The sequence below is a fragment of the Kitasatospora sp. NPDC052896 genome (assembly GCF_044547075.1).
Taxonomy (GTDB): Bacteria; Actinomycetota; Actinomycetes; order Streptomycetales; family Streptomycetaceae; genus Kitasatospora.
The window spans coordinates 13149-70819 of the sequence record NZ_JBITZU010000008.1 but is presented as its reverse complement, the minus strand read 5'-3'; the positions used below and the strand labels follow the sequence as shown (position 1 = coordinate 70819).

Annotated in this window: 47 protein-coding genes, 2 tRNA genes and 1 pseudogene (1 of these 50 only partly in view); 32 read left to right on the top strand and 18 right to left on the bottom strand. The window is 73.8% G+C overall.

Annotation, left to right across the window (positions count from 1 at the left end; translation table 11 throughout):
* From ACIGXM_RS18510 to ACIGXM_RS18470, 9 genes are all read left to right on the top strand, one after another.
* Positions 1–567: the 3' end of a hypothetical protein gene (locus ACIGXM_RS18510; RefSeq protein WP_396562081.1), read on the top strand. It extends 891 nt beyond the left edge of the window; only the last 567 of its 1458 coding nucleotides appear in the window; its start codon lies beyond the left edge, outside the window; it ends in the stop codon at positions 565–567.
* Positions 568–598: 31 nt separating this feature from the next.
* A complete protein-coding gene (locus ACIGXM_RS18505) occupies positions 599–2203 on the top strand; it encodes a CpaF family protein (protein ID WP_396562543.1) in 1605 nt (534 codons plus the stop codon).
* A 247-nt stretch (positions 2204–2450) separates the two neighbouring features.
* Complete coding sequence (locus ACIGXM_RS18500; RefSeq protein ID WP_396562080.1) at positions 2451–3479, top strand: type II secretion system F family protein; 1029 nt, start codon at positions 2451–2453, stop codon at positions 3477–3479.
* A complete protein-coding gene (locus ACIGXM_RS18495) occupies positions 3476–4363 on the top strand; it encodes a hypothetical protein (RefSeq protein WP_396562078.1) in 888 nt (295 codons plus the stop codon). The genes ACIGXM_RS18500 and ACIGXM_RS18495 overlap by 4 nt, the downstream gene beginning before the upstream one ends.
* Positions 4364–4468: 105 nt before the next feature.
* Positions 4469–4735, top strand: coding sequence for a hypothetical protein (locus tag ACIGXM_RS18490; RefSeq protein WP_396562076.1), 267 nt, complete (start codon positions 4469–4471; stop codon positions 4733–4735).
* Positions 4732–5121, top strand: a complete 390-nt coding sequence (locus ACIGXM_RS18485; RefSeq protein ID WP_396562074.1) for a TadE/TadG family type IV pilus assembly protein — start codon at positions 4732–4734, stop codon at positions 5119–5121. The genes ACIGXM_RS18490 and ACIGXM_RS18485 overlap by 4 nt, the downstream gene beginning before the upstream one ends.
* A complete protein-coding gene (locus ACIGXM_RS18480; RefSeq protein WP_396562072.1) occupies positions 5118–5576 on the top strand; it encodes a TadE/TadG family type IV pilus assembly protein in 459 nt (152 codons plus the stop codon). The genes ACIGXM_RS18485 and ACIGXM_RS18480 overlap by 4 nt, the downstream gene beginning before the upstream one ends.
* A 26-nt stretch (positions 5577–5602) precedes the next feature.
* Complete coding sequence (locus ACIGXM_RS18475; RefSeq protein WP_396562071.1) at positions 5603–6049, top strand: hypothetical protein; 447 nt, start codon at positions 5603–5605, stop codon at positions 6047–6049.
* Entirely contained in the window at positions 6049–9867 is a 3819-nt protein-coding gene (locus ACIGXM_RS18470) for a LysM peptidoglycan-binding domain-containing protein (protein WP_396562069.1), read from the top strand. Before ACIGXM_RS18475 ends, ACIGXM_RS18470 begins: the two co-directional genes overlap by 1 nt.
* 482 nt (positions 9868–10349) lie before the next feature.
* Here the strand turns inward: ACIGXM_RS18470 and ACIGXM_RS18465 are convergent, their stop codons facing one another.
* Positions 10350–11189, bottom strand: coding sequence for an SDR family oxidoreductase (locus ACIGXM_RS18465; RefSeq protein WP_396562067.1), 840 nt, complete (start codon positions 11187–11189; stop codon positions 10350–10352).
* A gap of 92 nt (positions 11190–11281) precedes the next feature.
* Here ACIGXM_RS18465 and ACIGXM_RS18460 point away from each other — a divergent pair, with 92 nt between their 5' ends.
* Positions 11282–11653: a winged helix-turn-helix transcriptional regulator gene (locus ACIGXM_RS18460; protein ID WP_396562065.1), complete on the top strand. Its 372-nt coding sequence runs from the start codon at positions 11282–11284 to the stop codon at positions 11651–11653.
* A gap of 77 nt (positions 11654–11730) precedes the next feature.
* Here the strand turns inward: ACIGXM_RS18460 and ACIGXM_RS18455 are convergent, their stop codons facing one another.
* Positions 11731–13743 (bottom strand): putative Ig domain-containing protein, encoded by a 2013-nt coding sequence (locus tag ACIGXM_RS18455; RefSeq protein ID WP_396562063.1) that lies wholly within the window; start codon positions 13741–13743, stop codon positions 11731–11733.
* A 137-nt stretch (positions 13744–13880) separates the two neighbouring features.
* Positions 13881–14387, bottom strand: coding sequence for a DinB family protein (locus ACIGXM_RS18450; protein ID WP_396562061.1), 507 nt, complete (start codon positions 14385–14387; stop codon positions 13881–13883).
* Positions 14388–14581: 194 nt separating this feature from the next.
* Here ACIGXM_RS18450 and ACIGXM_RS18445 point away from each other — a divergent pair, with 194 nt between their 5' ends.
* Positions 14582–15931 (top strand): hypothetical protein, encoded by a 1350-nt coding sequence (locus tag ACIGXM_RS18445; RefSeq protein WP_396562060.1) that lies wholly within the window; start codon positions 14582–14584, stop codon positions 15929–15931.
* Between the two features lie 57 nt (positions 15932–15988).
* Here the strand turns inward: ACIGXM_RS18445 and ACIGXM_RS18440 are convergent, their stop codons facing one another.
* Complete coding sequence (locus tag ACIGXM_RS18440) at positions 15989–17377, bottom strand: S8 family serine peptidase (RefSeq protein ID WP_396562058.1); 1389 nt, start codon at positions 17375–17377, stop codon at positions 15989–15991.
* A gap of 432 nt (positions 17378–17809) precedes the next feature.
* Here ACIGXM_RS18440 and ACIGXM_RS18435 point away from each other — a divergent pair, with 432 nt between their 5' ends.
* Positions 17810–19822 carry a hypothetical protein gene (locus tag ACIGXM_RS18435; RefSeq protein WP_396562056.1) on the top strand — a complete coding sequence of 671 codons (2013 nt, stop codon included), beginning with the start codon at positions 17810–17812 and terminating at the stop codon, positions 19820–19822.
* A 46-nt stretch (positions 19823–19868) separates the two neighbouring features.
* Here ACIGXM_RS18435 and ACIGXM_RS18430 read toward each other — a convergent pair whose 3' ends face one another.
* The 4 genes from ACIGXM_RS18430 to ACIGXM_RS18415 all read right to left on the bottom strand — a co-directional run bounded on the left by ACIGXM_RS18430 (position 19869) and on the right by ACIGXM_RS18415 (position 23988).
* Positions 19869–20702, bottom strand: coding sequence for a patatin-like phospholipase family protein (locus ACIGXM_RS18430; RefSeq protein WP_396562054.1), 834 nt, complete (start codon positions 20700–20702; stop codon positions 19869–19871).
* A 157-nt stretch (positions 20703–20859) separates the two neighbouring features.
* Positions 20860–21618 (bottom strand): 3-oxoacyl-ACP reductase FabG, encoded by a 759-nt coding sequence (gene fabG, locus ACIGXM_RS18425; protein WP_396562052.1) that lies wholly within the window; start codon positions 21616–21618, stop codon positions 20860–20862.
* A gap of 10 nt (positions 21619–21628) precedes the next feature.
* The gene (locus ACIGXM_RS18420) at positions 21629–22816 is read right to left on the bottom strand and encodes a thiolase family protein (protein WP_396562050.1); all 1188 of its coding nucleotides are present in this window, start codon (positions 22814–22816) and stop codon (positions 21629–21631) included.
* Positions 22817–22839: 23 nt separating this feature from the next.
* Entirely contained in the window at positions 22840–23988 is a 1149-nt protein-coding gene (locus tag ACIGXM_RS18415) for an acyl-CoA dehydrogenase family protein (RefSeq protein WP_396562048.1), read from the bottom strand.
* Positions 23989–24124: 136 nt separating this feature from the next.
* On the opposite strand from ACIGXM_RS18415, the gene ACIGXM_RS18410 reads away from it, so the two are divergent.
* Complete coding sequence (locus ACIGXM_RS18410; protein WP_396562046.1) at positions 24125–24757, top strand: TetR/AcrR family transcriptional regulator; 633 nt, start codon at positions 24125–24127, stop codon at positions 24755–24757.
* 4 nt (positions 24758–24761) lie between these two features.
* Here ACIGXM_RS18410 and ACIGXM_RS18405 read toward each other — a convergent pair whose 3' ends face one another.
* The 5 genes from ACIGXM_RS18405 to ACIGXM_RS18385 all read right to left on the bottom strand — a co-directional run bounded on the left by ACIGXM_RS18405 (position 24762) and on the right by ACIGXM_RS18385 (position 30661).
* Positions 24762–25958: a nitric oxide synthase oxygenase gene (locus ACIGXM_RS18405; RefSeq protein WP_396562044.1), complete on the bottom strand. Its 1197-nt coding sequence runs from the start codon at positions 25956–25958 to the stop codon at positions 24762–24764.
* A gap of 438 nt (positions 25959–26396) precedes the next feature.
* Entirely contained in the window at positions 26397–27281 is an 885-nt protein-coding gene (locus ACIGXM_RS18400; RefSeq protein ID WP_396562042.1) for a TIGR03084 family metal-binding protein, read from the bottom strand.
* A gap of 195 nt (positions 27282–27476) precedes the next feature.
* Positions 27477–28688 (bottom strand): serine hydrolase domain-containing protein, encoded by a 1212-nt coding sequence (locus ACIGXM_RS18395; RefSeq protein ID WP_396562040.1) that lies wholly within the window; start codon positions 28686–28688, stop codon positions 27477–27479.
* A 126-nt stretch (positions 28689–28814) separates the two neighbouring features.
* A complete protein-coding gene (locus ACIGXM_RS18390) occupies positions 28815–29987 on the bottom strand; it encodes a methyltransferase (protein ID WP_396562038.1) in 1173 nt (390 codons plus the stop codon).
* Positions 29988–30154: 167 nt separating this feature from the next.
* Entirely contained in the window at positions 30155–30661 is a 507-nt protein-coding gene (locus ACIGXM_RS18385) for an SRPBCC family protein (protein WP_396562036.1), read from the bottom strand.
* A gap of 311 nt (positions 30662–30972) precedes the next feature.
* On the opposite strand from ACIGXM_RS18385, the gene argC reads away from it, so the two are divergent.
* The 18 genes from argC to ACIGXM_RS18295 all read left to right on the top strand — a co-directional run bounded on the left by argC (position 30973) and on the right by ACIGXM_RS18295 (position 52957).
* Entirely contained in the window at positions 30973–32001 is a 1029-nt protein-coding gene (gene argC / locus ACIGXM_RS18380; protein WP_396562034.1) for an N-acetyl-gamma-glutamyl-phosphate reductase, read from the top strand.
* On the top strand, positions 31998–33185 hold the full coding sequence (gene argJ / locus ACIGXM_RS18375) for a bifunctional glutamate N-acetyltransferase/amino-acid acetyltransferase ArgJ (RefSeq protein WP_396562032.1): 1188 nt from the start codon (positions 31998–32000) through the stop codon (positions 33183–33185). The genes argC and argJ overlap by 4 nt, the downstream gene beginning before the upstream one ends.
* Positions 33186–33222: 37 nt before the next feature.
* Positions 33223–34155: an acetylglutamate kinase gene (gene argB / locus ACIGXM_RS18370; protein ID WP_396562030.1), complete on the top strand. Its 933-nt coding sequence runs from the start codon at positions 33223–33225 to the stop codon at positions 34153–34155.
* On the top strand, positions 34152–35441 hold the full coding sequence (locus ACIGXM_RS18365; RefSeq protein WP_396562028.1) for an acetylornithine transaminase: 1290 nt from the start codon (positions 34152–34154) through the stop codon (positions 35439–35441). The genes argB and ACIGXM_RS18365 overlap by 4 nt, the downstream gene beginning before the upstream one ends.
* A 24-nt stretch (positions 35442–35465) precedes the next feature.
* Positions 35466–36011, top strand: coding sequence for an arginine repressor (locus ACIGXM_RS18360; RefSeq protein ID WP_396562026.1), 546 nt, complete (start codon positions 35466–35468; stop codon positions 36009–36011).
* Positions 36012–36197: 186 nt separating this feature from the next.
* Positions 36198–36401, top strand: coding sequence for a ferredoxin (locus ACIGXM_RS18355; RefSeq protein ID WP_396562025.1), 204 nt, complete (start codon positions 36198–36200; stop codon positions 36399–36401).
* Complete coding sequence (locus ACIGXM_RS18350) at positions 36398–37603, top strand: cytochrome P450 (protein ID WP_396562023.1); 1206 nt, start codon at positions 36398–36400, stop codon at positions 37601–37603. Before ACIGXM_RS18355 ends, ACIGXM_RS18350 begins: the two co-directional genes overlap by 4 nt.
* A gap of 292 nt (positions 37604–37895) precedes the next feature.
* On the top strand, positions 37896–39089 hold the full coding sequence (locus ACIGXM_RS18345) for an argininosuccinate synthase (protein WP_396562021.1): 1194 nt from the start codon (positions 37896–37898) through the stop codon (positions 39087–39089).
* Positions 39090–39201: 112 nt separating this feature from the next.
* The gene (argH, locus tag ACIGXM_RS18340; protein WP_396562019.1) at positions 39202–40629 is read left to right on the top strand and encodes an argininosuccinate lyase; all 1428 of its coding nucleotides are present in this window, start codon (positions 39202–39204) and stop codon (positions 40627–40629) included.
* Between the two features lie 306 nt (positions 40630–40935).
* A complete protein-coding gene (locus ACIGXM_RS18335; protein WP_396562017.1) occupies positions 40936–41436 on the top strand; it encodes a GNAT family N-acetyltransferase in 501 nt (166 codons plus the stop codon).
* A 440-nt stretch (positions 41437–41876) separates the two neighbouring features.
* Positions 41877–42947: a methionine ABC transporter ATP-binding protein gene (locus ACIGXM_RS18330; RefSeq protein WP_396562015.1), complete on the top strand. Its 1071-nt coding sequence runs from the start codon at positions 41877–41879 to the stop codon at positions 42945–42947.
* A complete protein-coding gene (locus tag ACIGXM_RS18325; protein WP_396562013.1) occupies positions 42944–43672 on the top strand; it encodes a methionine ABC transporter permease in 729 nt (242 codons plus the stop codon). The genes ACIGXM_RS18330 and ACIGXM_RS18325 overlap by 4 nt, the downstream gene beginning before the upstream one ends.
* 70 nt (positions 43673–43742) lie before the next feature.
* Positions 43743–44570 (top strand): MetQ/NlpA family ABC transporter substrate-binding protein, encoded by an 828-nt coding sequence (locus tag ACIGXM_RS18320; RefSeq protein WP_396562011.1) that lies wholly within the window; start codon positions 43743–43745, stop codon positions 44568–44570.
* A gap of 143 nt (positions 44571–44713) precedes the next feature.
* Complete coding sequence (locus ACIGXM_RS18315; protein WP_396562009.1) at positions 44714–45349, top strand: GNAT family N-acetyltransferase; 636 nt, start codon at positions 44714–44716, stop codon at positions 45347–45349.
* A 189-nt stretch (positions 45350–45538) separates the two neighbouring features.
* Complete coding sequence (gene cbiE, locus ACIGXM_RS18310; protein WP_396562008.1) at positions 45539–46759, top strand: precorrin-6y C5,15-methyltransferase (decarboxylating) subunit CbiE; 1221 nt, start codon at positions 45539–45541, stop codon at positions 46757–46759.
* A gap of 441 nt (positions 46760–47200) precedes the next feature.
* A complete protein-coding gene (gene cobT / locus ACIGXM_RS18305; protein WP_396562006.1) occupies positions 47201–50734 on the top strand; it encodes a nicotinate-nucleotide--dimethylbenzimidazole phosphoribosyltransferase in 3534 nt (1177 codons plus the stop codon).
* A gap of 143 nt (positions 50735–50877) precedes the next feature.
* On the top strand, positions 50878–52131 hold the full coding sequence (gene cobA, locus ACIGXM_RS18300; RefSeq protein ID WP_396562004.1) for a uroporphyrinogen-III C-methyltransferase: 1254 nt from the start codon (positions 50878–50880) through the stop codon (positions 52129–52131).
* Between the two features lie 19 nt (positions 52132–52150).
* A complete protein-coding gene (locus tag ACIGXM_RS18295) occupies positions 52151–52957 on the top strand; it encodes a TrmH family RNA methyltransferase (RefSeq protein ID WP_396562002.1) in 807 nt (268 codons plus the stop codon).
* On the opposite strand, the gene ACIGXM_RS18290 is transcribed toward ACIGXM_RS18295, so the two are convergent.
* The 3 genes and pseudogenes from ACIGXM_RS18290 to ACIGXM_RS18280 all read right to left on the bottom strand — a co-directional run.
* Positions 52944–53915 (bottom strand): hypothetical protein, encoded by a 972-nt coding sequence (locus tag ACIGXM_RS18290; protein ID WP_396562000.1) that lies wholly within the window; start codon positions 53913–53915, stop codon positions 52944–52946. The two genes, ACIGXM_RS18295 and ACIGXM_RS18290, sit on opposite strands and share 14 nt — an antisense overlap.
* An 87-nt stretch (positions 53916–54002) precedes the next feature.
* Entirely contained in the window at positions 54003–54533 is a 531-nt protein-coding gene (cpt, locus tag ACIGXM_RS18285; protein ID WP_396561998.1) for a chloramphenicol phosphotransferase CPT, read from the bottom strand.
* Positions 54534–55142: 609 nt separating this feature from the next.
* Positions 55143–56498 (bottom strand): annotated as a pseudogene (locus ACIGXM_RS18280) (serine/threonine-protein kinase); the annotation flags it as partial.
* Between the two features lie 490 nt (positions 56499–56988).
* Here ACIGXM_RS18280 and ACIGXM_RS18275 point away from each other — a divergent pair.
* A complete protein-coding gene (locus tag ACIGXM_RS18275; protein WP_396561997.1) occupies positions 56989–57198 on the top strand; it encodes a hypothetical protein in 210 nt (69 codons plus the stop codon).
* A 237-nt stretch (positions 57199–57435) separates the two neighbouring features.
* Here ACIGXM_RS18275 and ACIGXM_RS18270 read toward each other — a convergent pair.
* Together ACIGXM_RS18270 and ACIGXM_RS18265 are read right to left on the bottom strand one after the other, a co-directional pair.
* Positions 57436–57507, bottom strand: a tRNA-Val gene (locus ACIGXM_RS18270).
* Between the two features lie 71 nt (positions 57508–57578).
* Positions 57579–57650, bottom strand: a tRNA-Val gene (locus tag ACIGXM_RS18265).
* Between the last annotated feature and the right edge of the window lie 21 nt (positions 57651–57671).

The window sequence follows — 57671 nt, the reverse complement described above, 5'->3', positions numbered from 1 at the left end:
GTCGTCAATGCCGGCCCTGCGGTCAATGCCGGCCCTGCCGCCACCGGCGCCCCTGCGAGCCCCGCCGCCGACCTCCCGGGCGGGCCCGGCTCCGCCGGCGGGTGGAACGGCTGGGCGGACCCGTCGACCGTGGACTCCTACCCCCTCGCTCGGCCCCAGGAGTCGGCCCCGCCGGCTTTCCACGCCGAGGGGCAGGCCCATGAACCGCACGGCGGCGCTGCCTACGCCCCACCGTCCGGTCGGAACTTCGGTCCGGTCGGCGAACCGGCCTGGGCGGAGGGCACTCCCTTCACCCCCGGGCCCCCGGTGAACGGTGCGGTGCTCCCCGGCCCGATGGCCGCGGCCCCGGCACCACGGCCCGGTCCGGCCGGCTACGCCGCTGCGTCCGGTCAGTTCCACGGACCGCAGACCGGGGCCGTCCAGGAGGCCGGCACCGCGCCGGAACCCGTCGCTGCCCCCGTGCCACCGCCGTTCGCCGGAATAGCGCCACATCCGGCCGCGCCCGAACCGTTCCCCGCCCCCGCGGAGAGCGCCGACGCCCCGGGAGAGGTGCTCCGTGCGCGGTAGCCCGATGCGGGACGTGCCCGCGACCGCCCCGATGGATCCGGCCGATCAAGCCGCCCTGCCGTGGGCCGTGGTGCCCGGCACGCGTCCGGCGGAGCCGGAGCCGTCGGGTGCCGGGCCGCGCGCCGGTGCACGGGTGGCGGCGGCCCGTCCGTCCGTCCCGTCCGCCGCCTCCGTGCCGACGCCCGGCGCGACCTCCACCCCGTCGGGCCTGCCCGTGCTGCCCGCCACCGGGACGTGGGAGGTCGGGTCGGTCCCCGCCGTCGATCCGCAGGTCGCCCGCGAGCTCAAGCGGCAGGTCGCCACCGAACTGCACCAGCAGCTCTCCCGGGCGCCCGGGACCCACGGGCCCGACACCGACCGGGCGACCCGGCGGCAGCGTGGCCGGGCGCTGATCGAGGAGGCGGTGGCCCGCTGGTCGGACGCGTACGCGGTGACCCACGGGGTGAGCCCGACCCGCGAGCAGGACCGCGCGCTGGCCGAGGCCGTCTACGACCTGATGTTCCGGGCCGGCCGGTTGCAGCCCTACCTGGACGATCCCGACATCGAGAACATCGTGATCAACGGATGCGACGACGTCTGGGTCTCCCGGGTCCACCAACCCCTGCGCCAGGTGCCGCCGGTGGCCAACAGCGATGCCGAACTCGTCGAGCTGCTCCAGGACTTGGCCCGCCAGCACGGCGGCGGTGAGCGGACCCTGAGCACCGCGAGTCCGACTCTGGCGCTTCGCCTGGAGGGGGGCATGCGGCTGCAGGCGCTGACCGAGGTGACCCCGCGGCCGTACGTCGCGATCCGCCGCCACCGGGTGGCCTCGGCCACCCTGGCCGACCTGGTGACCCTCGGGACCGTCGATTCGACCATCGCCGCCTTCCTGGCCTCGGCCATCCGGGCCCGGAAGAACGTGATGATCACGGGGACCCAGGGCGTCGGCAAGACCAGCCTGCTGCGGGCGATGGCCGCCGAGATCCCGCCGGACGAGCGGATCGGCACTCTGGAGTCGGAGTTCGAGCTGTGGCTGCACACGCTGGGACACCTGCGTCAGGTCGTGCCGATGGAGGCCCGGGAGGGGAACGGCGAACGGGTCGACGGCCGGGTCGCCGGTGAGCTCACGATCGGTGAACTCATCCCGGCCGCACTGCGGATGACGCTCTCCCGGATCATCGTGGGCGAGGTCCGCTCGGGCGAGGTGGTGCCGATGCTGCGGGTGATGACCAACGGCGAGGGCGGGTCGATGTGCACCCTGCACGCCCGGGGACCGCACATGGTGGTCGACCGGATCGCCGAGCTCTGCCTGGAGTACGGCTCACACATGACCGACAGCCTCGCCTACCGGCTCACCGCCAACGCGGTGGACCTGATCGTGCACGTGGCGATGGTGGACGAGACGGCCGTCGGCGGGCAGCGTCACCGGTTCGTGTCGCACGTGCTGGAGGTTACCGGGCTCGGGGAGAACGGCCGGCCGGCGCTCAACACGGTGTTCGGCCCCCGCCCGGATCTCGGCGAGCCCAGAGCCGTCCCGCACACGCCGCCGCACTGCCTGGACGACCTGCGACGGGCCGGCTTCGACGCCGGGCTCCTGCAGTCGGCGTACGGCAGTTGGAGTGCACCGCTCTCGTTGCGGATCGGTGGTCTGCGATGAACGCAGTGCCCGAAACGAGAGCGGTGCTCCGCTCGCAGTCCACGGCATCCGGCGCGAGAGCACTGCTCTGCTGCCGAGATCGCCGCTCCAAAACGAGATCACTGATCTCCTTTCGGGCACCGCTCACGGACGAGAGCAGCGCTCTCGCGCCGAAGCCGAGAGCGCTGCTCACGAAGAAGAGCGCCGCTCCCATGCCAACACCGCCAACCCCGAGAGCACCGCTCACCACCCTTGGAAGGGGCCACTGATGCTCCTCTACACCCTGTGCGGGGTCCTGCTGTCGGGTGGTCTGGTCGCACTGGTCGTCGGCGTTCGCGGCACCCGGGCCGGCCGGCCCGCCGAGCCCGGCCCGCTCGCCACCCGGGCGCACGTCCTCTGGTACGGCGCGCCCGGTGCGGCGAGCCCCGGGACGGCCCGACTGCGCCGGATCCAGCTCGGCCTCTCGCTGGCCGCCGCGCCGCTGCTCTGGCTGTTCACCGGGATCCCGGTCACCGCCGGCCTGGCGCCACTGGCCGTCTTCGGCCTCCCCTGGCTGTTCGCCGCGACCCGCTCGGACACCCGGCAGATCGTCCGCCTGGAGGCGCTGGCCGAGTGGACCCAGCGGCTGGCCGACGTCCTGCTCCTCGGCACCGGCCTCAACCAGGCGCTGCTGACCAGCCGTCGGACCGCCCCCGCCGCGCTCGCCGACGAGATCGACGATCTCGCCTCCCGCCTGCAGGCCCGCTGGAGGGTCGAGGACGCGCTGCGCGCCTTCGCCGACAGCCTCGCCGACGCCACCGCCGACAAGGTGCTGGCCGCCCTGCTGCTGCGCTCCGGCGACAGCGGTCCGGGGCTGGCGAGGTCGCTGGCCGACCTGGCGGACTCGGTCCGCGACGAGGTGCGCCAGCGCCGCTCGATCGAGGCGGACCGGGCCAAGCACCGGACGACCATCCGCTGGTTGGTCGGGATCATCCTGATCGTGATCGTGGTCGGCTCGTTCAACAGCCGCTACACCGCGCCCTACAGCACCTTCCAGGGCCAGGTGGTGCTCGGCGTGCTGGCCGCGCTCTTCGTCGCCGTGATCGCCTGGATGCGGTCGCTCGCGGCCAATCCGCCGCTGCCACGCCTGCTGGAACCCGACCGGCGCAGCCGGGTGATGGCACTGCCGGAGTCGGACGGCGAGCACGACCCGGGCGAGGACCGCGGATCCGCCGACCCCGGACACGTCCCCGACCCGGCCCGCACCCCCGACGGCGGACCGGCCGCCGGCCAGTCCCTGCTCAGGGAGGCCCGATGATCTCGCCCTGGGCCGTGCTGGCCGGTGCCACCGCCGCCGGCGGACTGGCCGTGCTGATCTCCGAACTCCGCCCCGCGCCACCCGACCTGGGTCAGGCCCTGGAGCGCCTGCACCGCGCCCCGAACCCCCGGCGCACGGCCGCCACCACCGTCCGGGCGAGCTGGTACGACCAGCTCGGCGCCCGTGCACTGGCCGTGGTCGGTGCCCGGGTGCCGCAGCAGGAGCTGGCTCTGGTCGGCCGCACCCCGGCTCGTTTCATGGCGCACAAGCTGCTCTTCGCCCTGATCGGCCTGGTGCTGCCCGGTTACCTGTCCGCGATGGCAGCGGTCGGCGGCGTGGCCCTGCCGGTGGCGGTTCCGATGCTGGCCGGGCTCGGCATGGCCGCGGGCGGCTGGCTGCTGCCCGACGCCATCGTGCAGAGCGAGGCGAAGGAGGCCAGGGTCGAGTACCTGCACGGCATCGCGGCCTACCTCGAACTCGTCGCGCTGGAGCGGGCGTCCGACCACGGCCCGGCCGAGGCGATGCGCCGGGCGGCGGCGATCGGCCGCGGCGCGGTGCTGCGCCGGATCCGGGACGCCCTGGAGCGGGCCGCCACCGACCGGCTGCCGCCCTGGGACGGCCTGGACACGCTCGCCGAGGAGCTCGGCCTGACTCCGCTGCAGGACGTCGCCGACATCATGCGGATCTCGGGCACCGACGGCGCCGCCGTGTACGACACCCTGCGAGCCCGGGCCAAGGGCCTGCGGGACGAGCTGCTCGCCGACGAGCTGGCCAAGGCCGGCACCGACAGCGAGCGGATGGTGGCGCCCGGCGCGGCACTCACCCTGCTGATGACCGTCCTGATCGTCTACCCCGCGCTGTACCAGATGCTCCATGTCTTCTGAAGGGCCGGTCTTCCGAAGGACCGGCCGACTTCCCCCGCTGCACCCCCGTCCGGATCAAGTCCACTCCGGCCCACCGGAGTTCCGTCCCCCCTGGGAGAGCGAATCATGAAGTCCCTGCGCAGTCTTCCCCGCCAGTTCCTGCAACCGCTGCTGCTGCCGCTGCTGCTCGCCACCGCGCTGCTGCGGGTCCACACCGGACGACTGCGGGCCGCCCGGTCCGCGGGCGACCGCGGCGCGCTGAGCGTCGAGATGGCGCTGATCGTCATCGTGGTGATCGGCATCGCCGGCGCGGTGCTGGCGGCCCTGACCACCCTGGGTGGCGCGGTCAGCAAGCAGGTGCCGACCACGATCCCCAACGGCGTGCACTCGTGACCGGGCGCCGCCGGTGGGACGACAGCGGAGTCCTCAGTCTCAGTTTCGCGCTCGTCTTCCCGGCGGTGCTCTTCCTGGTCATCGGGGTGGCCCAGGTCGCGCTGCTCTGGTACTCCGACTCGGTCGCGCTGACCGCCGCCCGGGAGGGCGTGGACGCGGGCCGCGGGTACCAGAGCAACGACCAGGCCGCCCAGCAGCGCGCCACCGACTTCCTCGCCCTGTGCCAGGGGCTGCTCGACAAACCCGAGGTCAAGGTGGAACACCCGGACCCGAACACCATCAGGGTCACCGTGCGCTTCGAGCCGCTGTTCCTCCCGCCGGGGGTCAGCGGCCTGTGGATCACCCAGAGCGCCACGGCACCGATCGAACGGTACGTGGCGCCATGACCGTCCGTGGCGCCACGACCGCCCGCCCGTCCGGCGGGCCCGATCCGCAGCGCGGCAGCCTGGCCATCGAGGCCGCGATCCTGGTGCCGGCCATCCTGGTGCTGTTCTGCCTGGTGATCGTGATCGGCCGGCTGCAGGTGGTCGGCGGCACGGTCGACGAGGCGGCCCGGACCGCGGCCCGCAGCGCCACGCTCGACCGTTCGACCCGCTCGGCGCAGGAGGTCGCGAGCGAGTCGGCCGCCGAGGTCCTGCGCGCCCGGGGCGTGGTCTGCCCGGACCTGGCCGTCTCCGCGACGCCGGAACAGCTGCCGGTCGGCGACACCACCCTGAACGCCGTCAACGTCACCGTGACCTGCCAGGTCAGGGTGAGTGATCTGTTCCCACTGTGGGTACCGGGCTCGGAGACGATGACCGGGAGCTTCACCTCGGTCATCGACCGCTACCGGTCGCAGTAGCACACCGTACGCCCTGGGGAGGGGTAGTGAGGGTCCGTCGGGACGCCCGCGACAGGGGCACCGTCTCGATCTTCGTGGCACTGAGCGCCGCGATGATGCTGATGTTCGTCGGCATCGTGCTCGACTGCGGCGGGCGCCTGCGGGCGATCGCCAACGCCGACGCGCTGGCGCAGGAGGCCGCCCGGGTCGGCGGGCAGGAGATCGACCAGCAGGCCCTGCTCACCGGCCGGGGTCTGCTGATCAACACGGCCGAGGGATACGCGGCCGCCAACGCCTACCTCAGGCCGTACGGGCTGCACGCCGATCCGCCGGACGGCAGTCCGCCCGCGGCGCTCGCCACCTCGATCACCGTGGTGATCAACACCACGTATCGGACCGCCCTGCTGGGGCTCTTCGACACACCCACCCTGACCGTGCAAGGAACCGGCACCGCCACCCTGGTGCCCGGCGATGAGGAAGCGGGGGGCGCCTGATGGCCGCACCACGAGCCAAGGTCCATGCCCGCCCGAACCCCGAGGCGGCCCCCGGCGCCCCGAAGGCCCCGATGTCCCAGGGGAGTTCGCGGGTCGGGCAGCCGAACTCCGGCCCCCCGGGGCGCGGTTCGGACGCGCTGCGCTCACTCCCGGCCGCGCTCGGCGCACTGCTGGCACTCGCCGTGCTGCTGCTCGGCGTGCCCGCGCTGCTCTGGTACGGCACCGACGCGGTGCTGGCGATGGGCGGGGTGGATCTCGCCGACCCCGGTGCGTTGCTGACCGGTCCGGACAACGGACAGCTCTTCCTCTGGGCGTTGGTCGGCATCGGCTGGATCGGTTGGTTCTGCTTCGTCTCGTCCGTCCTGCTGGAGATCCCGGCCCAGTTGCGCGGACGGGTGGCCCGGCGGATCCCGGCCTTCGGCTGGAGCCAGCGGATGGCGGCGGGTCTGGTCGGTGCGGTGATCGCGCTGCTGCCGGTGGCCGGCGCCTCGTTCGCCGCCACCGTGCCACGACTGCCGGCCGCCACGGCCCCCGCCCAACTCGCCGCGGCGCCACGGCTCGCGGCGCTGACCGCCGGTCCGTCGGCGACCCCGGTGACCGCGCTGCAGGCCTCCGAACCCCAGCAACAGCCGACCTACACCGTGCGGGACAGCCGGCCCGCCGACAGCCTCTGGTCGATCGCCGAGCGTCAACTCGGTTCGGGCGATCGCTGGCAGGAGATCGCCAAGCTCAACGACGGCCGGGTGATGGACGGTTCGGGGACCCGGTTCGACGCGGACCGGCCGATCCAGCCCGGTTGGCAACTGCTCATGCCGGCCGATGCCAAGCCGGACGGTTCCGCCGCCCAGGCCGCCACGCCCGCCCCCGCGGCGCAGCAGTCCGCGCCGGCCGGGGGCGCGCGGCCGACCAGCACCACGGTCCGCGACGGCGACACGCTGTCCGCCATCGCCCAACGGGAGTTGGGCAGTTCGGACGACTGGCCGCAACTCTTCGACGCCAACAAGGGGGTGCAGGCGCCGGACGGGGAGCGGTTGACCGATCCCAACGTCGTGGTGCCGGGCATGGTGCTCACCATCCCGGGCGCCCAGGCCACGCCCGCCCCTGCCGCACCAGCTCCCGCCGCTCCCGCCCCGGCGGCCCCGGCACCCGCGCCTGCCCAGGCGGCCCCGGCCCCTGCGGCCCAGCAGCACGACCCGGGCCTCGAGGGTGACGCCCATCCCGCCGGGGCGCCCGGGCCGTCCGCCGACGCCCGGTCGGCCACCCCGGCCCACCCGCGCGGCGGCCGGGCCCAGGTGCGCAGCCACGACGGCGCCCGGGCCGAGGACCCGAGCGGCGACTACACCGACGCCCTGGCCGTCTCCGGGGTCGGTGTGCTGCTCGCCGCCGTGCTGATCGGCGCGGTCGCCCACCGGCGCGGTGCCCAACAGCGGGCCCGTCGGCCGCGTCGCCGGATCCCGCTGCCCGCACCGCCCGCCGCGGTCTTCGAGTCCGAGCTGAAGACACGTCAGAACAACTACGGCCTCGACCTGTTGAATCGTGCGTTGCGCACCATGGCGCGCAACGTGAGCCGGACCGGCAAGCGGTTGCCGGCGCTCGCCGCGGTCCGGGTGACCACCGGCGGCACCGTGGAACTGCACCTGGCCGTGGCGGCCGCACCGATCGCCCCGTTCCGGGCCGCGCACACCGCCAACATCTGGTGGTGCACGGCCGATTCGGACGGGTTGCTGACCGCCGAGCAGGCGGCCAGGGTGACCGCCCCCTACCCCGCGCTGGTCACCCTGGGCACGGCCGCTGACGGCGCGGCCGTCCTGGCCGACCTGGAGACCGCCCGGCTGCTGCACCTCTCGGGTCAGCCGGAGGACGCCCGCGACGTGCTGCGCACCATCGCGCTGGAACTCGCGCACAGCCCGCTCGCCGACAGGCTCAACCTGCACCTGGTGGGCTTCGCCGACGACCTGCCGGTCTCCGACACGGTGGTCGACCGGGTCCACCGGTACGCCAGCCTGGAGGCGGCGCTCGACGCGGTCGGCCCGCGCACCGACCGGGCCCGGGCCACCCTGGTGGCCGCCGGGGCCACCCACCCGAGGGACGCGCGCAGTCGCGGCCAGGCCGACGAGGCCTGGGTGCCGGAGATCGTGCTCTCCGTCCAGTCACCCGGCGGGGAGCTCCCGGCCGAGCTGGGCCGGCTGCTGGACGGCCGCCCGCGCACCTGCCTCGCCGTGGTCACCCGGGCCCCCGAGCGCGGCGCCGGCCCGGTCGCGCGCTGGACGCTGCCCAGCAGCGGCCCGGCCACCCTGCCCGGCCTGAACCTCCAGTTGCAACTGCAGCGGCTGACCGACGAACAGTACGCGCACTGGACCGAGTTGCTGCACACCTCCGGGTCCACCGAGCAACGGCCCGCGCCCGACTGGACGTTGGACGGCGACGAGCTGGACCCGTCCGAACTGCCGGTGCCAGTACCGGTATTGGCCGGAGTCGGTGCGTCCGACCTGCCGTTCATCGGCGCCGCACTGCCGGAGGGCCTGCCGGAGAGCGGCCCGCGGTTGATCGCCCGGGTGGTCGGCACGGGCAGCAGCCCGTTCGCGACCGCCGACCCGGCGGCCGCACCGTGCGGCGGCGCCGGTGACGTCACTGCGACGGTGGTACCGGTGCTCCCGGCCTTCCCGCTGCGGCCCCGGCACGCGCTCAACGGCCGTGGCCTGCAGGCCAGCCAGCCTCCGGTGGCCGCGGTGGCCCCGGTACCCCCCGCGCCCCCGGTGGCACCGGTACTCCCGGTTCCCCTCGTGTCGCCCGAGACCCGGTCGGACGTCGAGCCCGCTACCGACGACCCCACTCCGACCGACCTCGTCCCCACCCCCGACCCCACCGACCTCGTCCCCACCCCTGACCCCACTCCTGACCCCATCCCCGAGCCCCTCCCCACCCACGACACGGCCCCCGCGCTCACCGAGGCCGACCCCGGCGTCCCGTCCCGTCCGGAGCCGGCCGCCCCCGCCCCGCTCACCGCGACGACCACTCCCGTCCGCAGCGACGCCGACGACCTGCTCGCCATCCTCCGCTCCCCGGAGGCCCACGCCTTCCGCGCCGCTCCCCGGATCCGTCTGCTCGGCCCGGTGGACGTGCTCGGCGCCATCGGCCCGGCCGAGCAGTCCGCCCGCCCCGGCCTCACCGAACTCGCCGCGTACCTGGCCCTGCACCCCGGCGCGACCCCCGAGGCCGTCGACCGCGCCCTGCACCCCGGCGACCACGCCCGCCCGGACCAGCCGCTGCCCGCCTCCCTCGACGAGCTGGCGGGCTGGCTCGGCAACGCCCCCGACGGCCGCGCCTTCCTGCGCCAGGACACCCCCGAGGGCTGCGCCTTCGCCCCCACCGTCACCTGCGACTGGGACGAGTTCCGCAGCCTCTACCGTCGCGGCATGCGCAGTACCAGCTCCACCGCCGATGCCGCGCTGGCCCACGCGCTGGCCCTGGTCCGCGGCGCCCCGTTCGCGGAGACCCCGGCCACCGCCTACGGCTGGGCCGAGGCCGACCGCCAGGACATGCTCGCCACCGTCGTCGACACCGCCCACGAACTGGCCGCCCGCAGGCTCCAGTACGGCGACCACCGCAACGCCGAGGCGGCGGTCTTCCGTGGCCTCGCCGTGGCGCCCGACGTCGAACTCCTGCACCGGGACCTCTTCTACGCCTACGCCTCGGCCGGCGCCCGCGACCAGCTCCTGAAGGCCGTCAACCGCCTGGACGCCCTCAGCCGCCGCACCGGCCGCAGCCTCGACCCCGACACCGTCTCCCTGCTCCGCGACCTCCTCTCCGGTGCGTGACAACGGGAGGTGCTCCAGGTTCCGCGGTTTCGTGAACACTTCCGTGTGGTCATGAGCACCGTTCGAGCATTTCCGCGCGATCGTGGGCAGCGGTACCGGCTCGGCGACGCTGCGCTGGCACTGGACGCAGAGCCGTGTGCGGACTTCGCGCCGGTCAGGCCGATGCTGCACCACCGCCGGTGCCAGCCGTCGCGGAAGTCCGAGCCTGAGCTCGCCGCCAAGACCTCGACGTTTCGCAACAGGGCAGGCTCCGCCAAGAGATCTGAGATGCCTGGCACACTGTGCGGCCTGAGCGACCCCAGGGAGTCTCTTCGGACCATTCCTGACCGGCGCACACCCACCCAAGAAGGCAGACCCTCGCTCGTCACGTGCGGTGATGCTCACAGAACGTTTGAAGTTCTTGCTGAACGTCGGCTCCCGACAGTTGTTCAGGTGGCGATGTCGGCGAGCAAGCCGAGCAGTCCCTGCGGCGCTGACCGGACTCAGCGGAACGCTGCGGCATTGCGGACGGCCCAGTCGGCGAAGGGACGCGGGGCGCGGCCGAGGACCCGCTGCACGTCCGGGCTGACACGCAGCTCTGCCGGGCTCGGGGAGCCGAGGATGTCCAGGGTGTCGTCGGCGAGCTCTGCCGGCATGCTCTGGGTCATGGCGGCCTTGGCCTCGTCGCGGGTGAGGTCGTGGAACCGCACTGGCGCGCCCAGCGCGGCGGCGATGGCCTCCGCCTGCTGGCGCGGCGTGATCACCTCCGGACCGGTCAGCTCGTACACACCGCCGGTGTGCCGGTCGTCCAGCAGGCAGGCCGCCGCGACCTCGGCGATGTCCGCCGGGTCGATGATCGGCACCCCGACGTCGCCGAAGGGGGCGGCGACGACCCGCCGCGCGCGGACGGACTGGGCCCACCACAGGGCGTTGGAGGCGAAGCCGCCCGGTCGCAGGATGGCCCATTCCAGGCCGGACTCCCGCAGCACGTCCTCCAGCGCGCGCATCGCGATCCGCGTTGCGCCGAAGGGCCTGGTCGCCACGCCCTGCGTGGAGAGCAGGACGACCCGGCGGACCCCGCGGGCCGCGGCCTGGCCGATGATGTCGGCCGGGCTGGCTCCGGCGGCGTGCAGGTCGCCGGAGAGCAGCAGGAACAGCGCGGTCGCCCCGGCCAGCGCGGGCTCGAGGCCGGCCGGCTCGGCCAGGTCGGCCGCCAGGTGGCGGACACCGTCCGGCACCGCCGCCGGGTGCCGCGACACCGCCGTCACCTGCCGGCCCGCCTCGGCCAGCGCCCGCGTCAGCGGCCGGCCCACGTTCCCGGTAGCCCCGGTCACCACGATCATGATCAGCTCCTTGCTCGATGTCCTCTGTGGCCTTCACGCTAGGAGCTGCGGCTAACCCTTGGTAAGGACATACCTTGACGTAAGCTCAGCACATGGTGGTAGGTGTGCAGGCCGAGCAGGCCGGGGCCGGGAAGCGGTATGAGGTGTTTCACACCGACTGCCCCGCGCGCGATGTGGTCGACCACGTGACCAGCAGGTGGGGCATCTGGGTGTTGATCTCCTTGCGGAGCAACGACCTCCGGTTCTACGAGCTGCGCGAGAGCATCCGGGGCATCAGCGAGAAGATGCTCGCCCAGACCCTGCGCGCGCTGGTCCAGGACGACCTGGTCTGGCGGGAGGTCGAGCCGACGACGCCGCCCCAGGTCACCTACGGGCTGACCGAGTTCGGCCGGGATCTCGGTGAACCGCTGGAGGAGCTGTTCGACCGGATCACACGTCGGCTGCCGCCGCGCAGCGCGGCATAGCGGATTGGTGGCCGGCCACGAAGGCGGGAGCGCGGCTCCCGCCCCCGAGGGGGACGGGAGCCGGGTGGGCGTGGGGATCAGCCGACGTTGAGGGCCGTGTCGTCGATGACGAACGAGGTCTGCAGCTCGTAGTCCTCGGTGCCGGTGAACTTCAGCGTGATGGTCTGTCCGGCGTAGGGCGACAGGTCGAAGGTGTGCTGGGCGTAGCCGGTGCCGTGGTCGAGGTTCGAGTAGGTCGCCAGGGTGCCCAGCACCGTGCCGGAGCTGTTCAGCACCTGCACGTTCAGGGTGTCGTAGGCGGTGGTGGTGCTGGTCTCCGCCGTGTCGACGTGCAGCCAGAAGCTCAGCTGGTAGCTGCGGCACCCGCTCGGGAGGCTGACGGCCTGGGCGAGGGTGTCGGTGTGCGTCGTACCGTACCCGTCGAGCCAGGCGTCCCAGGAACCGCTGTGCGGTGGCTCGCTGCTGCTGTCGCTGATCACGCCGGACGAGGCGGACCACGGCGCCGCGCTACCGGTCTCGAAGCCGGGGTTGCCCAGCAGCTGGGCCGCGGTGCAGCTGCCGGCGGCCGGGTTGACGGTCCAGCTGAAGGTGGTGCTGCCGGTGGCGTTGGTGCTGTCGGTGGCGGTGACCGAGACGGTGGAGGTGCCGGTGACGGTGGGGGTGCCGGAGATCAGGCCGGTCGAGGGGTTGATCGACAGCCCGGCCGGGAGGCCGGTGGCGCGGTAGCCGAGGGTCTGGCCGGTGGCGGAGTCGCTCGCCGAGATCTGCAGGCTGGTGGCGCTGCCCACGGTGCCGGTCTGGTTGCCGGGGCTGGTCACGGTCACCGTGTTCCCGCCGGTCACCGGGTTGATGGTCCAGCCGAAGGAGGTGGACCCGGAGGGCCCGGTGCTGTCGGTGGCGGTGACCGAGACGGTGGAGGTGCCGGCGGCGGTGGGGGTGCCGGAGATCAGGCCGGTCGCGGAGTTGATCGACAGCCCGGCGGGAAGCCCGGTGGCCGCGTAGCCGAGCGTGCCGCCGGCGGAGTCGGTCGCCGAGATCTGCAGGCTGGTGGCGCTGCCCACGGTGCCGGTCTGGTTGCCGGGGCTGGTCACGGCCACGCTGCCGCCGCCGCTGCTGGTCTGGTTGAAGTCGGCGTCGAAGGTCGACTCGATGCCGCTCAGCACGCCGGGGTCACTGACGATCAGCCCCAACTCGCGGTTGTGGTTGAGCGAGTTGTCGGAGAAGTTCTCCGAACCGGCGAACACCTTCGCGGTCGGGGTGCCGTAGTCGGCGACGATCGCCTTGGCGTGGATGTAGAAGCCGGTGGGGCTGGTGTAGGTGGTCACCTTGCCGCCCGCGGCGGTCACCTGGTTGAGCTCGCTGCTGTACGTCGACGACTCGTTCTCCGCGACGACGCGCACCGTGACCCCGCGCTGCGCGTCCGCGACGATCGCGTTGACCAGCGCGGGGTCGTCGAACTCCTCCTCCTCGACGTCGAGGCTGTGCTGCGCCCCGTTGATCAGCGCCAGCAGGCGGCTCTGCGAGTCGGTGGGCGACCAGACGAGGTCGTCGCCGTCGGACGGGGTGATCGAGGTCTTGGCGTAGTCGGCGTCGAAGACCTGCTCGATCGCCGCGACGTCGGCGGAGTCGGTGTCGTAGACCCCGTAGTCGCGTGAGGTGCCGTAGTAGGTGGTGTCGAGGTTGCCGGTGCTGACGTACGACTCGGCGGCGTCGACGGTGATCGTCTTCTGGTGGGTGTAGACGAAGGCCGAGGACGAGTAGGTGACCCCGACCCCGCCGGCCGAAAGCGCGCTGTAGGCGGCGCTGTTGACCGAGGTCTGCGCGGCGTCCAGGATCACTCTGACTCTGACGCCTGCCTTCTCCTTGCTCACCAGGTCGTCGACCATGGTGGTGTCGCGCAGCTCGTACATGGTCATGTCGATCGACTTGCTGGCCGACTCGACGAAGTCGTAGATCGCGCTCTCGCCCTGATCCGGCAGGATCTGCAGCGAGTAGGCTCCGGCGGCGTGCGCGGCGGTGGGGGCGAGCAGGGTGGCGGCGGCGGTGGCGCCGGCGGTGAGGGCGAGCAGGACACGATGGGTGAAGCTCATGCGGGGGCTCCTGACGCGGTCGGTGGAAGGCAACGCGCGTAGCGCCCACCAGTAAGGCACAGCACTGGTGGCACGTGAAGTCCGTGCGCATGACAGAATGTTGAACAGCAGCTCCCGTCAGGAGGCCTGATGATCCATCAGGCGCCCACGGTGCCGTCGATCCCCTCGCGCAGGAAGTCCGCGTGGCCGTTGTGCCGGGCGTACTCGTGGATCAGATGCAGCATCACCATGCGCAGTGACACGTCCTCGCCCCACCTGGCGCAGTGCGCGACCACGTCCAGCGACTCCGCCTCCCGTTCGATCCGACGGGCGTGCTCGACCTCCGCCCGCCAGGCGTCGAACGCCTCCGACCGGGTGGCGCCGGTGGTGTCGTACGCGACCTGGAAGTCCCCCTGGTCCGACCAGACGAGCGGGATGTCCTCGCCGTTGACCACGCGGCGGAACCACTGCCGCTCCACCTCGGCCAGGTGCCGCACCAGGCCGAGCAGGGAGAGCGTCGAGGGCGGCATCGACTGCCGGCGCAGCTCCTCGGTGGAGAGCCCGTCGCACTTCATGGCGAGCGTCGCCCGGTGGAAGTCGAGGAAGGCGCGCAGCATTTCGCGCTCGCCGGCGATCATCGGCGGCGACGGGCGCTCGGTGGTCATGATGGTCCCTTCGGGGGTGGTGGTTCGATGGTGAACCTACCGAAGGCGGCGGTCCCGGGGTAGGCCGTCAGGTCGTCGCCGCCCTGGAACGGAGCGCCGGGAACCCCGTAAGGTGGCGCGGAAGGGGAGCGGCGGCACGGGCCGTGACCTGCGGACAGAGACCGCCGAGGTGGCGGGCGGGGTGGTGACCGGCGTTGGCGGACAGTTCATCGATCTCCGGAGAGGTCGGGCCCACTGACGTCTGGGACGAGCCGGCGGCGGACCAGCTGACCATGCGGTTCTCCTCGTCACCGGTCGCGGGCGCGGCGCCGACGGCGGTGCTGCGGGTGGTGACGCCCGAGCCCGTCGTCGATGCCGCCGAAGACCCGTCGGCGGTGGTCGGGGAGGGGCGGCGCGGGCGGATCCTGACCATCGAGGGCGCGCACGCCGGCGCGCGGGCCTCCGTGCTGCTCGCGGACATCGCACCGCAGACGCTGCTCGCCGCCGAGCAGGTGGACGCCGTGCACCTGCCGTCCGCGAGCGACCTGGAGACCGTCCTCGCCCACCTGCGGGCCGCCGCCCGGCACCCCGGCCCGCTGTTGCTGCACCTCGCCGGCCGGCTGGGCGTCGAGCGCCCCGGCGGCGGGCTGGCGCTGATGCTGCGCGGGTCGGACGGGCTGGCCTGGCGGAGCGTGGCGGAAGAACTGCGCTCCCGCCCGGCCGGGTTGGACACCCTGGTGCTCGCCGACCTCGGCGCCGACCCGGACGTCCGGCCGCTGGTGCGGGGCACGCCCTCGCCGCTGGCCGCCGGCCTGCCGCTCTGGGCGGTGGTCAACCCGGACGCCGAGCCACCGGGCGCGTTCACGTCGGCGCTGGTCGAGGCGGTGCGGGCCGGTCGGCCGGGCGCCGGCCCGCTGCTGACGCCGGAGCGGCTGCGGGAGCGGGTGGACGCGGCGCTGCCGACGGACGCGCTGGTGGTCACGGAGTACGGTCCGGAGCGGCCGATCTTCCGCAACACGGCCGGCGGAGCCACGGGTGGAGCGGCGGTGCGGCTGGCCAAGGCGGACGCCCCGGTGCCGCCCGCCGGCGCGGTGCGACCGCGGTCGTCGGCCGAGGGTGAACAGGTGACCGCACGCACCGACTACCGCGAGGCGATCGGCCGGATCGTCCGCACGGCCGACGCCGGCGAGCACGCCACCGCTGCCGAACTCGCCCGCGTCCTGGAGCGGGAGGCCGCCGACGCGCACGGCCCGGCCGCCGAAGCCGTGCTGATGATCCGTCAGGTTCGTGCACACGTGACCAGGTTGGCCGGCGAACCGGCCGGCGCGGCGGAGCTCTACCGCGAGGTCGCCCTGGTGCTGCTCGCCGAGCGGGGACCGGACGACCCGGAGACCCAGCAGGCCGCGACCAATGCCGAGGCCTGCTGGCGGGCGGTCCGGGACCGTGACCAGGCGATCGGTCTCGCCCCGGAGTTGCTGGAGCTGCGCGCGCTGCTGCCCGGGCCGGACGGTCGCAAGTTGCGTTCGGCGCAGCGGTATCTGGCGCGGCTGACGGCGGCGGAGTGACGCGGGTTGCCCGCCCCCGGAGTCACGGGGGCGGGCAACCCGCGGCCTGCTGCTACCTCAGTGGTCCGCGAGCGCGCGCACGAACTTGGCGCCGTCCACCGTGCCCAGGCCCGACGCCATGTCGTAGCCCTTGCCGGCGGTGTAGCCGGTCACACCACCGAAGCTGTTGTTGCCGGTGGTGACGTCGACGATGCCGCTCCACTGGCTGGGCAGCCACGACATCGCGTACATCGAGCCGTTGATCTGGCCCAGCCGGTGGCCGGCCAGCTGGTCGGCGAGGGCGACCACGCCGGAGAAGAGCGGCGAGGCCTCGCTGGTGCCACCGGTGAGGTGCCAGCCGACCGACTTCGGGTCGTAGGACTCGTAGGTCCAGGCCGAGCCGTCCACCGCGGCGCTCATGCTGATGTCCGGGGTGGTGCGGTGGGTGCCGCCGCCGGTGTTGACCGCGTACTGGTACCACGGACGGCCGAAGATGGCGGAGACGCCACCGCCGCCGGCGCCGTAGCCGTCGTTCCAGACCTTGTCCGGCGCGGTGCGGTTGCCGTTGTCGTCCAGGGTCAGCTCGGTGCCGCCGACCGAGGTCACCAGCGGGTCCGAGGAGGGCCAGGAGTTGACCTTGTACGGGTAGTTGTTGTTGTTCAGGTCCGAGTCGGTCACCCCGTTGTCGCCGGAGGAGGCGAGCACGGTGACGTTGTGCGCGGCGGCCTCCTTGAACGCGTAGCGGAGGTCGGTGAGCGACTTGTAGTTGCCCTGGGCGAAGCCCGGGAAGGTGTTCTCGGTGGCGCCGAAGCTCTGGGTGATGACGTCGCCGCGGCCGGCCTTGATCAGCGCCTGCTCCGCGTCCATCATCTCCGGCAGGCCGGTGACGCCCTCGGTCTCGGAGACGCCGGTCTCGACCAGGATGATGTGCGCGTCGGGCGCGATGGAGTGCGCGTACTCGACGTCGAGGGTGGTCTCACCGGCCCAACTGGTCATGTCCGAGTTGTTCGGGTCGAAGGCCGGGACGTTGCCCCACTTCATGACCTCGACGTTGGTGTCCTGGATGCCCCACTGCTTGTCGAAGGTCTCCAGGTCGTGCTGGATCGTCGGCGAGCCGAAGGAGTCCACGATCACGATGGTCCGGCCCTTGCCGGTGATGCCCTGCTTGTACAGCGGGTTCAGGTTGTACGCGGTGCGGTACTGCAGCGGCGAGTAGCAGTGGATCTTGAGCTGCGCCACGCACTGGGTGGTGCTGGTCGGGGCGGGGTGCGCGGTGGCGTTGAAGTGGCCGGCGGAGGCGGGAATCAGTTTGAACGCGGCCTGGGCCGGTGCGCTCTGGGCCAGGGCGGCGGCCGTCGGGGCGGTGACCGCGCTGGCCGTCAGCGCGGTGGCCGCGACGGCGAACAGGGCCAGCGCACGGGTGCCGGCGGGGCGTCGGGAGCCCGCGGTGGCGGGGGAGAGGCCCATGGAACTCCTTTGGGACGGGGGTCGGAACCGACACGGAGTCGGCTCCGGTATCCCACCGTGTGAAGACCAGATGAATCTATAGTCATTTCGGACCCTTGACATCCTTTGGCATGATCACTCGGCATACCGACAGCTCACCCGCTTGGCGGATGGTTCGTGCTGCCCCCGGCCGGCCCGACCGGGCCGAAGTGCCGTCAAAACACGGTAAAAACGGCATCGCCGCCGACCTGTCTGTGCCGTCCCGATCCCGCAACCCGAGGGGGCGAGGTGCGGGTCCACGATGCTCCGATCGGCTCCGAAGACGCGGTGACGAACGGTCGGTGAACAATCCCGGACCCGCCCCCGCCCGCCGCCGGCAGCGGCCAGGATCTCGACCGACCGCGCGGCTCCCCCCGTGCGGACGCCATCGGGAACTCCCGGAAGGAAGCAACGATGCCCCGTCGCCGCCTAGCGACCGCAGCCGCCATCGGTGTCACCGCACTGGCCGCCCTCACCGCGACCGCCGACCCCGCCCTCGCCGCCGGTCCGGACCGCCCGCACCACCGGCACGGCGCCATCGGCTACACCGTCGGCACCCCGGTCGTCGACAAGGTCGAGGGCGGCCCCTGGACGCTCGCCCAGGGCGACCCCACCCTGGGCGCCACGGTGACGGTCGGCGGGGTGACCTACCCGAACCTGGCCGTGGACCCGGCGGGCTCCGGCGCGGTCCCGGCCGCCAGCGGTGTCACCGGCAGCCCCGGCCCGCTGACCGGCTACTGCTCCAGTGGCGGCCCCACTCCGGAGACCGGCAGCGTGCTGCGCCAGCCGAAGGGCAGCACGCTGCCCATGCAGCCGTACTACTTCCCGTTCGTCACCAGCCAGGACGGTGGCGCCACTCTCACCGGCCTGTTCGACTACCGCCCCAAGGACGGGGACGAGGCGGTGGTCTCGGCCACCTCCACCGACCACGGCCGCACCTGGCGCTACACCGGTGAGGCACTGGAGCAGAACGCCGGGCTCTGTCCGAACGGCAACACCAACGACGACGGCCAGGGTCACGCCTTCGTGCTCACCGTGCCGGACGCCGCGGGCGGTGGCCGGAGCGGCCGGTTCCTCTACACGCTCTCCCGCCCCTCGGGCGACGCGCTGGGCGTCAACCTGATCGTCCACCGGCTCGCACCCGAGGGCGGCGACCCGCTGGCCGGCCTGCCCGCCGCCGAGCCGGTCGGCGAGGGTGGCGCCACCACCGCGACCGCGCCGGTCACCGTCCCGGCCGGCCCCGGCGGCGCGGGCGTCACCATCGCGGTCGGCAGCACGGCCGACTTCGAGCAGCCGGGCCACTTCACGGTCGACGGCACCACGGTGGACTGCAACGACGACGCCGCCACCACGACCGCGTTCACCGGCTGCACCACCCGCACGTCCGGCGGGGTGACCATCGCCGCCGGCGACGCGGTCAAGGCCGACGCGGTGATCCCGCCGACCGCCCAGCAGACCTCCGGCCTGATCGCCCCGGACGGCATCATCAGCACCCTGCCGCACTACCCGGGCGCGCCCAAGGGCAGCGTCCCGGTGCTCTACACCGAGAAGATCGTCAACTACTACACGCCGACCACCACCACGGCCGCGGTCACCCTGCCGACCGCCACCCTGCCGGTCGCGGACAGCTCCGCGCTCCGGCCGACCGGCGGCCCGGTCACCGTCAGCCTGGGCACCGCGGCCGGCATCGTCCAGGTGACCTGCACCGGCGCCGACGCCACCCAGCTGACCGGCTGCACCGGCGGAACCGGCACGGTGGCCAAGGGCAGCAGCGTCGGCGCGCCCGGCGCCGCCGTGGTGCCGTACTCGCGGCTCGCACAGACCGGCGAGGGCAAGGACAAGCCGAAGTCGCTCTTCGGCAACAACGAGGACTACACCGTGGTCCGCGCCGCCTACACCTACGACGGCCTGCACTTCACCGATCTCGGTCAGGTCGCCGGCCTCAACGACCCGGCCGGCAACAGCGACAGCGTGCTGCGCTGGATCGGCTCGCGCGGCACCGTGGTGACCAACCCGGACGGCAGCTACGGCCTCTTCCTCTCCGGCGCGTACGCCTCGGACGGTGACAGTGACGCCTTCAACCAGATCTTCTACTCCTCCTCCCGGGACGGCGAGCGCTGGTCGGCCCCGCAGAAGCTGATCGGCACCGACTACACCTTCTCCGCGCTGACCGAGCAGGCGGCCGGCGGTGGCGCGCTGGACGTCAGCGGCTACTACTCCGGTCGGGTCTACGACCCGACCGTGGTGCGGAACGACAACGGCACGTTGACCATGGTCTTCGCCGGCTACTCCACGCCCAAGCCGCTGCCCGGCACCGGCTCGGTCTACGGCACCGACCCGAGCGCGCCGTTCACCGTCCCGGCGGCGGAGCCGGCCGAGTACCGGACCATCCTCAGCGTCACCCTGCGCCCGCACTGGACGCACTGACCCAGGACTGGTCCCGGGCCGACCCGGACCTCACCCGGGTCCGGCCCTACGACCACAGCTCCCGGACCACCTCCGCCACCCGCTGCCCCTGGGCGAAGCCCGTGTGCGCGGAGGGGGTCCGGGAGGCCGGATCCAGCGGGTCGCCGCCGAACGCGGCGGCCGAGGCCTCGTCCGGCACGATCGTCTCGACCCGGGCCGACCCGGCCAGCAGGGTTGTCTGCTCCTCCAGCGCCGGGTCGGACAGCGGGGCCAACACCAGCACCCGATCGGCGCCCGCCGCCAGGTCCGCGTTGGCGTTGGAGTGGACGCCGCCGTCCATGTAGCGCGCGCCCCCGATGGTGACCGGCGGCCAGATTCCCGGCACGGCGCAGCTCGCGGCCACCGCGTCCACCAACCCGACCCCGGACCGCCGGTCGAAGAGCCGCCTCTCGCCACTGCGGGTGTCCACCGCGACCAGGGTGATCCGGCGCTCGGGCCAGCTGTGCACGGGCAGCCGGCCCTCGATCACCTCGAACCGGGCCCGCTCGCTCACCGTCTCGACGCTCAATGCCAACTCGCCGAGCTGGCGGCGGAGTTCCGACGGATCGGTGGCATTTGCCGCCAACTTCGCCCAGATTTCCAGCAGTTCGGGGACAGTGAGCCCGGACGGGTCCAACTCGGCGTTCTGCCAGGACGGATCGGCCTGCCGTCGGAACAGCTCGGCCAACTCCAGCCCGCTGCCCAGCTGGGCGGCGACCACCGAGCCGGCCGAGGTGCCGACCAGGCGGTCCGCCCCGGTGATGTCCACCCCCCGCTCGGCCAGCCCCGCCAACACCCCGGTCTCCCAGGCGGCCCCGGCCAGGCCACCGCCGCCCAGCACCAGCGCGCGCTCCACTGCCATGACGTTCCCCTCACGTGTTCAACGGCGTTCCGCCGCTCACAGCACGGCTCAGGCGTGATCGATTCCCGTCCAGCCGGGCGGAACCCGGAGATCAACCGAACGGCTGACGGAGATCAGGCGCGGGATCCGCCGAACGGTCCACCGGGCCGTCCACCGGTCAGCGCGCGCCGCCGTTCACGTAGAGGGTCTGGCCGCTGACGTAGGAGGCCTCCTCGCTCGCCAGGAAGGCCACCACCGACGCGATCTCCTCCGGGTGGCCGGGCCGCCGCAGCGGGGTACGGGCGGCCACCTCGGCCTGGTGCTCCTCCGGCGTGGCACCGACCCGGGCCGCGGTGGCCTCGGTCATCGAGGTGACGACGTAACCGGGCGCCACCGCGTTGACGTTGATGTTGAACGGCCCCAGCTCGATCGCCAGAGTGGCGGTCAGCCCCTGGATCCCGGCCTTCGCGGCGGCGTAGTTGGCCTGCCCCCGGTTGCCCAGCGCGGAGCGCGAGCTGAGCGAGACGATCTTGCCGTACTTCTGCGCCACCAGGTACTTCTGCGCCACGTGGCTGCAGTTGTAGGCGCTGGTCAGGTTGACCGACAGGACGGCGTCCCAGTCCGCCCTGGGCATCTTGAAGAACAGGTTGTCCCGGGTGATCCCGGCGTTGTTGACCAGGATGTGCAGACCGCCCAACTCCTCGACCACGGTGGCGAAGACGGCCGCCACCGCGTCGTAGTCGGAGACGTCGCAGCCGTAGCCCCGGGCGGTGCCGCCCTGCTCGAGGATGGCGTCGACGGTGGCCTTCGCCCGCTCCGGCGTCAGGTCGATGACGGCGACCGCGGCGCCCTGCTCGGCCAGCAGGCGGGCGGTGGCCGCGCCGATGCCCTGCCCGGCGCCGGTGACGATGGCGATCTTTCCGGTGAATCGTGTCACGGTGGCTCCCTCAGCTGTTCTCGACGAGTACGGCGGTGCCCTGGCCGACACCGACGCACATGGTGGCCAGGCCGCGCCGGGCGCCGGTGCGGCGCATCCGGTGCAGCAGGGTGGTCAGGATCCGGGCGCCGGAGCAGCCCAGCGGGTGGCCCAGCGCGATCGCGCCGCCGGACGGGTTGACCAGCTCCGGGTCGAAGCCCAGCTGGTCCAGGCAGGCCAACGCCTGGGCGGCGAAGGCCTCGTTGAACTCGGCCTCCTCGATGTCGGCCACGCTCCAGCCCAGCCGGGCCAGCACCTTGCGGGTGGCCGGCACCGGGCCGATGCCCATCACGTCCGGGTGGACCCCGGCCGAGGCACCGGCCGCGTACCGGCCGAGCGGCTCCAGACCCAGCTCGTTCAGCGCCGCCTCGCTGACCAGCAGCAGCGCGGCCGCGCCGTCGTTGAGCGGCGAGGAGTTGCCCGCCGTCACCGTGCCACCGTCCCGGAAGACCGGCTTCAGCCTGCCGAGTCGCTCCAGCGTGCTGTCCTCGCGGATGCCCTCGTCCGCGCCGACGCTCACCCCGTCCGGGCGCAGCACCGGCAGCAGCTCGGCGTCGAAGTGGCCGTCCTTGCGGGCGGCGGCGGCCCGCTGGTGGCTGCGCAGTGCGAAGGCGTCCTGCCGGTCACGGTCGATCCGGTAGCGGGTGGCGACCTCCTCGGCGGTCTCGCCCATGCTGAGCACGCCGTGTAGCTCGGTCATCAGGGGGTTGGTCAGCCGCCAGCCGAGCCGGGTGTCGAAGGTCTCCAGCTTGTGCGGCAGCGCCTCGTCCGGGCGGGGCAGCACGAACGGTGCGCGGGACATCGACTCGCAGCCGCCGGCCACCACGATCTCCGCCTCACCGGAGCCGATCGCCCGGGCGGCGGTGGTCACCGCCTCCAGGCCGGAGGCGCAGAGCCGGTTGACGGTGGCGCCGGGGACGGTCTCCGGCAGGCCGGCCAGCAGCACGGCCATCCGGGCGGCGTTGCGGTTGTCCTCACCGGCCTGGTTGGCGGCGCCCCAGTAGACGTCGTCGATCCGGGCCGGATCGAGGGCGGGCACGTCGGCCAGCAGACCGCGCAGCACGGCGGCCGACAGGTCGTCGGGACGGACGGTGGCGAGGGCGCCGCGCAGCCGGCCGATCGGGGTGCGGCGGGCGGCGGCGAAGTAGACAGGACGCACGGCGTTGCTCCAGATCCGGGAGGTCAGAAGGCGTTGATGCCGGTGAGGGACCGGCCGATCAGCAGTTTCTGTATCTGTGTGGTGCCCTCGTAGAGGGTCATCACCCGGGCGTCGCGCAGCAGCTTGCCGACCGGGTACTCGTCGATGAAGCCGTAGCCGCCGAAGACCTGCAGCGCGTTGTTGGCCGCCCTGACGGCCGCCTCGCTGGCGAACAGCTTGGCCATCGAGGACTCGGCGGCGAACGGCAGCCCGCGCTCGATGTGGTCGGCGACCCGCCAGGTGAGCAGCCGGGCGGCGGCCAGGTCCACCGCGATGTCCGAGAGCAGCTCCTGTACCAGCTGGTAGGAGGCGATCGGCTTGCCGAACTGGTCGCGCTCGGTGCTGTAGCGGACGGCGGCGTCCAGGCAGGCCTGGGCGATGCCGACGCAGCCGGCCGCGACCGACATCCGGCCCTTGGCGAGCGCGGCCATCGCCACCGTGAAGCCCTTGCCCTCCGGGCCGAGCCGGGCGCTGTCCGGCACCCGTACGCCGTCCAGCACCAGCTCGGCGGTGGCCTGGCCGCGCAGTCCGAGCTTGCCGTGGATCTCCCGGCGCTCCAGGCCGGGGGTGGCGGTGGGCACCAGGAAGGCGGTGACGCCCTGGTGGCCGGGGCCGCCGGTGCGGGCGAAGACCAGCGCGACCTCGGCCCAGGTGCCGTTGGTGATGAACGTCTTGCTGCCGCTGAGCGTCCAACCGGCGCCGTCGCGCACCGCGCGGGTGGCGAGGTTGGCCGCGTCCGAGCCGGTGCCGGGCTCGGTGAGGGCGAAGCAGCCGAGCGCCTCGCCGGAGGTCAGCCGGGGCAGCCAGTGCCGCTTCTGCTCCTCGCTGCCGTAGCTGTTGATCGACTTGGCCACCAGGCCGAGCGAGACCGAGACGATGCCGCGCACCGCCGAGTCGCCACGGCCCAGCTCCTCCAGGACCAGGCAGTACGCCAGGTGGTCGCCGCCGCTGCCGCCGTACTCCTCGGGGATGGTCAGGCCGAGGAAGCCGAGCTTGCCCAGCTTGCCGACGATCGCCCGGTCCACCGACTCGGCACGGTCCCACTCGGCGGCGAAGGGCAGGATCTCGCGGTCGGTGAACTCGGCGGCCAGCGCGCGGACGGCCGCCTGTTCCTCGGACAGCTCCAGATCCATGGTCTCGACCCCTTAAACTAGCGGTGCAAGTTTTTTTGGACTCTAGCCCGCCGACGCCATTCTGGGAAGAGGCGGCCGGCCGGGAGGAGCCGGCTGCGAGAATGCCGGTCCAGTCACCCGATCGGAGGAGAGCGTCATGGCCCGGCCCCGCACACCGCTGCTCAGTCGCGAGCGGATCGTCGCCGCCGCGCTGGCCCTGGTGGACGCCGAGGGCCTGGACGCGCTCTCCACCCGCCGGCTGGCCACCGAGCTGTCGGTCAGCGGACCGTCCCTGTACAACCACTTCGCCACCAAGGACGAGCTGCTGGACGCGGTGGTGGACAGCGTGATGGGCGAGGTGGAGCTGGGCATGTTCGACACCGGCGCGCCCTGGCGCGCCGCGCTGCACGACTGGGCCCGCTCGTACCGGGCGGCGCTCGCCGCGCACCCGCACATCGTGCCGGTACTGGCGCAGGGGCCGGGCCGGCGGCCGAACGCGTTGCGGCTGGCCGACGCGGTCTTCGGCTGCCTGGTGCGGGCCGGCTGGCCGCGCGGCCAGGCGACCCGGATCGGCGCGCTGATGCGCTACTTCGTCACCGGCTCGGCGCTCGGCTCGTTCGCCGCCGGGTTCCCGGAGGACGCCCAGCTCTACGCGACCGAGTACCCGCACCTCGGCGAGGCGCACCGGCTGGCCGAGCACCGGCGCGCGGTCGACGAGGGGGCCTTCGAGACCGGGCTGGAGGCCTTGCTGGACGGGCTGGAGCTGCGGTTCGCCCGGCTCGCGCGCTGAGCGGTCACCAGGGTGCGCGGGCCGTGAACGCCGGGCGCAGCGCCGGGTCCACCGGGTCGTAGTAGCGGTGGAAGACCGCCGTCGCCCCGCCGGAGAGCGGCGGCACGATCCAGCTCCAGTCGGCCGGGGTCGGCCGGCCCAGCCGCTGCTCCTGGGCGATGTGCTTGAGGAACCGCTCCGACTCGGTGTGGTGGTCGGCCATGGTCACGCCGGCCAGCTCGAAGGAGTGCAGCACGGCACGGTTGAGCTCGACCAGCGTGCGGTCCCGCCAGAGCGTGCGTTCGCTGGAGGTGTCCAGGTCGAGCCGCTCGGCCAGTTCGGCCAGCAGGTCGTAGCGGTCGGCGTCGGCGAGGTTGCGGGAGCCGACCTCGGTGCCCATGTACCAGCCGTTGAACGGCGCGGCGGGGTAGTGGATGCCGCCGATCTCCAGGGTCATGTCACTGATCGCCGGCACCGCGTACCAGCGCAGGCCCAGCCCGGCGAACCAGCGGTGGTCGGGGTGCGAGAGCGGCACCTCCAGGGTCGCGTCGTCCGGCACCTCGTACCAGTGCGGTCGCTCGCCGGGGCGCTCCTGGATCAGCAGCGGCAGGACGTCGAACCGGCCCTCGGCCGACTTCCAGCCCAGGTCCCTGGCCCGGCTGGCGAGTTGACCGCCGGCCGGATCACCGGTCCAACCGCCGTCCGGCCGCCGGTAGCCGGCGTAGCGGACCAGCTGTTGGTTGACGATCCGGGTGGCCGGACGGCCCGGGCGGTCCGGGGCGAAGACCGTGATCACCGGGCGGATCCGGCCGCCGTTGGTGGCGATCCGCAGGTGCTCGAAGCACTCATCGGCCATCTCGTCCGCCGAGCCGGCCTCGCGGCGGTCGCGGACCACCAGGCTGCGCCAGTACAGCCGGCCGATGCAGCGCGCGGAGTTGCGCCAGGCCACCCGGGCGCCGTAGGCGAGTTCCTCGGGGGTGTGCCGGTAGGTGCCGGTCCGGGCGATCTCATCGATCACCTGGCCGACCCGCACTTCCACGTCCCCGCCGGTGGGTTGATCGGCGTGGAACTGGCGGACGAAGGCCTCGGCCGCCTCGGGGTCGGTGAACTCCCCGGCGGGGGGCTCCGGGGCGGTGGGTGCGGCGGGGAACGGGCCGCCGTGGCCGAGCGGGCACCCGGGGGCGGGTTCCGGTCTGCGGGGGCGTATCCGGCTGAAGATCAAGTGTGCATCCTTTCCGCCCCATGGATACCGGGAGGTGTTGGTGGTGGGCCATAATCAGCCCGAATTCGCACAAAGTCACCCCGTCGCGCGCTACTCTGGCGGTTCATTGGAAGATCTTGTGATGCGCATGCCATATTAGTGGGTTCGGCGGTGCCGAGGTGTCGAGCGCCGGCGATCGGGGCCCGGTGCTTGTTGACCCGCCGCACCCGCGTGGAGAACGGGAACACCCCGTCCCGGACCAGCGAGTGGAGCCCGCGTGCCGCGCCGCCCTGCGAGGCCATCGGGCAGGCGGTGGAGCTGACCGGCACCACGGCCACGAAGGGCCTGGCCGACCAGTCGCCGAACGAGCTGGTCACCGGGTCGAGGTCCTTGCTGGAGACCAGGGCCGCCGGGTCGGGGCGGGCGAGCGCGGCTTCGAGCCGGCCCTCCGCCTGCTGCTCAACGAACTCGCGGTGCCAGGGGATCGAGTCCGGACGGGCGTTGGCCGCGACGGGCCCGGCCCGCTCCCGGTGGGCCGGCGAAGGCCTGCGCGATCGGCAGCCAGGCCGTCGCCACCGGGCCCTCGGGGGTCACGGCCAGGTCGGCGTGGTGACGGCGCCGGGTGACCAGCAGGCAGAAGTCCAGCGCCGGCCCGGTGATCCGGTCGGCTGCCCCGGCCGGCCCCCAGCTCCACGACTCGCCAGCTGGGCCGGTGAGTTCCACGCGGACCGGCTCGGCCGGCGCGGCCAGCCCGTGCACCGTGAAGGCGAACCCCCGGGTGCGCACCCCCAGATGGGCGATGTGCCGGAGCCGTGCGGTGGGGGAGCGGACCACGCCGAGCGCGTCCGCGACGTCCTGTCCGTGCGCCCAGGTCTCCATGATCCGGGCGGTGGCCATCGAGGCCGGCTTCATCGGCGGCCCCATCCAGGGCAGTCGGGTGTCCGGCGCGGTCCGGGCCAACGCCCGCGCCAGCTCGGCCCGACCGGCGCGCCAGCCGGCCAGCAGCTCGGGGTGCGGCCGCCGGGCGCCGGCCTCGGCGCCCAGGTCCACCGCCCCGCCCAGCTCGATTCCGTCGCCCGACCCGGGTTCCGCGCCCGTGAACGAGGCTCGGGCGGCGGCGGGGAACCCCGCCGGATCGCGCACCGCGCGCAGCGACCACGTGTCGGTCCAGGCCAGATGGGCGATCTGGTGGGCAATCGTCCAGCCCGGCGCGGGAGTTGGCGTGGCCCAGCCGGAGGAATCCAACTCGGCCACCAGGCCGTCCAGTTCGTCCCCCTCGGCGATCAGGTCGGCCAGCAACCCGGCCCGGTCGGGGACATCCACGGCGGAGGACGGAGTCTGCATTCCGACACTCTGACCCCACCGGGCGCGGCGCGCCAGACCGCCTCGCCGACGACGGCGGCCGCGAGCCCCCGATCCCGAGCCCCCGGCCCGCTGCTGCCGGGTCCGCTGCCACGCCGGGGCGCCGCGCCACTCCTGCCTCCGGCACGCGTACGGCGACGCGAACCCGCTGCTGAACCGCTGCCCCGGGGCGGGGGCTCAGTCGTCGATCGCCTGGTACGTCGCCGTCCAGAAGTCCTGACAGACCGGTGGCGGCACCGGGGAGGTGAAGGCCCGCTGGGTCAGCAGGACGGTGACCAGCTCCTCGCGCGGGTCGACCCGCCAGGTGGTGCCCAGGCCGCCGTCCCACCCGTAGCAGCCGACCGGTTCCACCGGGGTGGTTCGCCGGGTGGTGACGGCCACCCCGAAGCCCCACCCGTGGCTCTCGAAGAACCCCGGGGAGATCACGGAGAGCGCCTTCTGGCCATCCGTCAGCTGGTCGGTGACCATGGTCTCCACGGTGGGCCGGGAGAGCAGCCGCCCGCCGTCGTACCGGCCGAGGCCGCGCAGCATCCGACCGAAGGCGAGCAGGTCGTCGGCGGTGGAGACCAGGCCCCCGCCACCGGAGGGGAACGCCGGTGGCCGGCTCCACTCGCCGCCGTCCGCCTCGTCGTAGACCTGCAGCGTGTCGCTGGCCGGGTCGGGGGTCCAGTAGCTGGTCGCCAGCCGGTGCAGCTGCTCCTCGTCCACCGAGAAGCCGGTGTCCGCCATGCCCAGCGGCTCGAAGATCCGCTCCCGCAGGAAGTCCTCGAAGGGCTGGCCGGCGGCCCGTGCGATCAGCACGCCGAGCACGTCGGAGCCGGTGTGGTAGAGCCAGCGCTCACCCGGCTGGTGGATCAGCGGCAGGCTGCCCAGCCGGCGGATCCACTCGTCCGGCTCCGGTGGAAGGGCCGGGTGCGGCATGCCCTGGCCGAGTGCCAGCTCGTCCGCGGCGCGCTGGATCGGCCAGCTGCCGGGTGGCTGCATCAGGATGCCGAAGCCCATCCGGAAGGTGAGGAGATCACGGACGGTGATCGGACGCCCGGCGGGCACGGTGTCGTCGACCGGCCCGTCGGGACGTCGCAGCACCCGGCGGTCGGCCAGCTCCGGCAGCAGCCGGTCGACCGGTTCGTCCAGCCGTAGCCGGCACTCCTCGACCAGGATCAGCGCCGCGACGGCGGTGATCGGCTTGCTCAGCGAGGCGATCCGGAAGATGGTGTCCTGGCCGATCGGCGGCCCGCCCTGGGAACGCGCGCCGAGCGCCTCCGCGTGCACCTCGCCGCGCCGGTCGATCAGGGCCACCAGGCCGGGCACCGCGCCGCTGTCGACATGGCCGGCCAGCGCGCCGCGCAGCCGGCGGACCCTGGCCGCCGAGAACCCTCCGTCGCCCATGCCACCACTCCTCGCCCGTAGCTGATGACGGACCGTCACTCGACGGCCCGTGGTCATCCTGCCAGGGAGGTCCGACAATCCCGCTCAGGCCGGGCGCACGCCGGGACGTCGCGGTCGGCGACGGCCTCAGGTCCTGACGGCCCGCAGCAGCACGAACTTCGGATCGCTCGCCACCACCGCGCAGTTGCCGAACAGCCGCCGGAGCTTGACGTGGTAGCCGAGGTGCCGGTTGCCGATCACCCACAGCTCGCCGCCGGGCCGCAGCGCCCGCCGCGAGCCGGTGAACATCCGCCAGGCCGTCGCGTCGGTGGTCGCCCGGTGGCTGTGGAACGGCGGGTTGTTGAGCACCAGGTCCACCGAGCCGGCCGGGACCGCCGCCATGCCGTCGCCCACCAGGAACTCCGCGCGGGCCGTCGGGTCGGTGTTGGCCCGGAAGGTCTCCTCGGCCGAGGCCACCGCCTGGTACGACTCGTCGACGAAGACCAGCTCGGCGCCCGGGCTGGCCAGCGCGGCGGCGGTGCCCAACACCCCGTTGCCGCAGCCCAGGTCGACGATCCGGGCCGGGCCGGGCCGCTGTGGCAGGTGGCCGAGGAAGAACCGGGTCCCGATGTCCAGGCGCTCGGCGCAGAACACCCCGGCGTGGTTGGTCACGGTCAGGCCGGACGCGACCCCGAGACCGTCCGGCAGCGCGTAGCGCAGCGGCCACGGGCTGGCGGCCGGGGCGAGATCCGGGTCCGGAGCGCAGAAGACCAGTCGCGCCTTGCGCACCGCCAGCGAGGTGCGGGTCGGGCCGAGGATCCGCTCGAAGAGCCGCAGCGTCGAGGTGTGGATCTCGGTGGTCATCCCGGTGCCGACCACCAGGGTGCCGGGGTGGACGGCGGGGGCCAGCCGGTGCAACTGGTCCTCCAGCAGCGCCAGGCTCTTCGGGATCCGGACCAGCAGCACGTCGATCCGCTCCGGCGGCGCGTCCCGGGTGGACCGCAGCTCCACCGCGTCCGGATCCGCGCCGTTGCGGGCCAGGTTGGCCCGGGTGGCCTGCCGGGTGAGGAAGGAGTCGGAGATCTGGACCGGACGGTGCGCGGCGAGCGCGGTGGTCAGCGCGCCCCACCGGTCGCCCAGCACGACCACGCACCCCGAAAGGTCGGCCGGTTCGACCTCCCCCGCAGTCCCGCTCGGTTCACCCGCCAGCCGCCGCAGCAGGTACTCGTCGGCGGCGTCCCAGGCGCGCAGCCGGTCCCGGGGGTCCTCGGGGAAGCGGGTCAGGTCGAGTGCGCCCCAGGGCGTGGTGAAGCGGTTCATCGTGCCCTCAGGCTAGCCGAGCCCGCGCCACGCCCGGCAATCCGTGCGGCCCACCGGGGCCGCCGGGCTGCCCGGGCGTGCGCTGAGCGCCCGAGCCGGCCGGCGAGCGCCGCGGCCGCCTCCCCGCCCGAGGCCGGGTGCCCGCCGGCGCCACCCCGTTGGGGCGGTCAGCGGGGCTCGGGTCCGCGGACCGGCGCCTGCGCGGTCGGCCCGCTCGACTCCGGCCGGGGGTGTCGGACCAGAGCGGTTTCGGCGGCGTCGAGGATGTTGCGGAAGGTGCGGGTGATGATCGGCCGGGCGAGCAGCCGGGTGAGGAGGGGGCCGAGCAACGGGACGGGGATCTCGGCGCGGGTGGTCCAGCGGACCCGGGTGCCGCCGTCGACCTCGGTGAACGTCATGCGGCCGAGTTCGTGCCTGGACGGCGGCAGGCTGCGCTCGACGAGGTACTCGGTGGCGTACGGCGGGTCGTAGTGGGTGATGCGTTCCCGGAACCAGCCGATCAGCCAGAGGTGGTCACGCACCGCGCCGACGCCGTAGGGCGCGGTCCCGCCGTGCCGGGTCAGCCGGCAGCGCAGTACCAGGGGCGAGCTCGTGTAGTTGGTGGTCGTGGTGAGCCAGGCGAACACCTCGTCGATCGGGGCGTGGATGGTGCGTTCGACCGTCATGGTTTCCACTGCCGGTGTGCTCCTCTGTCGAGTGTGTGCACCGTGCCGGCACGGTGCGGCTTCTCCGGGTCGACCGTCGGCGGGGGACCGTGCCGCGGGCATGCCGTCGCAGGTGACGGCCTCTCGGACGCGTCGACGCCCCGGTGCCGCACCCGGCCCCTCTCCTCGGACGCCATCGAGACACCCCGAACCGGCGAACCGTGACAGCCCGCCACTGTGATTCACCTCACGGCTCGGCCACGCCACGGCATGGGGTCAGGTGTCCTTGCATGAATGTTCCAAGGTGCGTATATTCATGCCAAGCCGAAGGAGGGAACGTCATGGCATTGCGAGTCGCCGTCGCCGGGGCCAGCGGGTACGCGGGTGGCGAGGTGCTGCGTCTGCTGCTCGGGCATCCCGAGGTCGAGATCGGTGCGCTGACCGGCGGGTCCAACGCCGGGGTCAGGCTCGGGGAGTTGCAGCCGCACCTGCCGCCGCTCGCGGACCGGGTCCTGGAGCCGACCACTGCCGAGTCGCTCGCCGGGCACGACATCGTCTTCCTCGGCCTGCCGCACGGGCAGTCGGCGGCGGTGGCCGAGGCGCTCGGCGAGGACGTGCTGGTGATCGACTGCGGGGCGGATTTCCGGCTCCAGGATGCCACGGACTGGGAACGGTTCTACGGTTCGACGCACGCCGGGACCTGGCCCTACGGCCTGCCCGAGCTGCCGGGGCACCGGGCCGCGCTGAAGGGGGCGAAGCGGATCGCCGTCCCCGGGTGCTACCCGACCGCGGTGAGCCTGGCGCTCTTCCCGGCCTACGCGGCGCGGCTGGCCGAGCCGGAGGCCGTGGTCGTCGCGGCCAGCGGGACCTCGGGCGCGGGCAAGGCGGCCAGGACGAACCTGCTCGGCAGCGAGGTGATGGGTTCGGTCACCCCGTACGGGGTGGGCGGCAGCCACCGGCACACGCCGGAGATGTCACAGAACCTCTCGCCGCTCGCGGGCGAGCCGGTCACCGTCTCGTTCACGCCGACCCTGGTGCCGATGCCGCGCGGCATCCTGGCCACCTGCTCCGCCAAGGCGAAGCCCGGCACCACCGCCGCCACCCTCCGGGCCGCGTACGCGGAGGCGTTCGACGCCGAGCCGTTCGTCCACCTGCTGCCCGAGGGGCAGTGGCCGCAGACCAAGTCGGTGTACGGCGCCAACACGGCGCTGGTCCAGGTCGTGCTGGACGAGCACGCCGGGCGGATCGTCGCGATCAGCGCGATCGACAACCTGGTCAAGGGCACCGCCGGTGGTGCGGTGCAGAGCATGAACATCGCCCTCGGCCTGCCCGAGGAGCTGGGCCTTCCCGTGAACGGAGTCGCACCGTGACCAGCCAGCAGGACAGCGGACCCCAGGGCGTCGGAGTCACCGCCGCGCGCGGCTTCCGGGCCGCCGGGATCACGGCCGGCATCAAGCCCTCCGGTACCCCCGACCTCGCCCTGGTGGTCAACGACGGCCCGTCGTTCGCCGCGGCCGGCGTCTTCACCTCCAACCGGGTCAAGGCCGCACCGGTGCTCTGGTCCCAGCAGGTGCTGAAGACCGGCGAGTTGGCCGCCGTGGTACTCAACTCCGGTGGTGCCAACGCCTGCACCGGCCCGCAGGGGTTCCAGGACACCCACGTCACCGCCGAGCGGGTCGCCGCCGGGCTCGGCGTCGGCGCCGGCGAGGTGGCGGTCTGCTCGACCGGCCTGATCGGTGAGCGGCTGCCGATGGACCTGCTGCTGCCCGGGGTCGACCAGGCGGTCAAGGCGCTGACCGAGGCCGGCGGCGAGGCCGCCGCGATCGCCATCAAGACCACCGACACCGTGCACAAGACCGCCGTGGTGCGCAGCCCGCAGGGCTGGACGGTCGGCGGCATGGCCAAGGGCGCGGGCATGCTCGCCCCGGGTCTGGCCACCATGCTGGTCGTGCTCACCACCGACGCCGCCGTGCCGGCACCGGAGTTGGACCGCACGCTGCGCGCCGCCACCCGCACCACCTTCGACCGGGTGGACTCCGACGGCTGCATGTCCACCAACGACACGGTCCTGCTGCTCGCCTCCGGCGCCAGCCGACTCGCGCCCGGGGCGGCGGAGTTCGAGGACGCGGTCGGTCAGGTCTGCGCGGACCTCGCCCGGCAGTTGATCGGCGACGCCGAGGGGGCCAGCAAGGACATCCGGATCGACGTCACCGACGCGGCCACCGAGGACGAGGCGGTGCGGGTGGCCCGGGTGATCGCCCGCAACAACCTGCTCAAGTGCGCGATCCACGGCGAGGACCCCAACTGGGGGCGGGTGTTGGCGGCGATCGGGACCACCGACGCGGCCTTCGACCCGGACCGGCTGGACGTGGCGATCAACGGCGTCTGGGTCTGCCGCGACGGCGCGGTCGGCGAGGACCGCGCCCTGGTCGACATGACCGGCCGCCAGGTCGTCATCACCGCCCGGCTGAACGCCGGCCCGGCGGGCGCCACGGTGTGGACCAACGACCTCACCGCCGACTACGTGCACGAGAACAGCGCCTACTCCACCTGACCCCCGTGGGGCCCAGGGAACCAAGGGAACCGACACCGTGCAGATCGCACCCAAGGGCGAACAGGCCCGCAACAACACCGCGCTGCCCAAGGCCCTCACCCTCATCGAGGCGCTGCCCTGGCTGGAGCGCTTCCACGGCAAGACCGTGGTCATCAAGTTCGGCGGCAACGCCATGGTCGACGAGTCGCTCAAGGCGGCCTTCGCCCAGGACGTGGTCTTCCTGCGCTACGCCGGCCTGCACCCGGTCGTCGTCCACGGCGGCGGTCCGCAGATCAGCGCGCAGCTGGACAAGCTGGGCATGACCTCCTCGTTCACCAACGGCCTGCGGGTGACCACGCCGGAGACCATGGACGTGGTCCGCATGGTGCTGGCCGGCCAGGTCCAGCGCGAGCTGGTCGGCCTGCTCAACGAGCACGGCCCGTTCGCCGTCGGCCTGACCGGCGAGGACGCCCACACCATGACCGCGGTCAAGCGCTTCGCCGAGGTCGACGGCGAGCCGGTGGACATCGGCCTGGTCGGCGACATCGTCAACATCGAGGCGGGCGCGGTGAAGGCGCTGATCGCCGACGGCCGGATCCCGGTGATCTCCAGCATCGCCCGCGGCGCCGACGGCCACGTCTACAACATCAACGCGGACACCGCCGCCGCCGCGCTCGCGGTCGCGCTCGACGCCGAGATGCTGGTGGTGCTCACCGACGTCGAGGGCCTCTACGCGGACTGGCCGCACTCCGACGACGTGATCAGTCAGCTCTCCGCGAGCGAGCTGGACGCCATACTGCCCAGCCTCTCCAGCGGGATGGTGCCGAAGATGGAGGGCTGCCTGCGCGCGGTCCGCTCCGGCGTGGGCACCGCCCGGGTGCTGGACGGCCGGGTGCAGCACAGCCTGCTGCTGGAGATCTTCACCGACGAGGGCATCGGCACCATGGTCGTGCCGGACGACGAGACCGAGGTCCTGGGGGGACTGGCATGAGCGGGACGGACCGGAGCACGGGCACGAGCGGCAACGCCGAGCTGACCGAGCGGTTCACGCACGCCCTGGCCAACACCTACGGGACCCCGCGGCTCGCCCTGGTCCGCGGCTCCGGCGCCACCCTGTGGGACGCCGACGGCCGCGCCTACACCGACCTGGTCGGCGGCATCGCGGTCAACGCGCTCGGCACCGCGCACCCGGCCGTGGTCGCGGCGGTGACCCGGCAGATCTCCCAACTCGGCCACGTCTCCAACCTGTTCACGGCCGAGCCGACGGTCCGGCTGGCGGAACGGCTGCTGGCGCTGTTCGACCGCCCGGGCCGGGTCTTCTTCAGCAACTCCGGCGCCGAGGCCAACGAGGCCGCGTTCAAGATCAGCCGGCTGACCGGCCGGACCCACCTGGTCGCGCTGGAGGGCGCCTTCCACGGCCGGACCATGGGCGCCCTGGCGCTCACCGGTCAGCCGGCCAAGCAGGAGCCGTTCCGGCCGCTGCCCGGCGAGGTCAGCCACGTGCCGTTCGGGGACGTCGAGGCGCTGCGCGCGGCGGTGACCACCGGGACCGCCGCCGTCGTGCTGGAGCCGATCCAGGGCGAGAACGGCGCCGTTCCGCTGCCGGCCGGCTACCTGCGGGCGGCCCGCGAGATCACCCGGGCCACCGGCACCCTGCTGATCCTGGACGAGATCCAGACCGGCATCGGCCGCACCGGCCACTGGTTCGCCCACCAGGCCGAGCCCGGCGTCGACCCGGACGTGGTCACCCTCGCCAAGGGCCTCGGCGGCGGGTTGCCGATCGGCGCCACGGTCGCCTTCGGCGAGGCCGCCGAGCTGCTGCGGCCCGGCCAGCACGGCACCACCTTCGGCGGCAACCCGGTGGTGGCCGCCGCGGCGCTCGCGGTGCTCGACACCATCGCGGCGGAGGGACTGCTGGACCACGTCCAGAAGCTCGGCGCCCGGCTGCGCGAGGGCGTCGAGGCGATCGGCGACCCGCTGGTCTCGCACGTGCGCGGGGCCGGCCTGCTGCTCGGCATCGTGCTCACCGAGCCGGTCGCCCAGGCCGTCCAGGCGGCGGCCCAGGACGCCGGATTCCTGGTCAACGCCGCGGTGCCGGACGCCGTCCGGCTGGTCCCGCCGTTGGTGCTCACCGAGCGTGAGGCGGACGCCTTCCTGGCCGCGCTGCCGGGGATCCTGCGCGCCGCCCGGGCCGCCAGCGTTCCCGTCTCCGGCCGGGACGACCGGCAAGGCGACCGGCAAGGCGATCGGCGGGACGACCCGGCCGAGCAGTCCTGAGGCCGGTCCGGGAGAATCATCACCATGACCGTGCCCCCGACCGATCAGCCCGCCACCGGCCCGACGCCGCAGGTCCCGCAGACCCGCACCGCGCGCCACCGGCGGATCGTGGACCTGCTCACCCGTCAGCCCGTGCGTTCGCAGAGCCAGCTGGCCAAGCTGCTGGCCGACGACGGTCTGGTGGTCACCCAGGCCACCCTCTCCCGGGACCTGGACGAGCTGGGCGCGGTCAAGATCCGCAACCGGGACGGCGCGCTGATCTACGCCGTCCCGGCCGAGGGCGGCGACCGCACCCCGCGCGCGCCGATGGGGGAGTCCGCCAGCGAGGGCCGGATGGCCCGGTTGGCCGCCGAGTTGATGGTTTCGGCCACCGCGTCGGGCAATCTGGTGGTGCTGCGCACCCCGCCGGGGGCCGCCCAGTTCCTCGCCTCGGCGATCGACACGGCCGAGGTGCACGAGATCATCGGCACCATCGCCGGTGACGACACGGTGCTGCTGATCAGCCGTGATCCGGCCGGCGGGCAGGCGCTGGCCGACCACCTGATGCAGCTGGCACAGGCGAAGTCCTGACGGCGGAGCGTGGCGGACGGGCGGCGGGCGACCCGCCGCCCGTCCGGTCCAGGGGCGCGAATCGGCCAATCTCCGAGGATCGTTCCACGGCTCTTCGTGCGCATCGAAACGAAGGGTTAGGTTGTCCTCACGGAAAGTTGGTTGCCCGGGGCAACCGACCCCTTCGCGCCCATCGAGGTCCCGCCCATGCACGTGACTGTTGACCAGGACCGCTGCTGCAGCTCAGGGCAGTGCGTACTGACCGCCCCCACGGTCTTCGACCAGAACGAGGACGAAGGCCTCGTCGAACTGCTCCAGGCCGACCCCGCCGCACCCCTCCACGACCAGGTGAGACTCGCCGCCACGCTCTGCCCGGCCGGCGCCATCACGGTGCGGGAGGACGCGGCATGACCACCGACACCCCCGACCTGTCCGCCGTCCCCGAGCTGCGGATCCCCGCACCGCACGACAGCGGCTGCCCGTTCGACCCGTCGCCCAGCTACCAGGAGCTGGCGCCCGCCAGCCGGGTCAGCCTCTGGGACGGCAGCCAGTGCTGGCTGCTGACCGGCTACCCGCAGGTCCGCGCGGTGCTGACGGACCGCCGGTTCAGCGCGGACGCCCGCCACCCCAACTTCCCGTTCGTCACCCCGGGCCGCCGGGAGCTGGTCGGCGAGCAGCCCAACTTCCTGCGGTTGGACGACCCCGAGCACTCCCGGCTGCGCCGGATGCTCACCACCGACTTCCTGGTCAAGAAGGTCGAGGCGATGCGCCCCGACATCCAGCGGATCGTCGACCGGGCCCTGGACGCCATGATCGAGCACGGCTCGCCGGCCGACCTGGTCGCCGAGTTCGCCCTGCCCGTGCCCTCGCTGGTGATCTGCGACCTGCTCGGCGTGCCGTACGCGGATCACGACTTCTTCCAGCAGCAGAGCCGCCTGCTGCTGAACAGCGAGGTGCCCGCCGAGACCGTCAAGGCGGCGCTGGACGCCCTCACCGACTACCTGACCGAGCTGGCCGCGAGCAAGCGGTGCGCGCCGGACGGCATCCTGGCCCGGCTGGCCGCCCGGGACGACCTCACCGCCGACGAGGTCGCCTCCAACGGCCTGCTGCTGCTGATCGCCGGCCACGAGACGACCGCCAACATGACCTCGCTCTCCACCCTGGCGCTGCTGCGCGAGCCCGCGCAGCTCGAGCGGCTGCGCGCGGAACCGACGCTGATCCGCGGGGCGGTCGAGGAACTGCTGCGCTACCTCTCCATCGTGCGGTCGGGGCTGCCCCGGATCGCCCTGGAGGACGTCGAGCTGCCGGGCGGGGTGACGGTCCGCGCCGGTGAGGGCGTGGTCTGCATGATCGCCACCGCCAACCGCGACGAGGCGCTGTTCCCGGCCGGCGGCGAGCTGGACGTCGAGCGCGACGCCCGCCGCCACCTGGCCTTCGGCTTCGGCGTCCACCAGTGCCTCGGTCAGCCGCTGGCCCGGGCCGAGCTCCAGATCGCACTGGAGACCCTGCTCCGCCGGCTGCCGACGTTGCGCCTGGCGATCCCGTTCGAGGAGGTTCCCTTCCGCACCGAGATGCTGATCTACGGCGTCCGGGAGCTCCCCGTCGCCTGGTGAGCCCGACCCGGTTCCATGGCCGCCGGCCCCCGCCGCCGCCCCGGCTCCCGGCCCCCGCCCCCGGTCTCCCGCCGGGGACGGGGGCCGGCCCGCTGTCCCCGGCGGGAGGCCGGGCCGTCGCGCGGCGAACCGCCCCGGCGACCGCTGCGACTGCTACACCTTGAAACCTGCTGTGCCCTGACGCTGTTACGGCTTTGAATTTCATACGGAGTCGTGCATACTTATACCTATCAGCGCATGGGGCCTCGCTCCCACGCCCGTCCTGTTCGTACCGTGATGTAAGGAGAAAGCCGTGACCGAGCGCGTCGTACTCGCCTACTCGGGCGGTCTGGACACGTCCGTCTGCATCGGCTGGATCGCCGAGGAGACCGGCGCCGAGGTCATCGCCGTCGCGGTCGACGTCGGCCAGGGCGGCGAGGACCTGGACGTGATCCGCCAGCGCGCGCTGGACTGCGGCGCGGTCGAGGCCGAAGTGGCCGACGCCCGCAGCGAGTTCGCCGACGAGTACTGCCTGCCGGCGGTCAAGGCCAACGCGCTCTACCAGGGCCAGTACCCGCTGGTCTCGGCGCTCTCCCGGCCGGTGATCGTCAAGCACCTGGTGGCCGCCGCGCAGAAGCACGGCGCCAGCACCGTCGCGCACGGCTGCACCGGCAAGGGCAACGACCAGGTCCGCTTCGAGGTCGGCATCAACTCGCTTGCCCCCGGCCTGAAGTGCATCGCCCCGGTGCGCGACTACGCGATGACCCGGGACAAGGCGATCGCCTTCGCCGAGGCCAAGGGTCTGCCGATCGCCACCACCAAGAAGTCGCCGTACTCGATCGACCAGAACGTCTTCGGGCGGGCCGTCGAGACCGGCTTCCTGGAGGACATCTGGAACGCGCCGATCGAGGACGTCTACGAGTACACCCAGAACCCGGCCACCCCGCGCGAGGCCGACGAGGTGGTCATCACCTTCGAGGCGGGTGTCCCGGTCGCCGTCGACGGTCGCAAGGTGACCGTGCTGCAGGCGATCGAGGAGCTCAACCAGCGGGCCGGCGCCCAGGGCGTCGGGCGGCTCGACATGGTCGAGGACCGGCTGGTCGGCATCAAGTCCCGGGAGATCTACGAGGCTCCGGGTGCGATCGCCCTGATCACCGCGCACCAGGCGCTGGAGAACGTCACCGTCGAGCGCGAACTCGCCCGCTACAAGCGGCAGGTCGAGCAGCGCTGGGCCGAACTCGTCTACGACGGCCTGTGGTTCTCGCCGCTCAAGCGGGCGCTGGACGGCTTCGTCAACGAGGCCAACCAGCACGTCTCCGGCGAGATCCGGATGGTGCTGCACGGCGGACGGGCGGTGGTCGACGGCCGCAAGTCCGACCAGTCGCTGTACGACTTCAACCTGGCCACCTACGACACCGGCGACACCTTCGACCAGTCGATGTCCAAGGGCTTCATCGAGATCTTCGGGATGTCCTCGAAGCTCGCCGCCCGGCGCGACCTGGCCTGAAGCACCCCCCGAGCCACCCTTCCGGAGCCCCGGTCGGCCACCCCCCGCCGGCCGGGGCTCGCCCCTCACCTCCAGACACCTCAACTCCCTTACACCGCAAGGAGAGCCCGCGATGCCGTCCGCCGACCAGCCCGCCGACGTCCGTCTCTGGGGCGCCCGCTTCGCCGCCGGCCCGTCCGAGGCGCTGGCCAGGCTCTCCGCCTCGGTCCACTTCGACTGGCGCCTCGCCCCCTACGACATCGCCGGTTCCCGGGCGCACGCCCGGGTGCTGCACCGCGCCGGGCTGCTGACCGAGGCCGAACTCACCGCCATGCTCGCCGGGTTGGACCAGCTGCTGGCCGACACCGAGTCCGGCGCCTTCACCGGCACGATCGCCGACGAGGACGTCCACACCGCCCTGGAGCGCGGCCTGCTGGAGCGGCTCGGTCCGGAGCTGGGCGGCAAGCTGCGGGCCGGTCGGTCCCGCAACGACCAGATCGCCACGCTCTTCCGGATGTACCTGCGCGACCACGCCCGGATCATCGGCGGCCTCCTGCTCGACCTCCAGCAGGCCCTGGTCGGGCTCGCCGAGGCGCACCCGGACACCGCCATGCCGGGCCGCACCCACCTGCAGCACGCCCAGCCCGTGCTCTTCGCCCATCACGTGCTGGCCCACGTCCAGGCGCTCGGCCGGGACGCCGAGCGGCTGCGCCAGTGGGACACCCGGACCGCCGTCTCCCCGTACGGCTCCGGCGCGCTGGCCGGCTCCTCGCTCGGCCTGGACCCGCAGGCGGTCGCCGCCGACCTGGGCTTCGAGGGCGGCTCGGTGGCCAACTCGATCGACGGCACGGCCTCGCGCGACTTCGTCGCGGAGTTCGCCTTCGTCACCGCGATGATCGGGATCAACCTCTCCCGGATCGCCGAGGAGGTGATCATCTGGAACACCAAGGAGTTCGGCTTCATCACCCTGCACGACGCCTACTCCACCGGTTCCTCGATCATGCCGCAGAAGAAGAACCCGGACATCGCCGAGCTGGCCCGGGGCAAGTCCGGCCGGCTGATCGGCAACCTGACCGGCCTGCTGGCCACGCTCAAGGCGCTGCCGCTGGCCTACAACCGCGACCTGCAGGAGGACAAGGAGCCGGTCTTCGACTCCTGCGACACCCTGGAGGTCCTGCTGCCGGCCTTCACCGGCATGATGGCCACCCTCACCGTGCACCGCGAGCGGCTGGAGGAGCTGGCGCCGGCCGGCTTCTCGCTGGCCACCGACATCGCCGAGTGGCTGGTCAAGCGCGGGGTGCCGTTCCGCGTCGCGCACGAGGTCGCCGGCGCCTGCGTCAAGGCCTGTGAGAGCCAGGGCATCGAGCTCTGGGAGCTGACCGACCAGCAGTTCGCCCTGATCTCCGACCAGCTGACCCCCGAGGTCCGCGAGGTGCTCAGCGTGCCCGGCGCGATCGCGGCCCGGGACGGGCGCGGCGGCACGGCGCCCAGCGCGGTCGCCGCCCAGCTGGCCGAGGTGAAGGCCGACCTGGCGCTCCAACAGGACTGGGTCGACCGGTAGGACGGATCCCGAAGGGGCCCGGCGGCGAAGGGCGCTGCCGGGCCCCTTCGCCTTCGGTCAGCTGAGTGATTTCCGACACCCGGGAAGGCCACCTGGTTGAGAACGGGCGACGTCTGGGTAGAGCGGTGGCGAACGTATCTCCGTACCGTGCCGTGGCACCCGTGCGCCGTTCGCGCGGTACGGGCTGGTACGTTCTAGCGCTACCCCGGCCAGGACCGATCCCCGGCCGGGCAGACCTCCGGCTGGGCAACCGGTGCGAAACCCTCACTGCGCGCGCCGGGTATCGACGATGGGAGGCCCCCGCACATGGGCATGAGCGTGATCACCTCGGTGGCGACCGAGGACGATGCCGAACAGATCCTCAAACTCCAGTACCTCGCCTACCAGGGCGAGGCCGAGCTCTACGGCGACTGGTCGATCGAGCCGCTCACCCAGACCCTGGAGAGCCTGCGCGCGGAGCTGGCCGAGCGTCATGTGCTGGTGGCCCGGCTCGGGTCCGAGGTGGTCGGCTCGGTGCGCGGCTGGGTCGACGAGGACGGCGTCGGCCGGATAAGCCGCCTGGTGGTCCACCCCCGGATGCAGCGACACGGTCTCGGCGGCCGGTTGCTGACGGCGGTCGAGGAGCGGCTGCTGGCCGAGCGCCCGGTGCGCGCCTTCCAGCTCTCCACCGGTCACCGCAGCCTCGGCAACCTGCGCCTCTACGCCCGCCAGGGCTACCGGCAGACCGAGGTCCGCCCGGTCAACCGGATGCTCAGCCACGTCATGCTGGAGAAGCCGGTCGAGGTGCCTCTCGCGACGGCGGTCTAGACCTCCCAGCAGCTCCTGACCCCGCCACCGCAAAGCCGCGGTGGCGGGGTCGTCGCGTTTTCACCCCTTGTGCCGCAAGGGTCGTGTCCGCGATCCGGACATCGGTTCCTGTTTTCTGGGACACCTGGCGGTCATCTGTTTTACTAGTCCGTATGACTGCGACGACGAAGACCACCGCCACCGGCACCATGCCGGCAGGTGTGCGTGGCATGTGTTGTCGAATGTGTCACCGCTGACCGGGCCATCGCCCCGCGGGCCGCTGTCCGCTCCCGTGCCCCGATCCGGCCCCCGGCGCTGAGCCGCCACCGGCCATCCCGCCATCCGGCACCGATCGAGGTCGACCCCCCCGCATGACCCTCCCGCCGCCCCGGCGCGGCGTCGCACGTCCGCGCCGTGACCCGGCCCGCGTGCTCCTCCGCCCCCGACCCACGGAAGCAGCTGTGATCACCACCAAGGCCCTCACCAAGGTCTACCGATCCCAAGGCCGCGAGGTGACCGCCCTCGACGGCGTCGACCTCTCCGTCCGCGAGGGCGAGGTGTACGGCGTCGTCGGGACCAGTGGCGCCGGCAAGAGCACCCTGATCCGTTGCGTCAACATGCTGGAGCGCCCGACCTCCGGCACGGTCACTGTGGACGGCGTCGAACTCACCGCGCTGCCCGGCGGCGAGCACCGGGCCGGACGCGAGCTGCGCGCGGCCCGCCGCCGGATCGGCATGGTCTTCCAGCACTTCAACCTGCTCTCCTCGCGCACCGTGCAGGAGAACGTCGAGCTGCCGCTGGAGATCACCGGCCTGGACCGGCACGAGCGCCGCCGCAAGGCCGCCGAACTGCTCGACCTGGTCGGCCTCGGCGACAAGGCCCGCAGCCACCCCGGCCAGCTCTCGGGCGGCCAGAAGCAGCGCGTCGGCATCGCCCGCGCGCTGGCCGGCGACCCCAGGGTGCTGCTCTCCGACGAGGCCACCTCGGCCCTCGACCCGGAGACCACCCGCTCGATCCTCCGACTGCTGCGCGACCTCAACCAGCAGCTGGGCCTGACCGTGCTGCTGATCACCCACGAGATGGACGTCATCAAGTCGGTCTGCGACTCCGCGGCCCTGATGCGCGGCGGCCGGATCGTCGAGGCCGGCACGCTCACCGACCTGCTCGCCGCCGAGGGCTCCGAGCTGGCCCGCGAGCTCTTCCCGCTCGGCGCCCCCGGCGCGGCCTCGCCCGGCAGCACCGTGCTGGAGATCACCTTCCAGGGCGAGAGCTCGGCGCAGCCGTTCGTCAGCCAGCTGGCCCGGACCTACCAGATCGACATCAACATCCTGGGCGCCGCGGTGGAGACCATCGGCGGCCGGCTGGTCGGCCGGATGCGGGTCGAGCTGCCCGGCGACCACCAGGACAACGTGGTGCCGATCGGCCACCTGCGCGAGCAGGGCCTGCAGGTGGACGTCCTCAACACGAACCTCGACACGAACCTCGGCCCGGGCCTCACCCCGAGCCTCAACCCGAACGGAGCGGCGGTATGACCTGGGACGACATGCAGCCGCTGCTCTGGCAGGCGACCCAGGAGACCTACCAGATGGTCGGCATCGCCACCCTGGTCACCCTGCTGCTCGGCCTGCCACTGGGCCTCCTGCTGGTGCTCACCGAGAAGGGCGGGCTGCTGCAGAACCGGCCGGTCAACAAGGTGGTCGGCGCGATCGTCAACGTCGGCCGCTCGCTGCCCTTCGTGATCCTGCTGGTCGCGCTGATCCCGTTCACCCGCTGGGTGGTCGGCACCACGATCGGCTGGCAGGCGGCCACCGTGCCGCTGGCGGTCGGCGCCATCCCGTTCTTCGCCCGGCTGGTGGAGAGCGCCGTGCGCGGCGTGGACAAGGGCCTGGTCGAGGCCGTCCACGCGATGGGCGGCGGCACCTGGGCGGTGGTCCGCAAGGCACTGCTGCCCGAGGCGCTGCCGGCCCTGGTCTCCGCGCTCACCACCACCGTGATCGCGTTGGTCGGCTACTCCGCGATGGCCGGCACGGTCGGCGGCGGCGGCCTCGGCAACCTCGCCATCACCTACGGCTACATGCGCTTCGAGACCTCCTTCATGGTGGTCATCGTGATCGAGCTGGTGATCCTGGTCACCCTGGTCCAGCTGCTCGGCGACCTCGTCGTCCGCAGGCTGTCGCGTCGCGGCGCCCCCACCGGACGGTGGGCGCGAGCGCGCCGCGCCGACGACGCGGCACCCACCGCCGCCCCGGCCGGCTGAGACCCCCCGAACCACCGCCCCGAAACCCGGGTGCGGCCGTAACAACCGACAACGGAGAAAGGCACTTTTCGTGCGTACCGTCCTGAAGTCCACCGCAGCCCTCGCCACCGCCGGCCTCGCGCTCTCCCTCGCGGCCTGCTCGTCCAGCTCCTCCGGCTCCACCGACAGCGCCGACAAGCCGCTGGTGGTGGTCGCCAGTCCGACCCCGCACGCCCAGATCCTCGACTACATCAAGGACAACCTGGCGGCCAAGGTCGGCCTGAAGCTGACGGTCAAGGAGGTCTCGGACTACACCCTGCAGAACCCCGCCGTGCAGGACGGCTCCGCGGACGCCAACTTCTTCCAGCACGTCCCCTACCTGGACGACTTCAACAAGACCCACGGCACCGACATCGTGCCCGTCGAGGCGGTCCACCTGGAGCCGCTCGGCGTCTACTCCAAGAAGGTCAAGAAGGTCACCGACCTGCCCCAGGGCGCCCAGGTCGCGGTGCCCAACGACGCCACCAACGAGGGCCGGGCACTCAAGCTGCTCGCCGACAACCAGGTGATCACCCTCAAGGCCGGCGTCGGCACCGGCGCCACCATTCACGACATCACCGGCAACCCGAAGAACCTCAAGTTCAAGGAGCTGGACGCGGCCCAGCTGCCGCGCGCGCTGGACGACGTGGACGCCGCCGTGATCAACGGCAACTACGCGGTCGGCGCCGGCCTCAAGCCCGCCACCGACGCGATCCTGCTGGAGTCGGCCGTCAACAACCCGTACGCCAACGTGCTCGCGGTGAAGAAGGGCCACGAGAACGACCCGCGGGTGCAGAAGCTGGCTCAGCTGCTCCACTCCGACGAGGTCAAGCAGTACATCGAGAAGAACTTCCAGGGCGCGGTGATCCCGGCCTTCTGAGCCGCGGACAGCCGCCCGACGGGCCCGGCCGCCACGCGCGGCCGGGCCCGTCGCGTTCCCCCGGCTGACGCTCCGTCGACCCGCGGCACCACCGGGCGCACGCGGGGCGTACCGTGGGTCCACGACCCGCGAGGAGAGACGGTATGCAGGCGAGTTTCCCCGAGACCGCGATCAGCACCGAACGGCTGCTGCTGCGCCCCCTGGAGGAGGGCGACGCGCCCGGGCTGACCGCCATGATGGCCGACGAGCTGGTGCTGGCCTGGACGGACATCCCGCAGCCCTACACCCTCCAGCACGCCCAGCGCTGGATCCGGCACGGCGCCCCCGCGCTCCGCGCCGAGGGCCGCGGCATCGCCTTCGGGGTCGTCGAGCACCTGACCCAACGCCTGGTCGGCACGCTCCGGCTGCACCGCACCGACTGGCGGCTGCGCAGCACCGAGGTCAGCGGCACCACCGCGCCCTGGGCCCGCGGCGAGGGCTACGCGGTCGAGTCGCTGCTCGGGGTGGCCCAGTGGCTCTTCGAGGACCGCGGCTTCCACCGGCTGGAGCTGCGCACCGCGGCCGGCGACACCGCGGCCCAGCAGGTCGCGCAGAAGGCCGGCGGGATCAGCGAGGGCGTCCTGCGCAGCGCCTGGATAGTGCGGACGGGCGAGGCCGGCACGCCGGGCGACGAGAGCCGCAGCGACCTGATCCTGTGGAGTCTGCTCCCCGAGGACCTCGACCCGGCCGATGTCGCGATCCGACATCCGACGACGGACCGTTTCGTCCTGCACGACTGATCTTCGTCCCGATGTCCGGCCCGGGTCGACGACACCGGGTAACCTCTGCACCTGGGCGGAGGGCCGCGCCGCGGGGGTGGAGTCACCCCCCGCGCCCGCGACCGTCCGGCCGCATTCCAGGGCCCGGCTCCGCGCACCGTCGCGCGCCACGGCCGAGTCGTGCGCGGGAACCGAGGGAGAACAGCCGCGATGGCGGACCGGATCACGGTCATCGGGTGGGACGGCACGCCGCTGACCGAGGCGGCCGGCGCGGCACTCGCCGCCGCCACCCTGGTCGCAGGGGCGCCGTACCAGCTCAACGCACTGCCGGTGCCGGCCGCCGCCGAGCGGATCGCACTGGGCAGCGTCGAACTGGCGGCCCGTCGCATCGCCGAGCACCGCGGCGCGGTGGTGGTGGTCGCCGAGGGGGACCCGGGCTTCTTCGGTGTGGTCCGCACCCTGCGCCGACCCGAGTACGGCCTGGAGCTGGAGGTGCTGCCGGCGGTCTCCTCGGTCGCCGCGGCGTTCGCCCGGGCCGGCATGCCCTGGGAGGACGCCCAGGTGGTCAGCACGCACGGCGGGCGGCTGCGCCGGGCCGCCAACGTCTGCCGGGCGCACAGCAAGGTCGCGGTGCTCACCAGCCCGGACGCCGGGCCCAGTGAGCTGGCCCTGATGCTGCGCGGGGTGCACCGCACCTTCGTGGTCTGCGAGGCGCTCGGCACCCCGGACGAGGACGTCCACGTGCTGACCTCGGAGCGGGTCGCCGACCACGACTGGCGCGAGCCGAACGTGGTGCTGGTGATCGGCGGCGCCGCCCAGCCGCGGGTGATGGACGCCCCCTCCGGCTGGCTGGCCGGACGGCCGGTCGGCTACCCCGGGGACGAGCGCGGCTGGGGGCTGCCCGCCGACGCGTACGACGGCGAGGCCGCCGACGAGCTGTCCGCCGAGACCCGGGCGGTGGTGCTGGCCCGGCTCGGCCCGGGCCCGGGTGACCTGGTGTGGAGCGTGGGCTCCGGCAGCGGGGCGCTCGCGGTGGAGACCGCGCGGTTCGGCGCGGCGGTGGTCGCCGTCGAGGCGGACGCGGCGGCCTGCGCGCGGATCACGGTCAACGCGCGCCGTTACGGGGTCGAGCTGGAGACCGTGCACGGCACCGCGCCGGAGGTGCTGGGCGGGCTGCCGGAGCCGGACGCGGTGGTGGTCGAGCACGGCGGGGGAGCGGTGGTGGCGGGCGTGCTGACCCGTCGTCCGGCCCGGCTGGTGGCGGTGGCCGGCAACCTCGCCGAGGCCGAGGAGATCCGCACGGTCGCGCTGGCGGCGGGTTACCAGGTGGAGGGCGCACTGCTGCAGTCCACGCCCCTGCGGTCCCACGGTGCGCTGTCGCTCGGCACGGGGGAGAGCAGCCTGGTGCTCTGGGCCGAGCCCAGCTCGTAGCAATTGAGGAGGATTCGGGCATCGGTTCGATGGGCCGTCGGTCGGGGCCGGTAGTCTGACGGTCCGCCCACTTCCCGGGGACCCCGGGGCGGCGGCCCGTCCGACGTGGTGCAACGCACATCCGCGTGGGAGTGTGGGCATTCGACTGACACGCACCGGACCGGGAGAATGTGCCCGGGCCCGGGGGCGGTCGTGCCGGTTGCCCCGGGCTGTCGTTAGTTCAGGTGACGGTGTGCGGTGTGGCCGGTCCCTCGGGGGCGGATGCACCGGCACCGGGTGCCGTGAACCAGCCGGGCGGGACCACGGACGTCGCGCGGCCGCGCGACGCCCGTCAGTTGTTTCAGGGGCGGGCCGGTCCCGGGCCCGCCCGGAACGGGCGGTGCGCCTCGGTCGGCGATCGGGTCGCCAAGGACGCGGAAGCGGCCTGGAAGGAGTGTTGAGATGACCGACGGCGGTCACGTCCCCAGCGAGGGACTGCCGGAGCACCTGCTCCCCGAGACCGGGAACGATCCGGCGCAGGGAGGTGGCGGGTGGGGCACCGACCTCGCCGGCCAGGCCGTGCCCGCGGGCAGCCCGCACCCCGGCTACACCTTCCTCGACCAGCCGGACCGGCCCGACCACCTCGACGACGAGGACGACGTGCTGCTGATGCCCGGTCCGCAGGGCTCCTGGACCGAGGCCGCCACGCCGGTCGTGCCGCTCACCGAGGCGCTCGGGGCGCAGGGCGGGGCCGGGTTCCCGGTCGCGCCGACCGTTCCGCAGCAGCCGGCCGGTCGGCCGGTCGCGCCGAACTTCCCCACTCCGGCCGCCCCCGTGCCGGTGGCCCCGGTCGAGGCCGTCCCGGTCATCGCCGAGCCGCCGGCCGTCGAGTCGACCGTGGCGCTGTTCACCGTGGCCGACCCGGCCGAGCAGGCCCCGGCCGGCACGCCCGTCGAGCCGTCCTGGCCGCCGCTCGCTCCGCCGGTCGCCGCGCCCGGTGAGGCCGCCGCGGCGCCCGCGCCGGCCGGTGAGGCCGCTGCCGCCCAGCCGGTGCCGCCGGCGGCCGTGGAGCCGCAGCCGGTTCAGGCCGCCGTGCCGCAGCCCACGACGCCGCAGGAGGCCGCGCCGCAGCCGGCCCGCCGGCCACTGCACGCCGGGCCGCCGATCCCGGACCCGTCGCTGATGACCGGTCAGGTGCCGGTCCGCTCGCTGGCGGACCGCGGCCCGTCCGGGCCGGGCGGTACCCCGCCGCACGGCGTCCAGGTCCAGCCGGCCGCCGTCCCCGTGCCGGCCACGCCGGTGGCCTTGGAGCCCGTGGTGCTCCCGGCCCAGGCCACCGCTCCGACGGCGGACGAGGCGCCCGCCGTCGTGGACGCCGACCAGCAGCCGCCGGCCGCCGTGGCGGGTGCTCCGGCCGTCGCGGATGCCGCCGCTGCCGCTGCCGCGGCGGCATCCGCTGCCCCGGCGCCGGCTCCGGCCGCGGTGGAGGCCGCCGCCGAACCGGCGCCGGTGGTGCTGCCCGGCCAGCCGCGCCGGATCGCCGCCTTCCTGGCCGCGCCCGCGCCGCTCGGTCTGACCGTCACCGATCCCCTGACCACCGGCGAGGCCCAGCCGCAGCCGGCCGCCGCGCCGGCCGAGGCCCCCGTCGCGCCCGTCGCCGAGCCGGCGGCCGTGGAGCCCGTTGTCGAGGTGCCCGTCGAGGCCGCGCCCGTCGAGGTGCCCGTCGAGGTGCCCGCCGTCGTCGAGGTCCCCGTCGCCGAGGACGCCCCCGTCGAGGCCCCTGCCGTCGAGACCCAGGCGGTCGAGACCCCGGCCCCCGAGGGCCCCGGGATAGCGCCCACCGGCCCCGAGGCCGCCGCGCCGGTGCCTGACGAGCAGGCGCCCGCGGAGACCGCCGCCGGCACCGGTGTGATGTCCTCGGCCACCGCCGTCTCCGAAGCCCCGGCCGAGCCGGCCCCCGAGGCCGATGCCCCCGTGGCGCCCGTGGCCGAGCCGTCCGTCGAGGCCCCCGCCCAGCCCGAGCCGGTGGCCGCCGAGGAAGTGCCCGCCGCCGAGCAGGGCACCGAGCCCGCGGCCGAGGCCGCGTCCGTCGACGCCCTCGAAGCCGAGGCGGCCCCCGAAGCCGAGGCGGACGCCCCCGCCGAACCGACGGCCGAGCCGGTCGCCGAGGCCCCGCAGCCCGCCGAGCAGGCCGAGCAGGCCGAGCAGGCCGAGGTCCCGGAGGATCCCGAGACCCCGCGCCCCCCGGCCGCCGCCGGCTACGACGAGGCCATGCGGGACGCCGTCCACCAGGTCATCCGCGAGCGCCGCGACATCCGCAACGGCTTCCGCTCCGACCCGGTCCCGCACGAGGTGCTGCTCCGCGTCCTGGAGGCCGCCCACACCGCCCCCAGCGTCGGCTACTCGCAGCCCTGGGACTTCGTGGTGATCCGCTCCTCCGAGACCCGCCGCAAGATGCACGAGCTGGCCGAGCGCCAGCGCGAGGCCTACGCGGACTCGCTCCCCAAGGGCCGGGCGAAGCAGTTCAAGGAAATCAAGATCGAGGCGATCCTCGACACCCCGGTCAACATCGTGGTCACCGCCGACCGCACCCGCGGCGGCCGGCACACCCTGGGCCGGCACACCCAGCCGCAGATGGCCCCCTACTCGGCCGCGCTGGCGGTGGAGAACCTCTGGCTGGCCGCCCGCGCCGAGGGCCTGGGCGTCGGCTGGGTGAGCTTCTTCGACGAGGAGGAGATGGTCCGCGAGCTCGGTCTGCCCGAGCACCTGGAGGTGGTCGCCTACCTCTGCGTCGGCTACGTCGACTCGTTCCCGGACGAGCCCGAGCTGCAGCAGCAGGGCTGGGCCAAGAAGCGCCCGCTCTCCTGGGTGGTCCACGAGGAGCAGTACGGCAACCGCGCGCTGCCCGGCGAGGAGCCGCACAGCGTGCTCTCCGAGGCCCTGCGCACCATCCGCCCGCTGGACGCCAAGGCGCTCGGCGAGGCCTGGGACCGCCAGAAGCGGATGACCAAGCCCGCCGGCTCGCTCGGCATGCTGGAGATCATCTCCGCGCAGCTCTGCGGCCTGGGCCGGAAGTGCCCGCCGCCGATCCCCGAGCCCGCCTGCGTGGCGATCTTCGCCGGCGACCACGGCGTGCACGCCCAGGGCGTCACCCCCTGGCCGCAAGAGGTCACCGCCCAGATGGTGGCCAACTTCCTGGCCGGGGGAGCGGTGGTCAACTCCTTCGCCGCGCAGGTCGGTGCCGAGGTCTGCGTGGTGGACGTCGGCGTCAAGGCCGAGCTGCCGGACGCCATCCAGCAGGGTCGGACCACCGGCCTGCTGCCGCGCAAGGTCAAGCCGGGCACCGACGACATGACCCAGGGCCCGGCGATGTCCCGCGAGGAGGCGCTCAAGGCGCTGGAGATCGGCATCGAGACCGCCCGCGACCTGGTCGCGGCCGGCAACCGGATCCTGATCACCGGCGACATGGGCATCGCCAACACCACCGCCTCGGCCGCCCTGATCGCGGTCTTCGCGGGCGCCGACCCGGCCGAGGTCACCGGCCGCGGCACCGGCATCGACGACCAGACGCACGCCCGCAAGGTCGAGGTGGTCCGCCAGGCGCTGGAGCTGCACCAGCCCGACCCGGCCGATCCGATCGGTGTGCTCGCCGCGGTCGGCGGCCTGGAGCACGCGGCCATCGCCGGCTTCCTGCTGGGCGCCGCCAGCCTGCGCACCCCGGTGATCCTGGACGGCGTGATCGCCGGCTCGGCCGCGCTGGCCGCCAAGGCCATCGCGCCCGAGGTGCTGGCCGCCTGCATCGCCGGCCACCGCTCGGCCGAGCCCGGTCACCAGGCCGCGCTCGCCAAGCTCGGCCTGCGTCCGCTGATCGACCTGGACCTGCGGCTCGGCGAGGGGACCGGCGCCCTGCTGGCCCTCCCGCTGGTGCAGAGTGCCGCCCGGGCGATGCACGATGTAGCCACCTTCGATTCCGCCGGCGTCACCGAGAAGGCCTGAGGGCCCGGAGGTGGACCCGCGCCGGACCACCTCCAGGCCCTGAGCCCGTTCGCTGGTCCCGCGGTACCCGGCCCGAGGGCGCGCCGGGTACCGCGGGCCGCGCCGTACCCGAAACCCTCCCCGCCCTCCAGGAGAGTCCGCCGATGAGCGCGCCCAACCCCCACCCCAGCACCGAGGGCCGCACGGCCTACCCCGTCGGCCTGCTGCTGGCCGGCCGCCGGGTCGTCGTGGTCGGCGGCGGGCAGGTGGCCCAGCGCCGGCTGCCCGCGCTGATAGCCGCCGGTGCCCGGGTCGAGTTGGTCTCCCCGAGCACCACCCCCGCCGTGCAGGCGATGGCCGACGCGGGCGAGATCGTCTGGCACCGGCGCGGCTACGCCGAGGGCGACCTCGCCGAGGCCTGGTACGTCCTGGTCGCCACTGACGACCACCTCGTCAACCAGGCGGTCAGCGCCGAGGCCGAGCGGCTGCGGGTGTTCTGCGCCCGTAGCGACGACGCCGCGGCCGCCACCGCCTGGACCCCGGCCACCGGCCACGACGGCGGCAGCACGGTCGCCGTCCTCACCGGCGACCCGCGGCACTCCGCCGCGCTGCGCACCGCCATCGTCGAGGGGCTGCGGGACGGCAGCCTGAGCGCCCGTCACGACCGCACCCGGGCCGCCGGGGTGGCCCTGGTCGGCGGCGGCCCCGGCGACCCGGACCTGATCACCGTGCGCGGCCGCCGGCTGCTCGCCGACGCCGACGTGGTGGTCGCCGACCGGCTCGCCCCGCGCGAGCTGCTCGCCGAGCTTCCCCCGCACGTCGAGGTGATCGACGCCTCCAAGATCCCCTATGGCCGCCAGATGGCCCAGGAGGCGATCAACCAGGCGCTGATCGACCATGCCAGGGCGGGCAGGTTCGTGGTCCGGCTCAAGGGCGGCGACCCCTACGTCTACGGGCGCGGCGGCGAGGAGCTGCTGGCCTGTGCCGAGGCGGGCATCCCGGTCACCGTGGTGCCCGGCATCTCCAGCTCGATCAGCGTGCCGGCCGCGGTCGGCATCCCGGTCACCCACCGCGGGATGACCCAGGAGTTCACCGTGATCTCCGGCCACGTCGCCCCCGAGGACCCGCGCTCGCTGGTCGACTGGGAGGCCGCCGCCCGGATGCGCGGCACCCTGGTGCTGCTGATGGCGGTCGAGCGGATCGGCGCGATCGCCGCCAAGCTGGTCGCCTGCGGCCGGTCCGCCGACACGGCCGTCGCCGTGATCCAGGAGGGCACCACGGCGGCCCAGCGCCGGGTCGACGCCACCCTCGGCACGGTCGCCGCCACGGTCGCCGCCGAGGGGGTGCGTCCGCCGGCCGTGATCGTGATCGGCGAGGTCGTGCACGTCCTCGACCCCGCCACCCGCCCCACCGCCTGAGCGAGAGCACGTACCTGCCATGGCCGAGCCCGTCCTGATCACCGACCCCGCCGACCCCCGGCTGGCCGACTACACCGGCCTGACCGACGTCGAGCTGCGCCGCCGCCGGGAGCCCGCCGAGGGCCTCTTCATCGCCGAGGGGGAGAAGGTGATCCGGCGTGCCCTGGCCGCCGGTTACCCGATGCGGTCGATGCTGCTCACCCCCAAGTGGCTGGAGGTCATGGCGGACGTGATCGCTGCCGCGGACGCCCCGGTGCACGTGGTCGAGCCGGCCCTCGCCGAGGCGGTGACCGGCTACCACGTGCACCGCGGCGCGCTCGCCTCGATGGCCCGCAAGCCGCTGCCGGCCGCCGCCGACCTGCTGGCCGGGGCCCGCCGGGTGGCCGTGCTGGAGGGGCTGGTGGACCACACCAACCTGGGGGCGATCTTCCGCAGCGCGGCCGCGCTCGGCATGGACGCGGTGCTGCTCTCGCCGGACTGCGCCGACCCGCTCTACCGGCGGGCCGTCAAGGTCTCGATGGGCGCGGTCTTCGCGGTGCCCTACGCCCGGCTCGACCCGTGGCCGGGCTCGCTGGAGACACTGCGCGGGGCCGGCTTCCGGCTGCTCGCGCTGACCCCGGCCGAGGGCTCGGTCGAACTCGCCGAGGCCGCCCCGCACCGGCTGCCCCGGGCCGCGCTGATGCTCGGTGCCGAGGGCGACGGCCTGACCGCCCGCGCGCTGGCCGCCGCCGACCAGCGGGTCCGGATCCCGATGGCGCACGGCATCGACTCGCTGAACGTCGGCGCCGCCGCCGCGGTCGCCTTCTACGCCGTCAACGCGGGCTGATCCGGCCGTTCCGCCAGGCCTCCCAGGCCGCCAGCCAGCGCGCCCGTGACTGGTCCAGCTCCGGGGCGGCGTCACCGAGCGCCGCCCGTCGGGTCCAGTAGCGTTCCCACGCCTGCTGCGCGGCCCGGCTGGCGACCCGCTCGCCCAGCGCCCCGTGCCGCAGCGTCTCCTCGAACGCGGCGGCCCGCAGCCCGGCGTCCGCGGCGAACCAGGGCGCGTCCTGGCGCAGCCGGGTCAGCTGGCCGACCAGCGAGGCCAGCAGCGCCTCGGCCCGATCGGCGTCGCAGCCGGCCGCCCGCGCCTGCTCGGCCACCGCCCGCCGCCACAGCGCCCGCTGCGCCTCGCCGGCCGCCGGCGCGCCCGGCAGGTGACTCTCCAGCAGCGCCCGGACCGCCGCGATGCCGGGCACCGGCACCGGCTCCGACTGGGCCCGTCGCCCGGCCGCGTACCGCTCCCGCAGCGCCTCCCGCTCGGCGACGTACGGCCCGAGGTCCGGCACCACTCCGATCCGCACCCGCTCCGGCGCCAGTCCGCGGCCGACCACGGTCACCCGCTGCCCGTCGGCCGTCAGCCGCAGCGCCCAGACGCCGTCGAGCCGGCACAGCTCGCCGCCGTCCGGCAGGGTCGTGAAGCTCGGCTTCCCGGCGGCCGGCCCGGCCTCCGCCTCGGCCGCCAGCGCCGCGAGCAGGGCTGCCCGGACGTCCTCGGGCTGCGCGGCGCTGCCCGGCGGTCCGGTCCGTACGGTCACCAGCGGTCCGTCCGGCGCGTCCCGATCGCCGTGCACCAGCTGGACGGACTGCCAGGCCTCGCCCTCGCGGCCGAACTCGGCGAGGAACGCCGGGGTGAGCACGGGCTCGCGCAGCCCGTGGATCGGGAACGGCGGATGCTCCGCGAACCCGGCCAGCATGGCGAAGTACTGTTCCAGGAGCCGTGGGTCACCACCCGCTACGTGCTTCATGCCGGCAGTCTGGCACCGCGTCGCTCGCCGGGAAGGGTCAAGCGGCGTGATTTGAGCTTTCCTTGATGATTGATCAGAAGTGATCGATCAGACCCGGTCAGCGATCATTCGCGCGCACTCCAGTGCCTCGGCCCGGGTGGTGTCCACCCACAGGTCGTACCGCACGCCCTGGTGGACCAGCTCGGCCTGCCGGCGTGCCATCCCCGGCACCCGGTCGCCGCGGGCGAGTTCGCGGCCCTCGGCGACCGCGGGCTCGCAGCGCACGCCGACCCAGAGCACCTCCAGCCCGCGCAGCGCCTCCCGCCAGCGGGCCTGGGACGCCGGGCCGCCGAGGAACACCTCGTCCACCACGATCCGGGCGCCGGCCCGGGCCATCGACGCGATCCCCTGGCTCCAGGCCACGTCCAGTGCCCGGAAGGCCGGACCGGTGTCGACCCGTCCCTCCGGTCCGAAGGAGATCCCCGAGTCGCCCCGCCGCAGCGAAGCCGGCAGCGCCGCCACCAGGGTGTCCGTGCCGAGGGTCAGCCACGGGTCGGGCAGCATCGCCTGCAGGCAGCGCGCGATCCCCGACTTGCCGGAGCTGGACGCGCCGTTGAGCATGATCACCTGAGTCGTCACCGCGTCACCCTAGCCAGCCCGGTGGCCGCCGGCGAGCGGAATTCAGCCGCCGACCGTGCCGCCGGCGCTCCCGGTGCCGCCGGAGATCCCGGCGCCCGGCCAGGACTCCTCCAGCGAGCCGTCCGGCCGGACCGCGTAGCGGGTGGTGGACACCGCGCCGGTCTGGGTCACCCGCTCCTCGCGCACCAGCGCGCCCTCCTCCAACCGCCAGCTCGCCGCCGCCTGCGGATCCGCCGCCGACGAGCGCCCGGTCAGCAGCACCGGCGAGCCGTCCGGTCCGGAGCCGAAGAGCTCCACCAGATCGACCGGCATCGACCCCTCGGTCCGCCGCAGCACCACTACGGTCGCCGCCGTGCCCCGGTAGCGGGCCTGCAGTCTGGCGGCCAGGGTGACCGGCGCGCCGTCCCCCGTGCTGTGGCCGCCGTGCAGCTGGATCCGCGGACCGCCGGCGGGGTCGGGGTAGTTGCGGTCGGCCCAGTTGACGGTGGCCGCCGCGGCGTTGGCGGGCCCGAGGCCGGACCCCGCGGTGCCGGTGCTCTGACCGGCCAGCGCGGCCGCCTCGGCGGGCTGCTGACCAGCGGGGCCGGCGTCGGCGGAGAGCCCGATGGCCGGCGCGCCCGTGCCGCCCGGCGTGCCGGCCGCACCGGCCGGGACCGGCGCCAGGCCCTGTGCGTGGCGGTTCTCGCAGCCCTGGGCGGTGGCGATGGCCAGCGCCACCCCGACGGTCACCACGATGAAGACCACCAGGCGCTGGCGCAGCAGCCGTCGCCGGGCCTCGCCGGACCGGCCCGGCAGCGGAGTGTGCTGTCGCTCCCGACCGGCGCCGCGGGCCCGGACCGGGCGCTCCTCCGCGGCCGGCCAGGGCATCGGCGTGGCCGGCGGCTGGCCGGGGCCGCCCGGCCGGCGCGGCGGCCCGGGGTGGCCGGCGCCCCGCACCGCCTCCCGGCCCTGCTCGACCCGGGGTCGCCCGCCCATCCGTCCGGGTGCGCCCGGCCGCCCGGCGACCCGCAGCCGCCCGCTGTGCCCGGCCTCCTGCGCCTCCTCCTCACGGGCCGCGACGCCCTCGGCCTCGCGCGCCGGCGGGTGGCCGGGCGGCACGGCCGGCGCCGGGGGCGGCACCGCCGTGGCGCGCCCGCGCGGCCCGGGGGCCCGCGCGGCCAGCTCGCTGAGCCGCTCGTGCAGGTGGGTGGCGGCGGGCCGGTCCAGCGGCTCCTTGGCCAGGCAGGCCCGGATCAGCGGCGCCAGCGGGGCGGGCACCTCGGAGAGGTCGGGCTCCTCGTGCACGACCCGGTAGAGCATCACCTCTGACGAGGCGCCGGACCCGAACGGGGTGTCACCGGTCAGCGCGTAGGCCAGCGTGGCACCGAACGCGAACACGTCGGTGGCCGGCGTCACCGCCACGCCGCGGACCTGCTCGGGGGCCAGGAAGCCCGGCGAGCCCACCGCCGTCCCGACGTGGGTCAGCGTGCTGGCCCCGCGCGACCAGGCGATCCCGAAGTCGATGATCCGCGGGCCCTTGGGGGAGAGCAGGATGTTGGAGGGCTTCAGGTCGCGGTGCACCACCCCGGCCTCGTGCACCTTGACCAGGCCGTCCGCCAGCGCGGCGCCGATCCGCGCGGCCTCCGGCCAGGGCAGCGGCCCCTCGTCGCCGACCTTCTTGTACAGCGAGGGGCCGGGGACGTACGCGGTGGCCAGCCAGGGGCGGTCGGCCTCGATGTCCGAGCCCACCACCCGGGCGGTGCAGCCGCCGCGGATCCGCGAGGCGGCGGCGATCTCGCGGGCGAACCGGGTGCGGAACTCCGGGTCCTCGGCCAGCTCGGCCCGGATCAGCTTGAGCGCGACCCGCTGCCCCCGCCGGTCGGAGCCCAGGTAGACCACGCCCATCCCGCCCGCGCCGAGCCGCCGGTGCAACCGGTACGGGCCGACGATGCGGGGGTCCTCACGCCTCAGCCGCATCATCGCCATGTCGTTCCCCGTCGACCCGTGAGGTGGGCAACCCGTGAGGTGGCCCCGCGTGGTGGGGCGTCGTCAGATTCCTGCCGGGCACAGCTTACGGACTGTCGGCTGCGGTGTGCTGATACGCAACACGCGAACCGCCGGTGGGATTGTCCGATCTGCTCGTCCCCGGCCCGGGGGACCGGCACCCTGCCACCGACCCCCTCCCTCCAGGGTCGCACAACGGGACCGGGCCACTCGCCGCCCGGGTGCCTCGGGGTCGCTCTCAGGGTTCCCTCGGGGGTGCGTACGACCCGGCCTCCACCTGCGGTAGTAGTCCGCCGCCCCCACCCTCATACTCCCGGACCGTCCGGGAACCGTACGCGGGCATGACGCCGGGCGGCACCCCCGGGCCCTAACTTTGAGGCAGCGGTGGGTGGGCTACTCGTCCCCCGAGTCCAACCGCCCACCGCGGCAGCCCTTCCAGCCGACCGACCGAGACCAGCACAGGAGCGGGATCATGGCACTGCAGCTCTCCGGGGCCGTCCGGCGGCGGCTGCCACTCGTCGAGCGGCTGACCGGGGCCCGGCGTCCGGCGCGCGAACAGCGCCACCCGGTCGTCGCCGTGGCGATCGCCCTGCCCTGCGCCGTCGCCCTGCTGCTGCTCTTCGGCGGCTGGGAGCAGATGCTCGCGCAGACCAGGGCGGTGGCCCAGTTGATCGGGCGCTGACCCCTGGGGACGGGGTTCGGCGCCGGCCGACGGCGGGTGTTCCCGCGCAGCTCGCAGGACGGGTGAGCGCGCGGGTACCGCCTGCCGCGGTCCAGGTGAATGCCGTGCTCGTGGCACCGGTGAGGGTGTCCCGGGCACGGCATTCACGTATCCGGCCACGGCCCCAACTGCCCTGCCCCACAAGCCCGGACAGCACGAAGGGCCACCGTCACAGGGACGGCGGCCCTTCCTCTTCGGTGCGCGATACTGGGATCGAACCAGTGACCCCTACCGTGTCAAGGTAGTGCTCTCCCGCTGAGCTAATCGCGCCGGTCCGGTACGGATACCGGTCTGGCAGGTGGCGGCACCGAAGTGCCACCGAAGATCCCGGAGGACCTGGGTGCGCGATACTGGGATCGAACCAGTGACCCCTACCGTGTCAAGGTAGTGCTCTCCCGCTGAGCTAATCGCGCCGGTCCGGTACGGATACCGGT

Coding starts and splice junctions, on each gene's coding strand:
- ACIGXM_RS18355 (WP_396562025.1), top strand. CDS start 36,198: ATGCACGTGACTGTTGACCAGGACCGCTGCTGCAGCTCAGGGCAGTGC.
- ACIGXM_RS18495 (WP_396562078.1), top strand. CDS start 3,476: ATGATCTCGCCCTGGGCCGTGCTGGCCGGTGCCACCGCCGCCGGCGGA.
- cobA (WP_396562004.1), top strand. CDS start 50,878: ATGAGCGCGCCCAACCCCCACCCCAGCACCGAGGGCCGCACGGCCTAC.
- argC (WP_396562034.1), top strand. CDS start 30,973: ATGGCATTGCGAGTCGCCGTCGCCGGGGCCAGCGGGTACGCGGGTGGC.
- ACIGXM_RS18500 (WP_396562080.1), top strand. CDS start 2,451: ATGCTCCTCTACACCCTGTGCGGGGTCCTGCTGTCGGGTGGTCTGGTC.
- ACIGXM_RS18365 (WP_396562028.1), top strand. CDS start 34,152: ATGAGCGGGACGGACCGGAGCACGGGCACGAGCGGCAACGCCGAGCTG.
- ACIGXM_RS18290 (WP_396562000.1), bottom strand. CDS start 53,915: ATGAAGCACGTAGCGGGTGGTGACCCACGGCTCCTGGAACAGTACTTC.
- ACIGXM_RS18430 (WP_396562054.1), bottom strand. CDS start 20,702: ATGGCAGTGGAGCGCGCGCTGGTGCTGGGCGGCGGTGGCCTGGCCGGG.
- cobT (WP_396562006.1), top strand. CDS start 47,201: ATGACCGACGGCGGTCACGTCCCCAGCGAGGGACTGCCGGAGCACCTG.
- ACIGXM_RS18440 (WP_396562058.1), bottom strand. CDS start 17,377: ATGGGCCTCTCCCCCGCCACCGCGGGCTCCCGACGCCCCGCCGGCACC.
- ACIGXM_RS18490 (WP_396562076.1), top strand. CDS start 4,469: ATGAAGTCCCTGCGCAGTCTTCCCCGCCAGTTCCTGCAACCGCTGCTG.
- ACIGXM_RS18465 (WP_396562067.1), bottom strand. CDS start 11,189: ATGATCGTGGTGACCGGGGCTACCGGGAACGTGGGCCGGCCGCTGACG.
- ACIGXM_RS18435 (WP_396562056.1), top strand. CDS start 17,810: ATGCCCCGTCGCCGCCTAGCGACCGCAGCCGCCATCGGTGTCACCGCA.
- ACIGXM_RS18455 (WP_396562063.1), bottom strand. CDS start 13,743: ATGAGCTTCACCCATCGTGTCCTGCTCGCCCTCACCGCCGGCGCCACC.
- ACIGXM_RS18410 (WP_396562046.1), top strand. CDS start 24,125: ATGGCCCGGCCCCGCACACCGCTGCTCAGTCGCGAGCGGATCGTCGCC.
- ACIGXM_RS18400 (WP_396562042.1), bottom strand. CDS start 27,281: ATGCAGACTCCGTCCTCCGCCGTGGATGTCCCCGACCGGGCCGGGTTG.
- ACIGXM_RS18295 (WP_396562002.1), top strand. CDS start 52,151: ATGGCCGAGCCCGTCCTGATCACCGACCCCGCCGACCCCCGGCTGGCC.
- ACIGXM_RS18415 (WP_396562048.1), bottom strand. CDS start 23,988: ATGGATCTGGAGCTGTCCGAGGAACAGGCGGCCGTCCGCGCGCTGGCC.
- argH (WP_396562019.1), top strand. CDS start 39,202: ATGCCGTCCGCCGACCAGCCCGCCGACGTCCGTCTCTGGGGCGCCCGC.
- ACIGXM_RS18505 (WP_396562543.1), top strand. CDS start 599: ATGGATCCGGCCGATCAAGCCGCCCTGCCGTGGGCCGTGGTGCCCGGC.
- ACIGXM_RS18360 (WP_396562026.1), top strand. CDS start 35,466: ATGACCGTGCCCCCGACCGATCAGCCCGCCACCGGCCCGACGCCGCAG.
- ACIGXM_RS18315 (WP_396562009.1), top strand. CDS start 44,714: ATGCAGGCGAGTTTCCCCGAGACCGCGATCAGCACCGAACGGCTGCTG.
- ACIGXM_RS18395 (WP_396562040.1), bottom strand. CDS start 28,688: ATGGGCGACGGAGGGTTCTCGGCGGCCAGGGTCCGCCGGCTGCGCGGC.
- ACIGXM_RS18350 (WP_396562023.1), top strand. CDS start 36,398: ATGACCACCGACACCCCCGACCTGTCCGCCGTCCCCGAGCTGCGGATC.
- ACIGXM_RS18275 (WP_396561997.1), top strand. CDS start 56,989: ATGGCACTGCAGCTCTCCGGGGCCGTCCGGCGGCGGCTGCCACTCGTC.
- cbiE (WP_396562008.1), top strand. CDS start 45,539: ATGGCGGACCGGATCACGGTCATCGGGTGGGACGGCACGCCGCTGACC.
- ACIGXM_RS18450 (WP_396562061.1), bottom strand. CDS start 14,387: ATGACCACCGAGCGCCCGTCGCCGCCGATGATCGCCGGCGAGCGCGAA.
- ACIGXM_RS18470 (WP_396562069.1), top strand. CDS start 6,049: ATGGCCGCACCACGAGCCAAGGTCCATGCCCGCCCGAACCCCGAGGCG.
- ACIGXM_RS18390 (WP_396562038.1), bottom strand. CDS start 29,987: ATGAACCGCTTCACCACGCCCTGGGGCGCACTCGACCTGACCCGCTTC.
- ACIGXM_RS18335 (WP_396562017.1), top strand. CDS start 40,936: ATGGGCATGAGCGTGATCACCTCGGTGGCGACCGAGGACGATGCCGAA.
- ACIGXM_RS18325 (WP_396562013.1), top strand. CDS start 42,944: ATGACCTGGGACGACATGCAGCCGCTGCTCTGGCAGGCGACCCAGGAG.
- ACIGXM_RS18460 (WP_396562065.1), top strand. CDS start 11,282: ATGGTGGTAGGTGTGCAGGCCGAGCAGGCCGGGGCCGGGAAGCGGTAT.
- ACIGXM_RS18480 (WP_396562072.1), top strand. CDS start 5,118: ATGACCGTCCGTGGCGCCACGACCGCCCGCCCGTCCGGCGGGCCCGAT.